At 62.6% G+C, this 56,377-nt stretch carries 53 protein-coding genes, 1 tRNA gene and 2 pseudogenes; 19 read left to right on the forward strand and 37 right to left on the reverse strand.

The window, feature by feature from the left end:
- Nucleotides 1-73: 73 nt before the first annotated feature.
- The 9 genes from LB558_RS28540 to LB558_RS28580 all read right to left on the reverse strand — a co-directional run bounded on the left by LB558_RS28540 (nt 74) and on the right by LB558_RS28580 (nt 10,790).
- On the reverse strand, nt 74-1,138 hold the full coding sequence (locus LB558_RS28540) for an ABC transporter ATP-binding protein (RefSeq protein ID WP_013529688.1): 1,065 nt from the start codon (nt 1,136-1,138) through the stop codon (nt 74-76).
- Nucleotides 1,139-1,154: 16 nt separating this feature from the next.
- Entirely contained in the window at nt 1,155-1,946 is a 792-nt protein-coding gene (locus LB558_RS28545) for an ABC transporter permease (protein ID WP_027037623.1), read from the reverse strand.
- Nucleotides 1,943-2,857, reverse strand: a complete 915-nt coding sequence (locus LB558_RS28550) for an ABC transporter permease (RefSeq protein WP_023810098.1) — start codon at nt 2,855-2,857, stop codon at nt 1,943-1,945. The genes LB558_RS28545 and LB558_RS28550 overlap by 4 nt, the downstream gene beginning before the upstream one ends.
- A 63-nt stretch (nt 2,858-2,920) precedes the next feature.
- Nucleotides 2,921-4,027: an ABC transporter substrate-binding protein gene (locus LB558_RS28555; RefSeq protein WP_127290572.1), complete on the reverse strand. Its 1,107-nt coding sequence runs from the start codon at nt 4,025-4,027 to the stop codon at nt 2,921-2,923.
- A 241-nt stretch (nt 4,028-4,268) separates the two neighbouring features.
- Nucleotides 4,269-5,441: an iron-containing alcohol dehydrogenase gene (locus tag LB558_RS28560; protein ID WP_224700593.1), complete on the reverse strand. Its 1,173-nt coding sequence runs from the start codon at nt 5,439-5,441 to the stop codon at nt 4,269-4,271.
- Between the two features lie 17 nt (nt 5,442-5,458).
- Complete coding sequence (locus LB558_RS28565; protein WP_224700594.1) at nt 5,459-6,847, reverse strand: aldehyde dehydrogenase family protein; 1,389 nt, start codon at nt 6,845-6,847, stop codon at nt 5,459-5,461.
- A gap of 65 nt (nt 6,848-6,912) precedes the next feature.
- Complete coding sequence (locus LB558_RS28570) at nt 6,913-8,283, reverse strand: glutamine synthetase family protein (protein WP_224700595.1); 1,371 nt, start codon at nt 8,281-8,283, stop codon at nt 6,913-6,915.
- An 87-nt stretch (nt 8,284-8,370) separates the two neighbouring features.
- Complete coding sequence (locus LB558_RS28575; RefSeq protein WP_224700596.1) at nt 8,371-9,927, reverse strand: amino acid permease; 1,557 nt, start codon at nt 9,925-9,927, stop codon at nt 8,371-8,373.
- 44 nt (nt 9,928-9,971) lie between these two features.
- The gene (locus LB558_RS28580) at nt 9,972-10,790 is read right to left on the reverse strand and encodes an N-formylglutamate amidohydrolase (protein WP_224700597.1); all 819 of its coding nucleotides are present in this window, start codon (nt 10,788-10,790) and stop codon (nt 9,972-9,974) included.
- A gap of 143 nt (nt 10,791-10,933) precedes the next feature.
- Here LB558_RS28580 and LB558_RS28585 point away from each other — a divergent pair, with 143 nt between their 5' ends.
- The 3 genes from LB558_RS28585 to LB558_RS28595 all read left to right on the forward strand — a co-directional run bounded on the left by LB558_RS28585 (nt 10,934) and on the right by LB558_RS28595 (nt 16,243).
- The gene (locus LB558_RS28585; RefSeq protein WP_127259943.1) at nt 10,934-11,761 is read left to right on the forward strand and encodes a MurR/RpiR family transcriptional regulator; all 828 of its coding nucleotides are present in this window, start codon (nt 10,934-10,936) and stop codon (nt 11,759-11,761) included.
- A gap of 193 nt (nt 11,762-11,954) precedes the next feature.
- Complete coding sequence (locus tag LB558_RS28590; RefSeq protein ID WP_224700598.1) at nt 11,955-13,115, forward strand: efflux RND transporter periplasmic adaptor subunit; 1,161 nt, start codon at nt 11,955-11,957, stop codon at nt 13,113-13,115.
- Entirely contained in the window at nt 13,112-16,243 is a 3,132-nt protein-coding gene (locus tag LB558_RS28595; protein WP_224700599.1) for an efflux RND transporter permease subunit, read from the forward strand. Before LB558_RS28590 ends, LB558_RS28595 begins: the two co-directional genes overlap by 4 nt.
- A 64-nt stretch (nt 16,244-16,307) precedes the next feature.
- Here LB558_RS28595 and LB558_RS28600 read toward each other — a convergent pair whose 3' ends face one another.
- The 7 genes from LB558_RS28600 to LB558_RS28630 all read right to left on the reverse strand — a co-directional run bounded on the left by LB558_RS28600 (nt 16,308) and on the right by LB558_RS28630 (nt 22,731).
- Nucleotides 16,308-16,718, reverse strand: coding sequence for a GtrA family protein (locus LB558_RS28600; protein WP_224700600.1), 411 nt, complete (start codon nt 16,716-16,718; stop codon nt 16,308-16,310).
- Nucleotides 16,715-17,524 (reverse strand): ChbG/HpnK family deacetylase, encoded by an 810-nt coding sequence (locus tag LB558_RS28605; protein ID WP_224700601.1) that lies wholly within the window; start codon nt 17,522-17,524, stop codon nt 16,715-16,717. The genes LB558_RS28600 and LB558_RS28605 overlap by 4 nt, the downstream gene beginning before the upstream one ends.
- On the reverse strand, nt 17,521-18,510 hold the full coding sequence (locus LB558_RS28610; RefSeq protein ID WP_224700602.1) for a glycosyltransferase family 2 protein: 990 nt from the start codon (nt 18,508-18,510) through the stop codon (nt 17,521-17,523). The genes LB558_RS28605 and LB558_RS28610 overlap by 4 nt, the downstream gene beginning before the upstream one ends.
- Nucleotides 18,503-19,666: a glycosyltransferase 87 family protein gene (locus LB558_RS28615; protein ID WP_224700603.1), complete on the reverse strand. Its 1,164-nt coding sequence runs from the start codon at nt 19,664-19,666 to the stop codon at nt 18,503-18,505. The genes LB558_RS28610 and LB558_RS28615 overlap by 8 nt, the downstream gene beginning before the upstream one ends.
- 181 nt (nt 19,667-19,847) lie before the next feature.
- Nucleotides 19,848-20,312: a hypothetical protein gene (locus LB558_RS28620; protein WP_224700604.1), complete on the reverse strand. Its 465-nt coding sequence runs from the start codon at nt 20,310-20,312 to the stop codon at nt 19,848-19,850.
- An 89-nt stretch (nt 20,313-20,401) separates the two neighbouring features.
- A complete protein-coding gene (locus LB558_RS28625; RefSeq protein ID WP_224700605.1) occupies nt 20,402-21,439 on the reverse strand; it encodes a zinc-binding dehydrogenase in 1,038 nt (345 codons plus the stop codon).
- 50 nt (nt 21,440-21,489) lie between these two features.
- The gene (locus tag LB558_RS28630) at nt 21,490-22,731 is read right to left on the reverse strand and encodes an acyl-CoA dehydrogenase family protein (protein ID WP_224700606.1); all 1,242 of its coding nucleotides are present in this window, start codon (nt 22,729-22,731) and stop codon (nt 21,490-21,492) included.
- A 115-nt stretch (nt 22,732-22,846) separates the two neighbouring features.
- Between LB558_RS28630 and LB558_RS28635 the strand changes: the two genes are divergently transcribed.
- The 5 genes from LB558_RS28635 (at nt 22,847) to LB558_RS28655 (ending at nt 26,450) form a co-directional block, all read left to right on the forward strand.
- Nucleotides 22,847-23,662, forward strand: a complete 816-nt coding sequence (locus tag LB558_RS28635; RefSeq protein WP_224700607.1) for an SDR family oxidoreductase — start codon at nt 22,847-22,849, stop codon at nt 23,660-23,662.
- A gap of 39 nt (nt 23,663-23,701) precedes the next feature.
- Nucleotides 23,702-24,187, forward strand: a complete 486-nt coding sequence (locus LB558_RS28640) for a MaoC family dehydratase (protein WP_263495443.1) — start codon at nt 23,702-23,704, stop codon at nt 24,185-24,187.
- The gene (locus LB558_RS28645) at nt 24,184-25,215 is read left to right on the forward strand and encodes a phosphotransferase family protein (RefSeq protein WP_224700608.1); all 1,032 of its coding nucleotides are present in this window, start codon (nt 24,184-24,186) and stop codon (nt 25,213-25,215) included. The genes LB558_RS28640 and LB558_RS28645 overlap by 4 nt, the downstream gene beginning before the upstream one ends.
- Before the next feature lie 164 nt (nt 25,216-25,379).
- Nucleotides 25,380-26,018: a TetR/AcrR family transcriptional regulator gene (locus LB558_RS28650; RefSeq protein WP_224700609.1), complete on the forward strand. Its 639-nt coding sequence runs from the start codon at nt 25,380-25,382 to the stop codon at nt 26,016-26,018.
- 183 nt (nt 26,019-26,201) lie between these two features.
- On the forward strand, nt 26,202-26,450 hold the full coding sequence (locus LB558_RS28655; RefSeq protein WP_224700610.1) for a DUF680 domain-containing protein: 249 nt from the start codon (nt 26,202-26,204) through the stop codon (nt 26,448-26,450).
- Here LB558_RS28655 and LB558_RS28660 read toward each other — a convergent pair.
- From LB558_RS28660 to LB558_RS28695, 8 genes and pseudogenes are all read right to left on the reverse strand, one after another.
- Nucleotides 26,419-27,526 (reverse strand): annotated as a pseudogene (locus LB558_RS28660) (Gfo/Idh/MocA family protein). The gene LB558_RS28655 and the pseudogene LB558_RS28660 overlap by 32 nt on opposite strands.
- Nucleotides 27,527-27,593: 67 nt before the next feature.
- Nucleotides 27,594-28,379 (reverse strand): ThuA domain-containing protein, encoded by a 786-nt coding sequence (locus LB558_RS28665; protein ID WP_224700611.1) that lies wholly within the window; start codon nt 28,377-28,379, stop codon nt 27,594-27,596.
- Between the two features lie 76 nt (nt 28,380-28,455).
- Entirely contained in the window at nt 28,456-28,686 is a 231-nt protein-coding gene (locus LB558_RS28670) for a hypothetical protein (RefSeq protein ID WP_224700612.1), read from the reverse strand.
- Nucleotides 28,687-28,745: 59 nt separating this feature from the next.
- Nucleotides 28,746-29,330 carry a sarcosine oxidase subunit gamma gene (locus tag LB558_RS28675; protein ID WP_224700613.1) on the reverse strand — a complete coding sequence of 195 codons (585 nt, stop codon included), beginning with the start codon at nt 29,328-29,330 and terminating at the stop codon, nt 28,746-28,748.
- Complete coding sequence (locus tag LB558_RS28680) at nt 29,323-32,316, reverse strand: sarcosine oxidase subunit alpha (RefSeq protein ID WP_224700614.1); 2,994 nt, start codon at nt 32,314-32,316, stop codon at nt 29,323-29,325. Before LB558_RS28680 ends, LB558_RS28675 begins: the two co-directional genes overlap by 8 nt.
- Nucleotides 32,313-32,609 carry a sarcosine oxidase subunit delta gene (locus LB558_RS28685; RefSeq protein ID WP_127259924.1) on the reverse strand — a complete coding sequence of 99 codons (297 nt, stop codon included), beginning with the start codon at nt 32,607-32,609 and terminating at the stop codon, nt 32,313-32,315. Before LB558_RS28685 ends, LB558_RS28680 begins: the two co-directional genes overlap by 4 nt.
- 11 nt (nt 32,610-32,620) lie before the next feature.
- Nucleotides 32,621-33,061, reverse strand: a complete 441-nt coding sequence (locus LB558_RS28690; RefSeq protein ID WP_224700615.1) for a hypothetical protein — start codon at nt 33,059-33,061, stop codon at nt 32,621-32,623.
- Nucleotides 33,061-34,314 carry a sarcosine oxidase subunit beta gene (locus LB558_RS28695; RefSeq protein ID WP_127290628.1) on the reverse strand — a complete coding sequence of 418 codons (1,254 nt, stop codon included), beginning with the start codon at nt 34,312-34,314 and terminating at the stop codon, nt 33,061-33,063. Before LB558_RS28695 ends, LB558_RS28690 begins: the two co-directional genes overlap by 1 nt.
- A 259-nt stretch (nt 34,315-34,573) precedes the next feature.
- Here LB558_RS28695 and LB558_RS28700 point away from each other — a divergent pair, with 259 nt between their 5' ends.
- Nucleotides 34,574-35,332 (forward strand): SDR family oxidoreductase, encoded by a 759-nt coding sequence (locus tag LB558_RS28700; RefSeq protein ID WP_224700616.1) that lies wholly within the window; start codon nt 34,574-34,576, stop codon nt 35,330-35,332.
- A gap of 76 nt (nt 35,333-35,408) precedes the next feature.
- Here the strand turns inward: LB558_RS28700 and LB558_RS28705 are convergent, their stop codons facing one another.
- Nucleotides 35,409-36,674, reverse strand: coding sequence for a hypothetical protein (locus LB558_RS28705; protein ID WP_224700617.1), 1,266 nt, complete (start codon nt 36,672-36,674; stop codon nt 35,409-35,411).
- A gap of 356 nt (nt 36,675-37,030) precedes the next feature.
- On the opposite strand from LB558_RS28705, the gene rpsU reads away from it, so the two are divergent.
- The 5 genes from rpsU (at nt 37,031) to LB558_RS28730 (ending at nt 41,180) form a co-directional block, all read left to right on the forward strand.
- The gene (gene rpsU, locus LB558_RS28710) at nt 37,031-37,309 is read left to right on the forward strand and encodes a 30S ribosomal protein S21 (RefSeq protein ID WP_023671138.1); all 279 of its coding nucleotides are present in this window, start codon (nt 37,031-37,033) and stop codon (nt 37,307-37,309) included.
- 124 nt (nt 37,310-37,433) lie between these two features.
- Nucleotides 37,434-38,276 carry a tetratricopeptide repeat protein gene (locus LB558_RS28715; RefSeq protein WP_027037653.1) on the forward strand — a complete coding sequence of 281 codons (843 nt, stop codon included), beginning with the start codon at nt 37,434-37,436 and terminating at the stop codon, nt 38,274-38,276.
- Between the two features lie 209 nt (nt 38,277-38,485).
- Nucleotides 38,486-38,962: a DUF992 domain-containing protein gene (locus LB558_RS28720; protein ID WP_224700618.1), complete on the forward strand. Its 477-nt coding sequence runs from the start codon at nt 38,486-38,488 to the stop codon at nt 38,960-38,962.
- Between the two features lie 91 nt (nt 38,963-39,053).
- Nucleotides 39,054-39,533: a DUF992 domain-containing protein gene (locus tag LB558_RS28725; protein ID WP_224700619.1), complete on the forward strand. Its 480-nt coding sequence runs from the start codon at nt 39,054-39,056 to the stop codon at nt 39,531-39,533.
- Nucleotides 39,534-39,743: 210 nt separating this feature from the next.
- Nucleotides 39,744-41,180: an MFS transporter gene (locus LB558_RS28730; RefSeq protein ID WP_224700620.1), complete on the forward strand. Its 1,437-nt coding sequence runs from the start codon at nt 39,744-39,746 to the stop codon at nt 41,178-41,180.
- Nucleotides 41,181-41,191: 11 nt separating this feature from the next.
- Here LB558_RS28730 and LB558_RS28735 read toward each other — a convergent pair whose 3' ends face one another.
- From LB558_RS28735 to LB558_RS28780, 10 genes and pseudogenes are all read right to left on the reverse strand, one after another.
- Nucleotides 41,192-41,884: a response regulator transcription factor gene (locus tag LB558_RS28735; RefSeq protein ID WP_224700621.1), complete on the reverse strand. Its 693-nt coding sequence runs from the start codon at nt 41,882-41,884 to the stop codon at nt 41,192-41,194.
- Nucleotides 41,847-44,609 carry a sensor histidine kinase gene (locus LB558_RS28740; RefSeq protein ID WP_224700622.1) on the reverse strand — a complete coding sequence of 921 codons (2,763 nt, stop codon included), beginning with the start codon at nt 44,607-44,609 and terminating at the stop codon, nt 41,847-41,849. The genes LB558_RS28735 and LB558_RS28740 overlap by 38 nt, the downstream gene beginning before the upstream one ends.
- A 54-nt stretch (nt 44,610-44,663) precedes the next feature.
- Nucleotides 44,664-45,230 carry a potassium-transporting ATPase subunit KdpC gene (kdpC, locus tag LB558_RS28745; RefSeq protein WP_224700623.1) on the reverse strand — a complete coding sequence of 189 codons (567 nt, stop codon included), beginning with the start codon at nt 45,228-45,230 and terminating at the stop codon, nt 44,664-44,666.
- A 74-nt stretch (nt 45,231-45,304) separates the two neighbouring features.
- Complete coding sequence (kdpB, locus tag LB558_RS28750; protein WP_224700624.1) at nt 45,305-47,398, reverse strand: potassium-transporting ATPase subunit KdpB; 2,094 nt, start codon at nt 47,396-47,398, stop codon at nt 45,305-45,307.
- Nucleotides 47,395-47,610 carry a hypothetical protein gene (locus tag LB558_RS28755; RefSeq protein WP_224700625.1) on the reverse strand — a complete coding sequence of 72 codons (216 nt, stop codon included), beginning with the start codon at nt 47,608-47,610 and terminating at the stop codon, nt 47,395-47,397. The genes kdpB and LB558_RS28755 overlap by 4 nt, the downstream gene beginning before the upstream one ends.
- A gap of 7 nt (nt 47,611-47,617) precedes the next feature.
- Entirely contained in the window at nt 47,618-49,321 is a 1,704-nt protein-coding gene (gene kdpA / locus LB558_RS28760; protein ID WP_224700626.1) for a potassium-transporting ATPase subunit KdpA, read from the reverse strand.
- A gap of 21 nt (nt 49,322-49,342) precedes the next feature.
- Nucleotides 49,343-49,432, reverse strand: coding sequence for a K(+)-transporting ATPase subunit F (locus LB558_RS28765; RefSeq protein WP_032808122.1), 90 nt, complete (start codon nt 49,430-49,432; stop codon nt 49,343-49,345).
- A 453-nt stretch (nt 49,433-49,885) separates the two neighbouring features.
- Nucleotides 49,886-50,188 carry a DUF982 domain-containing protein gene (locus tag LB558_RS28770; RefSeq protein ID WP_127269540.1) on the reverse strand — a complete coding sequence of 101 codons (303 nt, stop codon included), beginning with the start codon at nt 50,186-50,188 and terminating at the stop codon, nt 49,886-49,888.
- Nucleotides 50,189-50,445: 257 nt separating this feature from the next.
- Nucleotides 50,446-50,532: pseudogene (locus LB558_RS28775) on the reverse strand (PhnA domain-containing protein); the annotation flags it as partial.
- A 2-nt stretch (nt 50,533-50,534) separates the two neighbouring features.
- A tRNA-Ser gene (locus LB558_RS28780) sits at nt 50,535-50,624 on the reverse strand.
- Between the two features lie 360 nt (nt 50,625-50,984).
- Between LB558_RS28780 and LB558_RS28785 the strand changes: the two genes are divergently transcribed.
- The 5 genes from LB558_RS28785 (at nt 50,985) to LB558_RS28805 (ending at nt 55,529) form a co-directional block, all read left to right on the forward strand.
- A complete protein-coding gene (locus tag LB558_RS28785; protein WP_224700627.1) occupies nt 50,985-51,689 on the forward strand; it encodes a hypothetical protein in 705 nt (234 codons plus the stop codon).
- A gap of 308 nt (nt 51,690-51,997) precedes the next feature.
- Entirely contained in the window at nt 51,998-52,321 is a 324-nt protein-coding gene (locus LB558_RS28790) for a hypothetical protein (RefSeq protein ID WP_127259908.1), read from the forward strand.
- Between the two features lie 32 nt (nt 52,322-52,353).
- Nucleotides 52,354-53,019 carry a peptide-methionine (S)-S-oxide reductase MsrA gene (msrA, locus tag LB558_RS28795; protein WP_224700628.1) on the forward strand — a complete coding sequence of 222 codons (666 nt, stop codon included), beginning with the start codon at nt 52,354-52,356 and terminating at the stop codon, nt 53,017-53,019.
- Between the two features lie 208 nt (nt 53,020-53,227).
- Entirely contained in the window at nt 53,228-54,217 is a 990-nt protein-coding gene (locus LB558_RS28800; protein WP_127259906.1) for a BMP family lipoprotein, read from the forward strand.
- Nucleotides 54,218-54,323: 106 nt separating this feature from the next.
- The gene (locus LB558_RS28805) at nt 54,324-55,529 is read left to right on the forward strand and encodes a DUF4062 domain-containing protein (protein ID WP_224700629.1); all 1,206 of its coding nucleotides are present in this window, start codon (nt 54,324-54,326) and stop codon (nt 55,527-55,529) included.
- On the opposite strand, the gene LB558_RS28810 is transcribed toward LB558_RS28805, so the two are convergent.
- Both LB558_RS28810 and LB558_RS28815 read right to left on the reverse strand, forming a co-directional pair.
- A complete protein-coding gene (locus tag LB558_RS28810; RefSeq protein WP_224700662.1) occupies nt 55,505-55,900 on the reverse strand; it encodes a hypothetical protein in 396 nt (131 codons plus the stop codon). The two genes, LB558_RS28805 and LB558_RS28810, sit on opposite strands and share 25 nt — an antisense overlap.
- Nucleotides 55,901-56,094: 194 nt before the next feature.
- Nucleotides 56,095-56,301, reverse strand: a complete 207-nt coding sequence (locus tag LB558_RS28815; protein ID WP_206517352.1) for a SlyX family protein — start codon at nt 56,299-56,301, stop codon at nt 56,095-56,097.
- Nucleotides 56,302-56,377 lie beyond the last annotated feature (76 nt).

A 56,377-nucleotide genomic window follows, 5' to 3' on the forward strand; every position in this document is an offset into this window, starting at 1 on the left:
ACCGACCAGAGCTTCGCGGCTTTCATCAATCTCGCTGCTGCCGTCATAAACTCACGCTGAATCTCAACAAGCCTTAGTGCAGCACCAGCATATCGCTCGACGAGAACGAAATCTCGGCCTTTTCGCCCACAGCGGGGGGCGGTGTTGCCGGGCTGTTGAATGTGTCGAGGGAGACCGTGTTGCCGCCGATGCCGACACGAACCCGGATGACCGAGCCGAGGAAATGCACTTCGGAGATTTCTCCGGAAAGGCTGGAGTCGCGGCCGGGCTGGCGGCCAAGCGAGATGGCTTCCGGACGCAACGCCAGCGACAGCGTGTCGCCTGACTTGGAACCGTTGAGCTTGCCCTTGAGCGAGACCTGTTCGGAATTGACCCGCACCGTGCCTGCAGCGGCATCGGTGACGGTGCCTTCCAGCACGTTCAGCGTGCCGACGAAATTGGCAACGAACTTGGTCGCCGGACGGTTGTAGATCTCGAATGGCGTGCCGACCTGCTCGGCCTTGCCGCCATACATGACGGCGATGCGATCCGAGATCGACAGCGCCTCTTCCTGGTCATGCGTCACGAAAATGGTGGTGATGCCGAGCTTCTTCTGGATCGAGCGGATTTCCTCGCGCAGCGACACGCGCACTTTGGCGTCGAGCGCCGACAGCGGCTCGTCGAGCAGCAAGAGTTTCGGTTTCGGTGCAATCGCCCGCGCGAGCGCGATGCGCTGCTGCTGGCCGCCCGAGAGCTGGTAGGGATAGCGATCCGCCATCTGCGGCAGCTTGATGATGCCGAGCATCTCGGCGACGCGGGCATCGATGTCCGCCCTGGGCATGCCGGCGACCTTCAGGCCGAAGCCGATATTCTGTGCCACGGTCAGGTTCGGGAACAGCGCATAGGCCTGGAACACCATGCCGACATTGCGTTGGTTGGGCTTCAGCCTCGTAATGTCCTTGCCGCTGACGACGATCGTGCCCGCGCTCGGCTCCTCGAAACCGGCGACCATGCGCAGCACGGTCGTCTTGCCGCAGCCGGATGGCCCGAGGAAGGAGACGAATTCGCCGCGCTCCACGTCGAGATTGAAATCCTCCACCACCGTGGTGGCGCCGAAGGATTTTCGAACGTGCTGGATGGAGAGGAATGGGTCGGCCATGGCGTGGTTCTCTCGATCAATTTGGGCGGTTCGCCGATTTCGGCGCGAAGCGGGACAGGATCTGGATCAGGGACATGCAGCCCCAGGTGATGGCGAAGGCGATGATGGCGAGCGCCGCCGGCTCATAGGCGCGGTTGGCGCCGATATTCTGCAGATAGGGGCCGAAGGCCGGCCGGTTGAGCAGGCTGGCCATGGTGAATTCGCCGATGACGATCGCGAAGGTGAGGAAGGCGCCCGAGAGCACCGCGATCAGCACGTTGGGCAGGATGACACGGGTGATGATCGTTCCCCAACCAGCGCCAAGGATCTGTGCAGCTTCCGTCAAGGTGCGCACGTCGATTGTGCGAAGCCCGGTGTCGACGGCGCGATACATATAGGGCAGCGCCAGTGTCGCATAGCCGATGACCAGCAAGGCATTGGTGCCTGTATCGGTCGCCAGGAACGGTAGCGGCGAATTCGACCCGTACATTCTAATGTAGCCGAAGACGATGACGATGGCCGGGATGACCAGCGGCAGTAGGGTAATGAACTCGACGATCGGCCGCAGTTGCGGCAGGCGAAGCCGGATCCAGTAGGCGGCTGGCACCACGATGAGCACACCGAGAATGATGGTGAAAACGGCGGCCAGCACTGAATAGCCGAAGGTGGCCTGGAAACGGGCATCGCCCAACACGACCTTGTAGGCGTCGAAGGAGTACTCCCCGCGCCGCATGCGCATCGAGAACTCCACGGTCGCGATCAGCGGAATGAAAAAGTAGGCCGCGCCAAGAGCGAAGACGAGCCAGGCCCAGAACTTTCCCGACTTCATTTCAGCCACCTCTCGGAACGGGTCCGGAACCAGATGTAGAACACATTGGCAAGACCGGTGATGACGATCATGCCGAAGGCGATGGCATAGCCGAGATGGGCATTGTGCAGCACATCTCCACGGATCTGTGCATAAAGCAGGATCGGCACGATGTTGAGCGACGAGCCGGTCAGCGCATAGGCGGTGGCGATGGCGCCGAAGGCGTTGGCGAACAACAGGATCACGGTGCCGAGGAAACTCGGCCAGATCACCGGAATGACCACCATCCGCCAGTACTGGGACATGGTCGCGCCCAGCGTCGCGGCTGCCTCGCCCCATTCCTTCTTCAGCCCGTCGATGGCTGGCACGATGATCACCACCATCAGCGGTATCTGGAAATAGACATAGGTCAGTGTCAGGCCCCAGAATGACAGGATGTTGAAGCCATGCGCGTAGATGTTAAGGCCGAACACGGTGTTCAGGATCACCGTCGCAAGGCCGAGGCGGCCGAGCGTGGCGAGGAAGGCAAAGGCCAGCGGCACGCCGGCAAAATTAGAGGCCACGCCGGAAAACGTCAGTGTCGCCGAACGTATCCAGTCCGGCAGGCCACCGCGCACGATGGCGATGGCAATCGCCAGGCCCGCAAATGCGCCAATCAGCGATGAAGCAAGACTGATCTTGATCGAAATCCAGTAGGCGGCAACGATGGACGGTTGCGCCAGCGCTGCGATGTTCTCGAGAGTGAATTCGCCGGCATCGTTCTGGAATGCACCCAGCATCAGATAGAGCGTGGGCAGGATGAGGAACATGATGGCGAAGATGAAGAAAGGCGCGACACCAAGCCATTGTGTCGGCAGCCGCATGCTGCGTGCTTCGGCGGGAGGCGCGGTCTTCCCGGTAACAGCGTGGTCGGACAATGAGATATCGGTCATGCGCCGGCTACCGTCTTCGAGAGAAGGACCGGGCGGCCGCGAAGCCGCCCGGCATGGTGTGAATTACTTGACGTTGGCGCCGACGACGGCATCCCAGTTTTTGGTGATGGCTTCCTTGGACTTGCCTTGCTCGTCGAGTGTCGGGAACACGGCGGAAGCATAGGCTTCGGCAGGCGGCAGCTTGGCCAGGATGTCAGCCGGGATCTTGCCGTTCTTGGCGAGATCGTTGAAGCGGATCGGGTGGCAATAGCCTTTCAGCCAGCCGATCTGGCCTTCGTCCGAGTAGAGGTATTCGAGCCAGAGCTTGGCTGCATTCGGATGCGGCGCGTAGGCGCTGATCGCCTGCACATAGACACCGGCGACAACACCGGTCTTCGGCACGACGACGTCGACGGGCGGATTGCCCTTCAGCGTGTCGCGGCCGGCGAGCGCGTTGTAGTCCCAGGTGACGAGGATCGGGGTCTGGCCCTGGGCGAGCGTCGCGGCTTTGCCGATGACCGGAACGAAATTGCCGGCGGCGTTGAGCTTCTTGAAGAAGTCGAGGCCGGCGGTGCCGGCAGCTTCACCGGCGGCGGCGCCTGACGACAGGCCGGCGGCATACACCGCCTGGATCGCCTGGTTCGAGGCACGCGGATCACCGGCTAGGGCTACCGAGTTGGCGAATTCCGGCTTCAGCAGGTCGGCCCAGTCGGCCGGAGCTTCCTTGACGAGGTCCTTGTTCACCTGGAAGGAAAGCACGCCATAATAGTCACCGGTCCAGAAACCTTCGGCATCCTTGGCGCTGTCGGGGATCGAGTCCCAGGTAGACACCTTGTAGGGTTGGATCAGGCCATCGGCCTTGGCCGTCGGACCGAAGGACAGGCCGACGTCGATGACGTCGGGCGCCTGCGGGCCCTTGTTGTCCTTGTTGGCCTTGATCGCCTCGATCTCGTCGCCGGAACCGGCATCGGGATTGAGTTCGTTGACGGTGATTTCCGGATACTTCGCCTTGAAACCTGCGATGACATCGCCATAGCCGCACCAGTCATGCGGCAGCGCGATGGTGGTGAGCTGGCCTTCCGCCTTGGCAGCCTTGACGAGATCGTCCAGCGAATCCGCGGACGAAATCACCGTCGACGCGAAAAGCGCCGCGGCCGAAAGGGAAAGCACTTTCCCCGTGAATTTGAACATGTGTTCTCTCCGTTGAACTGACGCCGTTGGACGCCTGCGATGCGGTATCGTTTTCATGTGACAGCCAGATGAAAGCTTTGTGAAAGCGGCTGCTCGCAGTGCGAAAAAGTAAACTCTTTTTAACCTGATGTAGCAATCGCTCCGCGATTCTTTTTCCGGCTAACTAGTTTTTGCCTTGCCCGTCATCCTCCCCCTTGTTTTCATAGCCCCGTTTCAGATCACTTTGCGGCGCGGAAACGCCTCAGATCGTGCCGGCGATGGCGTTTTCGAGCAAGGTCAGCGCCGCCTTCTTGGTCAGCTTGACCGGGTTGCCGCCGGAGGTCGGATCGACCACCGCCATGTCGGCGATCAGCGCCTTGCGTTTCTTGTCCATGTCGAGCCCCTTGATAAGGCCCGGCAGCGCATGCGGCACCTTCAATTCCTTGCGCAGCTTGATGATCGCCTTGGCGAACCCGTCGAAGCCGCCCTTGATGCCGCAATAGGCGGCGAGCCGGCCGATACGTTCCTCGATGGAGTCACGGTTGAAGGCGAGCACATAAGGCATGAACACCGCATTGGTCATGCCGTGATGGGTGTCGTAGAGCGCACCGACCGGATGCGACAGCGAGTGGATGGCGCCGAGCCCCTTCTGGAAGGCGGTGGCGCCCATGGCAGCGGCGCTCATCATGTGGGCGCGCGCGACGAGATCCCTGCCGTTGGCATAGGCCTTCGGCAGGTTTTCGAAGACCAGCCTCACACCTTCGACGGCGATGCCGTCGGCCATCGGATGATAGCCCGGCGCGCAATAGGCTTCGAGGCAGTGGGCAAGCGCATCCATGCCGGTCCCGGCGGTGATGAAGCCCGGCATGCCGACCGACAGTTCCGGATCGGCGATGACGATGGCCGGCAACAGCTTGGGATGGAAGATGACCTTCTTGGTGTGCGTCGCCTCATTGGTGATGACGCCGGCGCGGCCAACCTCCGAGCCGGTGCCGGCAGTGGTCGGCACCGCGATGATCGGCGCGATCGCATCCGAATTGGCGCGCGTCCACCAGTCGTCGACATCCTCGAAGTCCCACACAGGCCGCGTCTGCCCGGCCTGGAAAGCGATCAGCTTGCCGAGATCGAGCGCCGAGCCGCCGCCGAAGGCGATGACGCCGTCATGCTTGCCCTTCTTGAACACGGCGATGCCGGCGGTCAGGTTGGATTCGACCGGGTTAGGCCTGACCTCGGAGAAGACGCCGTAGGGAACCTTGGCGTCGTCGAGGATCTTCAGGGTCGAGGCGACGACCGGCAGTTTCGCCAGGCCCGGATCGGTGACGAACAACGGCCGCTTGATGCCGGTGGCCGCCAGGACTTCAGGCAATTCCTTGATGCGGCCGGCGCCGAAGCGGACGGTGGTGGGGTAGTTCCATTTGGAGATCAGCTTGGACATTTTTGTCTTTCAATAAATCAGATGGCTTCGCGCAGGTGGAAGGATTTCGGCCGGGTCAGATTGTCGTAGCCGATGGCCGACAAGCCCGCACCCTTGCCGGTGTCCTTGACGCCGGTCCACACCAGTGCCGGATCGAGATAGTCGCAGCGGTTCATGAACACCGTGCCGGTCTCGACGCGGTTGCCGATCGCCACGGCATGTTCGGTATCGCGCGTCCAGATCGAAGCGGTCAGCCCATAGGGGCTGTCGTTCATCAGCGCGATCGCCTCTTCGTCGTTGCGCACCTTCATGATGCCGACGATCGGGCCAAAGCTCTCCTCGCGCATGACGCTCATCTGATGGTCGACATTGGTGAGCACTTCCGGCGCCAGATAGGGCGAACCGACCTTGTCGTTGGTCACCTTCATGCCGATGTGCGCCACCGCGCCCTTGCGCAGTGCCTCGGCCTTCTGCTCGCGGATCAGGTCGGCGAAACGCGCCTGCGCCATCGGCCCCATCGTCGTCGCCTGGTCGAGCGGATTGCCGACGACATAGTTCCTGGTCTCGGCGATGAAGCCTTCGACGAATTCGTCATAGACCTTTTCGTGCACATAGACGCGTTCGATGCCGCAGCAGCACTGGCCGGAATTGTAGAAGGCGCCGTCGACCAGATTGGCGATGGCATGATCCATCTTGGCGTCCGGCAGCACGTAGGCCGGATCCTTGCCGCCGAGTTCGAGGCCGAGCGTCATGAAAGTGCCCGCCGCCGCCTTTTCGATGGCACGGCCGCCGCCCACCGAACCGGTGAAATTGACATGGTCGATCTTGCCCGAGCCGAGCAGCCTCTCGGTCTGGGCGTGGTTCAGCACAACGTTCTGGAACACGCCCTTGGGCAGACCCACTTTGTCGAAAGCCTGTTGAAAACGCTCTCCGACCAGCAGCGTCTGCGCCGCATGCTTGAGGATGACGGTGTTGGCGGCCATCAGCGCCGGCACGATGGTGTTGACGGCGGTGAGGTAAGGATAGTTCCACGGCGCGATAACCATGACCACGCCGAGCGGATCCTTCTTCACATAGCGGCGGAAGCCATCCTTCGGGTTGGAGGCAGGCACCGACTTGAGCGCCTGTTCTGCGATCTCGACCATGTAGGTGGTGCGTTCCCTGACCCCGCCGAACTCGCCGCCATAGCGCACCGGACGCCCCATCTGCCAAGCGATCTCCGGCACGATCTCGTCGGTCATCGCGACCAGCGCTTCCAGCATGGCGAGCATGTACTTGCCGCGCTCGACGATCGGCGTCTCAGCCCATTTTGCTTGCGCCGCCTTGGCGCGTTCCACTGCGGCGTTGACCGCCTGGTCGGTCGCGATCGGCCGCTCGGCATAGATCGAGCCATCGACGGGGGATATGAGTTTGACCGTCTCGGTCATTTTGTAAGTCCTCGTATTCTAAATCAAAAATCGTACGGGCTAGCGCTGCCCCTCACGGTCGATAACTAGTACCGCTCGAACCCCCTGTGCAGTTCCCAATCCGTGATCCGGCGGTCGTATTCGAACTGCTCCCACTTCGCGGTGTGGACATAGTGCTCGAGCACGTCCTCGCCGAGCGCCTGCTTGAGCATCTTCGACTTCGCCAGCGTCTCGGTGGCATCGCGCAGCGTCTTCGGGATCTCCGGCAGGCGCGATGCCTGATAGGCATCGCCGACGAAGGGCTTTTGCAATTCCAGCTTCTCGTCGATGCCGGCAAGGCCGGCGGCAATCAGCGCTGCGAAGGCAAGATACGGGTTCAGATCGGCGCCACCGATGCGGCATTCCATGCGGATGCCCTTGGTGCCCTCGCCGCACAGGCGGAAGCCGGCGGTGCGGTTGTCCTCGCTCCACATGATCTTGGTCGGCGCGAAGGTACCGGCCTGGAAGCGCTTGTAGGAGTTGATGTAGGGCGCCAGGAACCAGGTGAACTCCCTAGCGTATTTGAGCTGGCCGGCGGCCCATTGCTGGCCAAGTGTCGACAGCGTCCAGTCGGCCTTTTTGTCGAAGAACAATGGTGTCTTGCCGTCGGCGCTCCACAGCGAATTGTGGATGTGGCTGGAATTGCCGGCGAGCCCGTAATTATACTTGGACATGAACGAAATCGCCTTGCCCTCGGACTCGGCGATTTCCTTGGCGCCGTTCTTCAGGATGACGTGGCGGTCGGCCATGTCGAGCGCCTCGGCGTAGCGCACGTTGATCTCTTCCTGGCCCGGACCCCACTCGCCCTTGGAGTTTTCGATCGGGATGCCGGCCGCTTCCATCTCGTTGCGAAGCCGGCGCATAACGCCTTCTTCCTTTGTGGTAATGCCGATCTGGTAGTCGCCGATATAGGGCGACGCGGTGTCGAGACCCTGCCAGTGCTTCTTGCGCGCGGAATCATAGGTCTCGTTGAACAGATAGAATTCGAGCTCGGAAGCGAAATAGCCGATATAGCCGCGCTCGCTCAGCCGCTTGACCTGCTTTTTCAAGATGGCGCGCGGCGAGTGCGGCAGGTCGTCATGGGTGTGGTGGTCGAGCACGTCGCAGATCACAAGTGCGGTCTTTTCCAGCCAGGGAATGCGCCGCAGCGTGGCAAGATCCGGCTTCATGACGAAGTCGCCATAGCCCTTCGACCAACTCGCCGCCTTGTAGCCGGGCACCGGCTCCATATCGATGTCGGCGGCCAGCAGATAGTTGCAGCCATGCGTTTCGTCATGGGCGGAATCGACGAAGTACTGCGCCAGGAAACGTTTTCCCGCCAGCCGGCCCTGCATGTCGACGATGCAGGCGAGCACCGTGTCGATCTCGCCGCTGGAGACCGCTTTCTTCAACTGATCGAACGAGAAATTTCCGGCCATTCCTTTGGCACTCCAGCGCTTGGGCTTTGAATGAGGTGAAAGAAACCATGGCCGGCACGATGCCGGCCATGGCCGTGATGGTTGGTGTCAGTGGCCGGTTTCGCCGACGGCTTGTTCGGCTGCCTTGATGGCCGCCTGACGTGCCGCGATGATGTCGCCGAGCGGCGGCCCCTGGAAGCGGCGCTTCTCGAAACCGAACCAGACGACCGCCGTCAGGATGAAGAAGCCGACGGTGATGTAGAGCGCCCAGTCGTTCGGCGGCTGGATGCCGATGATGAAGATCAGGATCATCGACACGATCGACAGGAAGCCGAACAGCATGAAGACGCCGCGGCCCATGTTCCACGGCCCCATCTTGTCCCACTTCGGCGTTCCCCAGGCCAGCATGCCGAGCACGATCGGCACGATGAAGGAGAGGAACAGGAAGATGACGGTGCAGGACACGACGATGGTATAGGCCGAAGTACCGGCGACCGAGACGAGCGTCGAACCCCAGACGAACAGCACCGACAGGATCGATGCCGTCCAGATCGCCGCCACCGGTGTGCGATAGGTCGGGCTGACCTTGGCGAGTGCCGACGAACCGGGCAGGCCGCCGTCACGCGAGAAGGCAAAGATCATGCGCGAAGCCGAGGTCACGGTTGCGAGACCGCACAGCAGCTGCGCAACGAACACGACGAGGTAGACGAACTCCTTGATGCCGGGGCTGACGCGCTGGTCGAAGGCCCAGAAGAACACGTTCCAGCCCTGCTTGGCGGCGTCGTCCATGTTCGGGATCATCAGCACGAAGGCGGCCAGGAACAGATAGCCGAACAGGGCCGACCAGATCACCGACATCACCATGGCACGCGGCACGGAGGAGGCTGCCTTGATGGTTTCTTCGGACGTGTGCGCCGAAGCGTCATACCCAGTGATCGTATAGATCGGCAGCAACAGCCCGAGCGCGAACACCCAGGCATTCGACACCGATGGCCACACACCGCCGCCGGCGTCGCCGGAGTAATTGTGGAAGGTGAAGAGACGGCTGAAATCCCAGGTCTCGGCGGAGATCAGGCAGACGACGGCAATCAGGATCGCGCCAAAAAAGATCAGATATCCCGAAAAGTCGGTCAGCTTGGCCGTCAGCTTGATGCCGAGATGGTTGATCAGCGCCTGGGCGCCGGTGATGATGACCAGGAAGATCATCTGGTTGGTTAGCGTGCCTTCAATGCCGAACGTCGGCCCGAAGGCGCCTATGAAGAACGTCCAGGTGCCGACGTTGATGGCACCGAGCACGGTGATCAGGCCGAGCAGATTAAGCCAGGCGGTGACCCAGCCGGTGCCGCGGTTGCCGAGGATCGAACCCCAGTGGTAGAGGCCGCCGGCCGTCGGATAGGCCGAGCTGATCTGCGACATGGCGACCGCGAAGGTCAGCGAGACGAAGCAACCGACCAGCCAGCCGATGCCGATGCCGATGCCGCCAGCGCCGGAGGTCCCTTGCGCCAGCGAATTGATGCCGCCCGACAGGATGCAGATGATCGAGAAGGAAACGGCGAAATTCGAAAAGCGACTGAGGCGCCGCTCCAGTTCCTGGGCATAGCCCATGCTGTGGAGGTGCTTTACGTCCTCCGCCTTGTCAACTTCAGTATAACCCGGTGCTGCCATTTTAGTGTCCCCTGTTGGTTCTCGGGTCGGGATGACATCCCGCCCTAGCTAGCCGATTGAACTGACTTTCCGACTGAATGCGATCTGGAATATCCGGCCTCCTCTGGCTCCAGATCCGAAAAAATACCCGTGAGCAGATCCGCCCATTTCCGCTGCCCGGTCTCGCCGGCGATTTCGTCGTTGCGGATTTCGATCATCGCGCAGGGCAGGCCGCGCGAGCGCGCATGCCGTTCCAGCGTGAAATAGACGCGGTCGGCAGGTGAATACGGCTCGTTGACGCCGACGGTGACGCCGGCAAGCCGCTTCAGCGCCGATATCAGCGGCGCCGCCAACCGGCGATCCTCGTCATGGATGATGCCGATATGCCAGGGCCGGTTTTTGGACTTGTAGACCGGCGTGAAGGAATGGACCGAAACCAGCCGCGTTTCCTGACCGTGCGACAGCCTGTTTTCGATGATATCTGCAATCGTGTCATGGAAAGGCTGCCATGACAGCGCAACACGCGCGGCACGCTCACCTTCAGACAGGCCGGTATTGCCCGGTATGGCAGTTGTCTCACTGACCGGCGGCACCAGGTCGGGCGCATCGAGCGGCCGGTTGCAGTCGACGACGAGGCGCGAAATGCGGGTTTCGACCAGCGTCGCGTCGAGCGCCTGCGCCATGCGGCGGGCAACCGGCAGCGCGCCAGGATCCCAGGCAATGTGGCGCGACAGGTCCTCGACGGTAAGGCCGAGCGTGCCGAATTCGGCGGGCAGGAAGTTCGAGGCGTGATCGCAGGTCAGCACGAAAGGGCTTGATCCGCCGGGGTTCGTCACCCTTACGGTATCAGACGATGCAAGGCTGGCGGGCCGTGCTTTCTCCATACTCTGCCGTCCCCGGGGAGCGCTGTATCGTATGTTACGTATTTTGCCTCATTGCGTCCCTATGGATGATTTCATACAGTTTGTCCGGCTTTGTCAAATGCGATCTCGGAAAAGACCATCGACAGAGCCAGGGTGGGGAAAAGATGATTTCCAGCATTGCCGAATTGATCGCCGACCGCATCGGTACCATGCCGGCCAGCGAACGGCGCGCAGCCCAGACGCTGATCGCAAACTATCCGATGATCGGCCTGAAAACTGTTGCTGAATTTTCGGCAGCGGCGGGCGTTTCCTCGCCGACGATCCTGCGTTTCGTTGCCCGGCTCGGCTTTCAGAACTATCCGGAATTCCAGTCGAGCCTGCAGGACGAACTGGCGGCGCAACTGCAATCGCCGGCGACAAGGACGCTCAATCCGCCCTCGCCCGGCGGCGGGACGGTGTCGCCGATGCTGGAAGCGACGCTCGACAACATGCGCGAGACGTTCCGGCACCTGTCCGATAAGCAGCTTGCCGACATCGCCGCCCGGCTAGCGGACCGGCGCGGCAAGACCTTCCTGATCGGCGGTCGCTTCACCGATCCGCTGGCGCGCTACATGGCCGCCCACCTCGCCATCATCCAGCCGGATGTCTTTCACCTCGCCGGGCAGGAAAGCATGTGGCGTGACCGGTTGATCGACATGGGCAAGCGCGACGTGCTGGTGATTTTCGACATCAGGCGCTACCAGGACAGCCTCCTCCGCTTCGCCGAAAAGGCGCATCAGCGTGGCGTCCAGATCGTGCTGTTCACCGACCAGTGGCTATCGCCGATCGCCCGCTTTGCTCGCCATGTTATCGCCGGACGAACCGCGGTGCCGTCGGCATGGGATTCATCGGCTGCCCTTTTCGTCGTCGCCGAAACGCTGATCGGCGCCGTCACCAGGCAGCTGGAAGCAGAAGGCGCCAAACGCATTCGCGAGATGGAAAGTCTGCGTTAGTGCATGTGCGATGATCCAAAGCGTTACGCACATTTTCTCAAACGTTACATATATTTAATGTGCGCAGCCCCTGGAGAATTGTCATAAAGACGCGATATCGAGGCGGCTTCTTTGCCTTACAATAGCCTCGCTGCGTCTGCTTCTTCTAGGGAAACCGGTAGACGGAAGGATTGTTTTACCAACCGGAGTGCTGATGGCCGCCTGGAAACAGATACTTTTTGCACTCGTGGTGCTGGTGGTGGCGGCAGTCGCCTGGTTGCGCTTTTATCCCGGCGCACCCGACGTGCTGGCACGTTGGGGCATCGACTGGGCCTACGCGGCAACGCCCCCGGCTGTAAGAGGCGCCGCGAACGCGAGGCAGGCAGACGGCCGCAACGGCAACCAGCGGGTGAACGTGGTCGCCCTGGCGGCCACTTCGGCTGTCATCAACGACCGCCTGCAGGCGATCGGCACAGGCCGTGCCAACGCCTCGGTGACCGTCAATCCCTACAGCTCCGGCCGCCTCGCCGAACTGCTGGTCGAATCCGGCAGCCATGTCGATAAGGGACAGATCCTCGCCACCCTCGATTCCGAAACCGAGGTGATCTCTCAGGACCGTGCCAAGCTCGCCTTGCAGGATGCGCAATCCAAACTCGACCGCGTCAAATCGCTTCGTGCCTCCAATGCCGCGACCCCGGTGGCCGTGGCTGACGCCGAGGTGGTGCTGGCGGGCGCCAAGCTGGCGCTTCAGGATGCGGAACTTGCACTGCAGCGCCGGTCGATTCTGGCGCCGATCGCCGGCACCGTCGGCATCCTGCCGATCTCGGCCGGCAATTATGTCACCAACCAGTCGGCCATCGCCACGCTCGACGACCGGTCCTCTATCCTGGTCGACTTCCTGGTGCCCGAGCGCTTCGCCGCCGCCGTCAAGGTCGGTGCGCAATTGACGGCGACGCCGATCGCCAATCCCAGCAACGCCTACAGCGGCACCGTTTCGGCCATCGACAACCACATCGACGAAAAGAGCCGCACCCTGCTGGTCAAGGCCAAGATCGCCAACCCGGCCGATTCGCTGCGTGCCGGCATGTCGTTCGGCATCACCATGAAATTCCCGGGGCAGACCTATCCGGCCGTCAGCCCGTTGGCGATCCTGTGGGGTTCGGACGGCGCCTATGTCTGGCAGATCGAGAATGGCAAGGCCAGGCGGGTGCCGGTGCGCATCATCCAGCGCAACACCGAGACCGTACTGATCGACGCCGAGATCGACAGCGGCGACATGGTGGTCACCGAAGGCACCCAGAGCGTCAGCGAGGGCGGCGCGGTCCGCCTTGCCGGCGAAGAGCAGCGCGCGGCGGACGCGGCCCAAGGCTCATGACCGGAACCATCAACGCCGCCAGCGATACCGGCTTCACCGCGCTGTTCATCCGCAGGCCGGTTATGGCCTTCGTGCTCAACACGCTGATCGCGGTCGCTGGCCTGGCCGCCTTCTACGGCGTCGAAATCCGCGAACTGCCGGACGTCGATCGTGCGGTCGTCACTGTTTCCACCACCTTCGAGGGCGCGGCAGCCGAGACCGTCGACCGTGAACTGACCGACACGATCGAGGGCGCCGTCGCCCGCGTCTCAGGCGTCAAGTCGATCTCGTCGTCTTCCTCGTTCGGCTCGAGCCGCGTCACCATCGAGTTCAACGACGGCGTCGATCTGAATGTCGCCGCGTCGGACGTGCGTGACGCCGTCGGCCGCGTCGCCAACCAGATGCCGGACACCGCCGATCCGCCGCGCATCGTCAAGGCCGACGCCAATTCCGACGCGGTGATGCGACTGGCGGTGACCTCGGACAACATGTCGATCCAGGACATGACCGTGGTGGTCCAGGACCAGATCGAGGACGAGCTGGCCGCCGTACCCGGCGTTGCCGACGTCCAGGTCTATGGCGACCGCGACAAGATCTTTCGCATCGATGTCGACCAGAACAAGCTGGCCAGCCTCGGCTTCACGGTCGCCGACCTCAGGGCCGCCCTTGCCTCGGTCGCCTTCGATTCCCCCGCCGGTTCGATCACCACGACCAACCAGGACCTGATCGTCCGCACGACTGCCGACGTGACCACGCCTGAAGAGTTCGAAAACATCATTGTCGGCGGCACGACGCGCATTCGCGACGTCGCCACCGTCACGCTCGGCCCCGACGTCGGCCAGACCACGCTGCGCTCGGACGGCAAGACCGGCATCGGCATCGGCATCATCCGCCAGGCGGAATCGAACACGCTGGACATCTCGACCGGCGTCCAGGCCGCCGTCGCCAAGCTGCAGGAAAACCTGCCCAAGGGCATGTCAATCAAGATCACCAGCGACGACGCCGTCTTCGTCAAGGGGGCAGTGCACGAGGTCGAGATCGCGCTCGGCCTGTCCGTGACAATGGTGCTGATCGTCATCTATGTGTTTCTCCTCGACTGGCGCGCGACGCTGATCCCCGGCCTGTCGATGCCAGTCGCCATGATCGGCACCATCGCCGCCCTCTATCTGGCCGGCTTCTCGGTCAACATCCTGACCCTGCTCGCCCTGGTGCTGGCGACGGGACTGGTCGTCGACGATGCCATCGTCGTGCTCGAAAACATCGTGCGACGACGCAACGAAGGCATGGGACCGCGTGCCGCCGCCGTGCTTGGCGCGCAGGAAGTGTTCTTTGCCGTCATCGCCACCACCTTGACGCTGGTCGCCGTCTTCGTGCCGATCTCGTTCCTGCCCGGCCAGACCGGCGGCCTGTTCCGCGAATTCGGCTTCGTGCTTGCCATGTCGGTCCTATTGTCCTGCGTGGTGGCGCTGACGCTGTGCCCGATGCTCGCCTCGCGCATGCTGACCAGCGCATCGCTCCACCACGAAGGTGGCCATGGCATCGGCGCCCGCATCGGCGGCGCGCTCAATACGGCCTACAAGCGCGGCCTGCACGCCTGCCTCGACGCGCCATGGATCGTCCTTCTGGTCGCGGTGCTGTTTGCCGGCACCGCCTTCACGCTGTTCGGCACCATCCGCCAGGAGCTGACGCCGACCGAGGACCGCGCCGCCGTGCTGCTGCGCATCAGCGCCCCGCAAGGCGTCAGCCTCGACTACACGACCCAGCAGATGCAGAAGATCGAGAAACTGATCCAGCCGATGCGCGATTCCGGCGAGATCCGCAGCACTTTCGAAAATGCCGGCCAGAACGGCTCCTACAACTCCGGCTTCATGGTGATGACGCTGGCGCCGTGGAACGAGCGCAGCCGCAGCCAGCAGGAGATCATGGCCGAGATCAGCCGGCTGACTAGGCAGGTGCCGAGCGTGCGCATCTTCCCGGTACAGCCCAACAGCCTCGGCATCCGTGGCGCTGGCAACGGCTTGCAATTCGCGCTGGTCGGCAACGACCGCAAGGCGCTTGGCGACGCGGCGGTAAAGATCATCGCCGAGATGCAGAAGGACCCGCGCTTCCAGACCCCGCGCCTGTCGATCGACCCGACGCAGCCGCAGCTTGCCGTCGCCATCGACCGCGAGCGCGCCTCCGACCTCGGCATCGACATATCCGGGCTGGCCAACACCTTGCAGGCCATGCTCGACGGCAACGACGTCGTCGACGTCTACATCGCCGACCGCAGCTATGGCGTGAAGCTGGTCTCGACCACCAATCCGATCAACGATCCGACGGATCTGGAAAACATCTTCCTGAAAACATCAGACGGACGTTTCGTGCCGATGTCGACCATCGCCACGCTGACCGAACGTGCCGTGCCGCCATCACTGTCGCGCGAACAGCAGCAGCCCTCGGTGGCGATCACCTCCAACCTCAGTGGCGACTTCGCCCTCGGCGATGCGTTCACCCGCGCCGAGCAAATCGCCACGCCGCTGCTGCCGCCAGGCAGCCGCATCCTGCCGCTGGCCGAGGCGGCGACGCTGGGCGAGACCAACAGCGCCATGGTCACCATTTTCGGCTTCGCGCTGGTCATCATCCTTTTGGTGCTGGCCGCTCAGTTCGAAAGTTTTGTCAGTGCCGTCATCATCATGGCGACGGTGCCGCTCGGGCTGGCCTGCGCCATCTTCGCGCTGCTTCTCAGCGGCACCAGTCTCAACGCCTACAGCCAGATCGGCCTGGTGCTTTTGGTCGGCGTCATGGCCAAGAACGGCATCCTGATCGTCGAATTCGCCAACCAGCTGCGGGATCGCGGGCTTGGCGTGCGCGAGGCGATCGAGCAGGCCTCGATCATACGCGTGCGGCCGGTGATGATGACGATGATCTGCACCGTGCTCGGCGGCCTGCCGCTGGTGCTGGCCAGCGGCGCCGGTGCCGAGGCGCGCGTCGCGCTTGGCTGGGTCATCGTCGGCGGCCTGGGGCTGGCCACCGTCTCGACGCTGTTCCTGACGCCGGTGGCCTATCTCCTGCTTGGCCGCTTCGTCACGCCGAAGACCCACGAGGAAGCGCGACTGAAGCGCGAGTTGGAGGAAGCCGCCTACACCAATGTGGAACCGGCGGAGTAGAGAAATTCCAGGAAAAGTGTGTAGCGGTCTTCCGTCCGGAATTTCGTAAGAAAAATAGTTCCGCCTATCTCAGGAACCGGCCTTCGATCGACCAGCGCGCCGCGAGGAAATTCAGCACCGCCGCTACCACGACACCGCCGATCTTTGCCGGCCACACTCCGGCGATGCCGGCAAGCAGTGCGATGGAGAGGCTGGAGACGCCGAGCGAAATCAGCCCCCCAAGCGAAGCGAAACGAAGGAAGGCGTCACGCAGCCGGATGGCTCGATTGCGCTCGAACGACCAGAAGCCGTTCGCCGCGAACGAGAAGGTGACGGCGATGAACCAGGCGGCGATGTTGGCGGGCAGCGGCGAAACCCCGAGCTTGAGCAGCAGAAAGAAGCTGGCAAGGTCGATGGCCGTGTTCGCCAGTCCGACAATGGCAAAGCGGACGATCTTGTTGCCGGTCGAACGCGGGGGCCGCTCGGCGTCGCTCATCCCCTGCCATCCATGATTGCGACATTGGCGCGGGCCAGGCCGGCTCCGAACGCGTCCGATGCCAGGGCCGCGAATTCGACCTCGCGCACACCTTGCATCGTGTCACGCGCGCGCAGCGTCTCGTCGACATGGCCGGGATGGCACATGAACAGTCCTCGTTCCGGCAACCCTTCGACGACGGCCTGCAGAACCGCAGTGAACTTTTCGGGCTGCCGCCAGTCATAGATGCCGGCGAGCGGCTGGAAAACGATGAAGCCCGCGCGCTGCATCGAGCGGTTGAACCCGGCAGCGAGCGCGGCAATCGCGGCGACTTTCGAGCCTGCGGCCAGCGCAGGGGCGCCGCGCAGGGCCGGCTTGTCGGCGCCTTCGGGAAACCGCGCGCGCAGCCATGTGCGCACGACTGGAAGGAAATGCACATGCTGATGCCCGTCGACGAAATCAGGGCGACAGCCAAGCGCCTCGACGAAGCGGCTGTACTGGGCGTCAAGCTCGGCATGGACATGGCGGTCGTCGATGCGGCCGCGCAGAACAGGCAAGGCCAGCCCGCGAAGCGGCGGCAGCCGGCCTTCCGGCGCCAGGCTCGACCGGCCGGTGACCGCCTGCTGGTCGGTCAAGGTAAGATGCAGCCCGACCGCGACACGGCCGCACAGGGGTTTTATGCGCGCTGCCTCCGCTTCCCATTCCGGAAAGCCGGTCATGCAGCTGGTGCCGGTCAGCCTCCCACGATCGAGCAGGTCGAGAATCGCGGCGGAAACGCCGGGCGCCAGACCGTAATCGTCAGCGATCAGGCGGATACGCCGCGTCATCTGTTCGAAGTGCCCGGCTCCGGCCGGTCGACGGGGGCCACGCTACGCACGACGTCGCGCACGAGATAGACCGGGCGATCCTTGCTCTCGCTGAGCGTGACCCAGACATATTCGCCGATCAGGCCAAGCAGGGTCAGGTTGAGACCGCCGAGCAGGACGATGGCGACCAGCAGGCTGGGGTAGCCCGGAACGGCAATGCCGTAGAAGATCACCTCGAAGAACACCTTGGCGCCATAGAGCGCGCCGGCCAACGCCGCGAGCAGCCCGCTAAGACTGATCAGGCGCAGCGGAATGACGGAGAATGAGGTGAACCCTTCGAGCGAGAAGGCGATCAGGTTGAGCCGGCTCCATTTCGATGTGCCGCTGGCGCGGCTTTCCGGCGAATAGGGCAACGCCTTCTGGCGAAAGCCGGCCCAGGCAAACAGGCCCTTGTTGAAGCGACGCTTGTCGCGCAGGCTGGTCAGCGCGCGCGCCACGGCGCCGCGCATGACGCGAAAGTCGCCGGCATTTTCGGGAATGTCGAAACGCTGGCTGCTGTTGATCAGGCTGTAGAAAAGCCGTGCAAGCTGGCTGCGCCGCCAACTCGCCTCGCGGCGGTCGTTCTGCGCAAAGACGACGTCGATGTCCGGATGGGCCACCAGCTCGGCGATCAGCTTCAGGCTGATGTCCAGGGAATGCTGGAGGTCGGCGTCCATGATCAGCACCATGTCGCCGCGCGACTGGTCGAGGCCGGCGAGCACCGCGACTTCCTTGCCGAAATTGCGGCTGAGGCGCACGATCTCCCACGACCCCGTCAGCGCTTGCGAAAACCGCACAGCGCCATCGTCACGGCTGCCGTCATCGACGAGGATCTTGTGTACGGTCATGCCGAAGCGTTGTGCCACGGCCGCTTCGAGCTCGCCGAGCAGGCGCGCGAAGGCCGATGCCGATGCCGACTCGTTGAAGAACGGTGCGACGATATCGAGGCTCGGCCGCAACTCAACCATTCGCGACTCCCGCATTCACCACCTTTTCCCGTGCCTTGGCCCAAAACCACCAGATCAGCGAACCGGCGATGAAAGTGACGGCGACCGGCCGGAACCAGGGGAAGAGGAAATCGTGCACATGGCGCTCGACGCCGCTCAGCCCGGTCACGAACAGCGTTATCGATAGCACCGAGGCGAGGACGCCGCCTCGTTCTTCGCGCCACAACAGGGCGATGGCAAGACCGGCTGGTACCGCGATCATGGCAAAGGTGTTGGGTTCGACGCGCGGGTTGAAGACGCACATGTAGAAGGTGGCCGTCAGGAAGATCGCCAGCGCCGCCTTTCCCTGTTCGAGCCTGCGGTCGAACCAGATGACGGCAGAAAGCGTAAGCAGGGCCATGACCATGCGCACGATCGTTGCGCCAAATTCCGGAATCGGCAGCCCTATCGTGGTGAACGGTGCCGTGAAATCGGTGGGCACGAAATGGCTGGCGTTGTCGACGGCCATGGAGGTCAGCATCTGGGCGAAGACACGATACTGATCGTTGAGATAGCCGGCGGGAGCAAAAGCGTAAGGCAGTGCCAGCACGAACAGCACCGCCAGCACCAGCACCGGTATCAACCGGAGCCGAAGGGCTCCTACCAACAACAGCATGATGATCGCGGTCGGCTTGGCGATGATGGCAAGCGAAGCCCAGAAGAACGTCTCCGCCCGCCGCCCTTCCAGCGCCGAGAATGTGAGAAGCCAGCAAGCGCCGGTCAAAAGGATCGTTGCCTGGCCGTTGCGGATCGCGCCGAGCGCCATCGGCAAAGCGAGGAAAAGGCCGAAAGAAAGCAGCCACATCAATTCGCCGCCGCCGAGCTTGCGCACCTGCCGCATCGCGGCATATGTCAGCACCGCAAAGCCAATGGAATGCCAAACCAAGCCGCCCAGATGCGGACCGAGCTTGACTATTGGAGTGTAGAGCGCGGCGAAGGCCGGCGCGTAAAGATATCCCATCTCGGACTGGGTGTCGTAGAGCGGCAGACCGGCCAGAAGCGCCTCGCTGCCGTCGATATAGGCCTGCCATACCGTCCGCGTGTGCGGCGACCACAGGACCATGGCAAGAACGACCAGGAACGCTCCGATCCACAGGCCGAACCCCAGACGGTCGAAAACCGGCTTGGAAATCGTCATCAAGACACCCCACACCACCCCCGAACAGGCTCAGTCAAAATTGCCCGGGCGTTCGATGGCGGCGGCATATCACGGACGAAGCGGCGTGGCATAGGGGCTTGATGAACGCAAAAGGCCACCTTCATCCGCCTCGAATGTCAGAACCCACCTTCGTGTTCGCTTGATGGAGTGGGCGACCTGACTAATCTCCGGTGAATTCGGGCAGATGAATGTAGGGTTTGCGTTGATCATAGGGGTACTTTGGCTCGCCCTTGCCAGCTGAAACAGCACCCGGGATCAGCACCCCTTTCGGCCCGAACTGATAGTCGATGCCGGCACAGAGGTAAGCGAGATCCTGGTAGTTGAAACTGCGCAGCGCACTGCCACCCTGGAATGCGGCCGCTTTGAGTTGCTCGGGTGAAAGCGGGCCGATCATTCTGTCGCGATAGGCTTGGACCTTGGCCTTGTTGAGTCTCGACGACTGACATTCGGCGCCAATCACCCGAGCCAGCATGATGTTCCTGACCGCGGTTCCGGCAGGATCATCGAGAGGGGCCGAATATTTCTTGAGAAAGTAGTTCGTATTCGGATCGTTCGTCATCGCCTTTCGCCAGAATGGCGGGAACTTGTCGGCAGCCTGTGCGCCAATGGTGCCGGCCATCGACATCACGACGATCGAGACAATCCACCATTTTCCCATAAGCAGCTCCCGTTTTTTGCGGTTTATCGGGCTTCATCTCGGTCAGCCGTGTTCGTTCAAGGCCGGATGAACACCTTTCCGTTGGGTCTGGCCAGTTCCGCCGGCACCCGCGCCATGGCTTCGGCAAGCGGCACCACCGCCGTCACGTCGGTCGACCAGCGCCCGTCGGAAAACCGCTTCTGCGCTTCCAGGATCGCCGGGCCGCGGCGGTCGCGATGCTGGCGCATCCACTCGCTCAGCCAAAAACCTTCGATATGCTTGTGCTGGAAGATCAACTGGCCGGGCTCGCGGATGACAGTGGCTTCGGGATCGAGCCGCCCGTAGATGATCCAGCGCGACTGCTTCGGCATGACGTTGAAGATGGCGGAGGCCAGCGGCCCGGTCACCGCGTCAAGGAAGATGCGCGGTTGTTCGGCCTTCATCACCTCGCGCAGCGCTGCCTTGAAATCCGGCGCCTTTTCGTTGAGGACGTGGGCCGCGCCAAGATCTTTCAGAGCCGCGATCTGATCGTCGCGGCGCACGGTGACGATCGGCCGGAAACCTTCCTCCCTGGCCAGGCCGATGATCAGCTTGCAGAGCTGACTGGCGCCGGCGGTCATGACAAAGGCCTTTTCGCCTTCCTGTTTGACGATGTCGAACATGGCGAGCGCGGTGAGCGGGTTGACGATCATCGCTGCGCCATCCTCGTCGCGGACGGTGTCGAGCAGCGGGATGCAGACCGCCGCCTCGGCGACGGCATAGTCGGCCCACGAGCCCCAGTTGCTGACACCGGTGGCAAAGGCCACACGCTTGCCGATCAGGCTTTTGGGATAGGGCTCGTCCCCGCTGGCGACGACGATGCCGACGCCCTCGAAACCGGCCGGCTGGCCCTTGGCGCGCGGCTGGCCGTACTGGCCCTTGACGAAGGCGACATCGGACGGATTGATCGAGGCGAGGCTCACCTTGATCAGCACCTGCGTCGGCCCGGGTGTCGGCACCGCGATGCTGCCCGGCTCGAGATAGGGCTCCATCGCCTCCAGCACGCTGCCGCTCGGCGTCCTGGTGTAGCCGTCGCCGACCAGCAACAGCGCCTTCATTTCGGAGGGGATTGTCATCGGAACACTCCTCGCTTGGACCTTCCGGCGTCGCCGGATGATACCGGCGCTCAGACCTTTTCCTGCGTGTATTTCTTCAGCTCGGTGCGCGCCACCTGACGGCGGTGCACAGCGTCCGGTCCGTCGGCAAGGCGCAATGTCCGCAGATGCGTCCACGACCGCGCCAACGGCGTGTCCTGGCTGATGCCTTGCGCGCCGAACATCTGCACGGCCTCGTCGGTGACCTTGAGCGCGACGCGCGGTGCCACCACCTTGATCTGACTGATCCAGGGGGCGGCGGCCCGCGCATCGCCCTGGTCGATCATCCACGCCGCCTTGAGGCAGAGCAGCCGGGCCATCTCGATCTCCATGCGGCATTCGGCGACGATGTCGAAATTGGCGCCGAGCTTTGCCAGCTTCTGGCCGAAGGCCTCGCGGCGTACGGAACGCTGGCACAGCATCTCCAGCGCCATCTCGGCCTGGCCGATGGCGCGCATGCAGTGATGGATGCGGCCGGGGCCGAGCCGTCCTTGCGCGATCTCGAACCCCCTGCCCTCGCCCAGGATCAGGTTCGACGCCGGTACGCGCACATTGTCGAAGCGAAGATGCATATGGCCATGCGGCGCGTCGTCGTCGCCATAGACCTGCATGGCCCTGACCTTGGTCACACCTTTCGTGTCTGATGGCACCAGGATCATCGAATGGCGGCGATGCTGCGGCTCTTCATCGCCGCCGGTCCGGACCATGACGATGTAGATGGCGCAGCGCGGATCGCCGGCGCCCGAAGCCCACCATTTCTCGCCATTGAGCACATAGTCGTCGCCCTGACGCTCGCAGCGCATGGCAATGTTGGTGGCATCGGACGAGGCGACATCCGGCTCGGTCATCAGATAGGCCGAGCGGATCTTGCCCTCGAGCAGCGGCTCCAGCCATTCCTTCTTGTGGTCGGCCGAGCCGTACCGCTCCAGCACCTCCATGTTGCCGGTGTCGGGCGCCGAGCAGTTGAAAGTCTCGGCGCCGAGATGCGCCTTGCCCATCTCCTCGGCCAGATAGGCGTATTCGACGGTGGAAAGGCCGTAGCCGCGTTCCGAGCCGGTCAGCCAGAAATTCCACAGGCCGCGCTCTCGTGCGGTCTTCTTCAGCCCTTCGAGTATCTCGCTCTGGCGAGCGCTATAGACCCAGCGGTCGCCTGCCTTGCCCACCTCGCTCAGGAATTCCCTGTCGAGCGGCATGATCTCGTCGCGCACCATGGCCGCGACGCGCGCGTGGATCGGCTTCAGCCGCTCGGTCATGCCGAGATTCATCTCCGTCATCGGTCGCTAACCCTTCATGCAAGCCAGGCATTTTGTCAGTGGCAAGGATGACCGTACTTCGGATAGCCTTGTCAACGCGAACTGTTTGCCCGCATGCCGAGCGCGGAGGATTGTGATGAGCTATCTGGACGAGCTGTTTTCGGTGGCCGGCAAGACCGCGCTGGTGACGGGTGCCGCGACCGGCATAGGCCGCATGGCGGCGACCGCGCTGGTGCAGGCCGGCGCCAGCGTGATGATCGCGTCACGCAAGGGCGAGGATTGCATCAAGGTCGCCGAAGAGTTGAACGAGCTTGGTGCACCGGGCCGGGCCGAGGGCTTCGTCGGCGACGTCTCCAGCGAGGCTGGCATCGCCGCACTCGTCGTCGAGGTCAAAGCGCGGACCGGGAAACTGCATATTCTGGTCAACAATGCCGGCGTCTCCTGGGGCGCGCCGCTGGAAAGCTTCCCCTATTCGGCATGGGCCAAGGTGTTTGGCGTCAACGTCACCGCGGTCTTCCATCTGACCCGCGAATTGCTGCCGTTGCTCGATGCCGCCGCCAGCGATGCCGATCCGGCCAGGGTGATCAACCTTGGTTCGGTGATGGGCACGCAGCCGCTGGCCGACGACGCCTATTCCTACACCGCCTCGAAGGCCGCCGTTCATCATCTGACGCGCACACTGGCGCTCGAGTTCGCCGCCCGCCGCATCACCGTCAACGCTTTCGCCCCCGGCCCCTTCCAGAGCCGCATGACGGCGTTTGCCACCGGCACGGATGAGCAGGCCAGGCACGTCGGCAGCCATGTTCCGATCGGCCGTATCGGCGCACCGGATGACATTGCCGGCGCAACGCTCTATTTGTGCAGCCGTGCAGGCAGCTATGTCACCGGCGCCATCCTGCCGATCGACGGCGGACAGTCGGTGCAGCATGGGCTGACCTTGTTCAAGGAATGACATTTTCCGGCCACAGAAGCCGGGGGTGAACTGGAGGACATGAGCGTGGAACCGATCAGTCTCGATGTGCTTCTGGCCAATGTCGGCAAGGAGGTTGGCGTGTCGCCGTGGCGGGTGGTCACGCAACGCATGATCGACCAGTTCGCCGACGCCACCGACGACCACCAGTTCATCCACTGCGACCCGGAGCGGGCCATGCGCGAGACGCCGTTCGGCGGCACCATCGCGCACGGCTTCCTGTCGCTGTCGCTGTTGTCGGCGATGACCTTCGAGACCATGCCACCGCTGGAAAACAGCAAGATGGGCGTCAACCACGGCTTCGATTCGTTGCGCTTCCTGGCGCCGGTGAAGACCGGTGCGCGCATCCGCACGCGTTTCGTGCTGGCCGACGTCAAGGTCAGGCCATCGGGCTGGGTGCAGACGGCGCATGACGTGACGATCGAGATCGAGGGTTCGAAGAAGCCGGCGCTGACTGCCCGCTGGCTGACGCTGACCTTGATAGAACGCCAGCCCGAGACGGCATGAGTGATCCCGTTCTCGACCAGGCAGTGCTTGCGCCTTACCTCGAGGCGAACATACCGGGCTTTTCCGGGCTTGCTGCAATCGAAAAGTTTAAATCCGGCCAATCGAACCCGACCTACCTTTTGACGGCGGCAAGCGGCCGCTACGTGCTGCGTGCCAAGCCGCCAGGGCAATTGCTGAAATCGGCGCACCAGGTCGACCGCGAATTCAGGGTGATGAGTGCGCTTGCCGGCACCGCCGTGCCTGTGCCTGCCATGCTGCATCTGTCGGCTGAGGACTCGCCGATCGGCCGCATGTTCTACGTGATGGATTTCCTCGACGGCCGCATCTTCTGGGATCCGGCGTTGCCGGAGGCGCGCGACAACGAAGAACGCGCCGCCATCTACGACGCCATGAACGATACACTTGCCGCGCTGCACGAGGTCGATGTCGAAACAGTGGGTCTCGGCGATTTCGGCCGGCCGGGCAGTTATTTCGAGCGCCAGCTGGCGCGCTGGACGAGCCAGTACCGTGCCTCGGAAACCGGCACCGTCGCCGACATGGACCGGCTGATTGCCTGGTTGGAAACGCATATGCCCGCCGATGACGGTCGGATCTCGCTGGTGCACGGCGACTACCGGTTGGACAATCTGATCTTCGCGCCGGAGCGGCCAACGGTTCTGGCGGTGCTCGACTGGGAACTGTCGACATCAGGCCACCCCTTCGCCGATATCGCCTATCAGTGCATGCAATGGCGGCTGCCGCACGCGTCGGGTTTTCGCGGCCTGGGTGGTGTCGACCGTTCCGCGCTCGGCCTGCCCTCCGAGGAGGACTATGTCGCCAGCTACTGCCGGCGGCGCGGGCTCACCGGTATAGGGAACTGGACGTTCTTCCTCGCCTTTTCCTTCTTCCGGCTGGCTGCAATCTGCCAAGGCGTCTTCAAGCGGGCGCTGGACGGCAACGCCTCCAATCCGGAAAAAGCCAGGACCTATGGCGAGGCGGTAAAGCTGCTTTCGCATCTCGCCGTAAAACTGATCGCCAAGGAGGCGTGATGGGCCGCTTTGACGGAGCAACGGTGCTGATCATGGGTGCTGCCTAATTTCGACGAGCGTCGGCGCGATCTGACACCTGCCGTTTGGGAACTTCCCGTGCCCTTGTCCGTTTCCGTACAGCGTATATAATTTAGCCAGCCACCAACAACCAAAGGCACCAGATCTTGCCGCAGAGCGTCCAGACACGCCGCGAGAAACAGAAGGCCGAACTGCGCTCCGAACTGGTCGAGGCCGCGCACAAGCTCGTCCAGGAAGAAGGCTATGAAGGCCTGACCATCCGCAAACTGGCCAAGCGGGTCGGCTACGCCCCGATGTCGGTCTATTCCTACTTCGCCGACAAGCAGGACATCCTGTTCGCACTGGCCGAGGATGCATTCGAGACGCTCGCACGCCGCATCGAGGAGCATCCGTCCGACGATCCGATTGAGGCCTTGCAGGCGGTGATGACCGAATATGCCGCCTTCGGACTCGGCAATCCCAACGAATACCGCACCGTCTTCATGACCGAAAAGACCAAGCTGCCGGAAGGCTACAATGAAATGGAAGAGAGCAATCCTGCTATGAAAGCGCTGATCAGCAGGGTCGAGGCCTGCGTTGCCGCCGGCAAGTTGCAGGGCGATCCGCGCGCCATCGCCACCATGCTGTGGGCGGTCGGCCACGGCACGATCTCGCTGCTCATCACCTTTCCCTTCTACCCCTTCGGCGATCCGCAGGCTTTCGTGAAGCGGATGTGCGATTTCACGCTTGCCACGCTCAGCACGCAAAACGTGGCGCCGCTGACCGAGACACCGGTCAACTGCTGAACGCCAGTTCCTTCATTTCCATGTCCTCTCTACCCCAGCCAAAGCGGGGCGAATTTCTTGGTTAACAAAGAATTTACCGTACGCGTACGGTTTTGACTTGAACTTCGCGGCCGGCGGACGTATCTGTACGGTATATCGTACATGTACGAGAAAAAGTTCACCCGTCGAAAACGGAGACCGACAATGAAAAAGACCCTTCTCACCCTAGCCGCCGTGCTGGCACTTTCGGGCTCGGCCTTCGCCGCCGGCACCGCTCACCCCGTCAAGCATGCGCCCACCGCAACCTGCGTTGACACCAAGGCCAACGTGAAGCTCGATTGCGCTTCGACCGGATCGGTCGAGAAGAAGGGCGCCACGGAAAACACCGCTGAAGGCAAGGGCCCGCGCCTCGGCATCAGCATCAATCCGTGGATTGTGCCGAGCGCATTCTGATTTCCGCAGAAATCACGTCTGGCCGCCACAAGCCGGCCGGTTTCAGCCTCGGCAGTTTAGCCGCTGAACTCTCGAAGGCTGCGTCGATCAGCTTCTGCATGTCGGCGGCGCGCCGGAACGACGGATCGCCGTTGCGGCCCGCGTCGAGCGCGTCGGCAAAGCGCCGGGCGTTGCGCTTGACATCGGGCGGCGCCAGCGTCTGCCTGCGCTGCAGATCGACATCCCCACCCAGGCAGGCGGACAAGTTGGATGCCTTGCCGTCCGTCTCGACCTTGATGGCGCCCTTGGTTCCGTGCAGGGCCAGTGAGAGATCGTTGGCGTGGCCGGTCATGTAGCGGCTCGCCACGATCGTGGCGAGCGCGCCGGAGCTGAGCCGCGCTGTCGCTGTCATTGGCATCCAGCACATAGTCGCCGATGCGCTCGCCCTCGGCCTTCGGAAACGTCACCAGATCGGCGTGCAGGCTGACGATGTCCTGGTCGGCGCCATAGGTGGCGAAGTCGAGGATATGGATGCCGACATCGCCCAGCACGCCTGTCGAGCCGTGACGGCTCGACAGGCGCCACAGCCATTTGTCCTCGACCCGCCAGTCACCCCATGATTTGCTGACCAGCCAGCTTTGCCGATAGCTCGCCTCGACATGGCGCAACGCGCCGATCTCGCCGGCCTGAACCATGCGCCGCGCCTCGTGGATCGCCGGTGAGTTGCGATAGGTCAGGTTGACCATGTTGATCACCCCAGCAGCCTCGGCCGCTTCGGTCATATCAAGCGCATCGGCGTGATTCGGTGCCAGCGGCTTTTCGCAAAACACGTGTTTTCCGGCGCCGAGCAGCGCCAGTGTCGTTGCCATATGCGCACCATCCGGCGTCGCGTTGATGGCGGCATCGAACTGGCCCCAGGCGATCGCCGCCTCCAGGCTCTCGAAAGAATCGCCGATCTTGCTGACGGCGGCGAACGCCGCAGCACGGCCGGGCACCTGGTCGACACAGGCGACGATGCTGCAGCCCGCAATCCCGGCGAACTCCTCGACATGATGCCCGGCGATACCGCCGGTGCCGAGTAGAAGAATTCGATGCATTGGCCCAAGCCCCAAATCAACTCACGCCTTAGGCAACTCAGGCCCCGATCAGCTCATGCCGCCCTAATCAACTAAGGCCCTTGTCGCCATCGGCATGCAAGCGCAGCCCCTTCTGGACGATCTTCTCCTTGGCCGCATCCGTCGGCACGTTCGGCGCGTTGGTGATGCCGGACCATGCCGGCGCCGGATTGTGCGCCCAGTGCACCGCGTTGCGCAGCACCTGCTGCACGCCCTCATTGTGATAGATCGGATACGTCTCGTGGCCGGGCGAGAAGTAGAAGATCCGTCCCGCGCCCCGCTGGTAGGTCAGCCCGGACCGGAACACCTCGCCGCCCTCGTACCAGGAGACGAACACCGTCTCCAGCGGCTCCGGCACCGCGAACGGCTCGCCATACATTTCGGTCTCGCCGATCTCCAGGCACTCGCCGATGCCTTGCGCGATCGGGTGGCCGCGGTTGATCGCCCAGACGCGCTCGCGCTCGCCCGCCTCGCGCCATTTCAGCGAACAGGGCGTGCCCATCAGCCGCTTGAATATCTTCGAGTAGTGGCCGGAATGGAGCACGATCAGGCCCATCCCTTCCCACACCCGCTTCTGCACCCGCTCGACGATCTCGTCCTTGACCTCGCCATGCGCCGCGTGGCCCCACCACAAAAGCACGTCGGCGGCCGCCAGGCGCATCTCGCTCAGGCCATGTTCGGCTTCCTGCAAGGTGGCGGTGGTCGCCTCGATGCCCTTGTCCTGGTTGAGCGCCGCGGCAATGGTGCCATGCATCCCCAAGGGATAGAGGTCGCGCACGGCTTCATTGGTCTGCTCGTGGACATTCTCGCCCCAAACGATCGCCTTTGTCGGCATTTTCATCTCCCAAAGCGCTTTAAATAGCATGCCCAACGGGATTGAGAAGGTCCGATCCGATCTGGTCCGATGGAAATTACGTCGTGCGCTTCTTGCGCCCTGGCACGGTCTTGGCCTTGCCCGGTCTTGCCGGTGCGCCGGGGATGGCGGTTCCGGTAATGGATATCGGATCGCTGGCCGGGAACGTGTCTTCGAGGCCTTCCTCGAGTTCCTCTTCGGCGCTCGGCGCTCCGTGCCGCTCATGCTCGAGCGAGCGGACGGCCGATGTCTTGATGACCGGCGACTTCGGCGCGGAATTCGACGGCATCGGCATTCTCCCTCGGCGTGCGGATGCAGAACGAGCGTGCCCTGCAAAACGTTCCGAGTTCAGACCGCCACGTCGCGCGATCCCTCGGACAGGAAAGTAAAGACATAGTCCGAGAAGGAACGCCAGCATTCGACCCGGAAGGCGTCGTTAGCCGTGCGCAGCAGCACGATCTCGGCCTTGCCCAGGATGGTGCGCGACGCCGCCCCTACCGGAAAGGCGTCAAGCGACAGGTCCTGCGGGCAGCCCGCATTGATCGTCGCCGCTGCGCCGGCGCCCGTCACGGATATCGCGATGTTGCGATGGGAGAGACCGACCGCCGAATGCAGCGCGGATACTTTGGCGCAATCGGCGAGCGGATCGTTGCCGGCCTCGTCGATGACCAGCCATTCGTCGGGGCCGAGCCACAGGGCGGTACGCCCGCCCTTCGAGGCAGACGTCTTCGGCTTGTTCGGCAAGGTCACACCGAGCGCCTTCGAAAGCGCTGCAACCGAGCCCTCCGGCGCACGCAATGACATGCGCTCGGCGGGCGGCAGGACCTCGACCTTGACGCCGGCAGCCGCGGTGCTGCGACCAGCCAGCGCCGGACGGCGTTCAACCGAAGGCGATGCAGCCGGAGCCGTCTTTCTTGTAGCGGCCTTAGCCATTGAGGCGCCCTCCCGTCTCGTCGAAGAACACCATGCCGGTAACTTCCACTTCGATCACCCCGTTCGGCATCGGCACGTAGAGCGTGTCGCCCATGCGGTCGCGGCCGCCGGCGACCAGCGCCAGCGCGATCGAGCGGCCGCAATTTTCCGACCAGTAGCTCGAGGTGACGTGGCCGATCATCTTCATCGGGATCGCCTGCTTCGGGTCTTCGACAATCTGCGCACCTTCTTCCAGCACCACCTTCGGATCCCTGGTCTTCAGGCCAACCAGCTGCTTGCGGCCCTTGGCGACCAGATCCGGCCGGGCCATGCCGCGGATGCCGACGAAATCGGCCTTTTTCTTGCCGACCGCCCAGTCGAGACCGGCATCGTTCGGCGTCACCGTGCCGTCGGTGTCCTGTCCGACGATGATGTAGCCTTTTTCGGCACGCAGCACGTGCATAGCCTCGGTACCGTAGGCGGCCGCACCATGCTTCTGGCCTTCAGCCCACAGCGCTTCCCAGACGGCTTGGCCATAGTCGGCGGGCACGTTGACCTCGAAGCCGCGCTCGCCGGTGAACGACATGCGGAACAGCCTGGTCGACACGCCGCAGATCTTGCCCTCGCGCACCGACATATGCGGCAGCGCCCCGTCCGACATGTCGATGCCTTCGACCAGCGGCGCGATGATGTCGCGGGATTTCGGGCCCTGCACGGCGATGACCGCCCACTGCTCGGTGATCGAGGTCAGCCAGACATTGAGGTGCGGGAACTCGGTCTGGAGATAATCCTCCATGTGGTTCATAACCCGCGGCGCGCCGCCGGTGGTCGTCGTCACGTGGAAACGGTCGGGCGCCAGCCTGCCGACGACGCCGTCATCATAGATGAAACCGTCCTCGCGCAGCATGATGCCGTAGCGGCAGCGGCCGGGTTCCAGCTTCTCCCATGGGTTGGTGTAGAGCAGCTCCATGAATTTCGCCGCATCCGGACCGACCACTTCGATCTTGCCCAGCGTCGAAGCGTCGAACAAGCCGGCCGTCTTGCGCACCGCGACGCATTCGCGGTCGACCGCGGCGTGCATGTCCTCGCCCGCCCTGGGGAAATACCAGGCGCGCTTCCACTGGCCGACATCCTCGAACACGGCACCTTGCGCCTCGGCCCAGGGATGGATCGCCGTTTTGCGCGTCGGGTCGAACAGCGGACCGCGCGCATGGCTGACGATCGCGCCGAAGGTCACCGGCGTATAGGGCGCCCGGAACGTGGTCAGGCCGACTTCCGGGATCGGCTTGCCCAGCATCTCGGCGGCAATCGCCAGGCCGTGCATGTTGGAGGTCTTGCCCTGATCGGTCGCCATGCCGTTGGTGGTGAAGCGCTTGACGTGCTCGATCGAGCGCATACCCTCGTGCACCGCCTGGCGGATGTCCTTGGCGGTGACGTCGTTCTGGAAGTCGACGAAGGCTTTCACTGTCGTGTCCGGCCCGGCGCCGGGAGCCGCACCCAGCATGCCGCGCGACCAGCTCTCCGAGGCATCGACCTTCGGCTTTGTACCCTTGGCGGTTTTGGCACCTGCATCCTTGGCCGCCTTGGCGCCAGCCGCATAGGCCTCGTCGACCGTCGCCGACAGCCCATCGGTGCCGTTGCAGGCGCCGACAGAGACGCAATCCTGCGCATAGGTGCCGGGCACGAAGCGCTTGGTCTCGTCGTTGAAGGCGACCTTGCCGCGCGACTGCGAGAACAGATGCACCGACGGCGTCCAGCCGGCCGACATCAGGATCGCATCGACCGGGATGGTGCGTTCGCCGCCACCATTCTTCGGCTGCACGGTCATCGAGGAAACGCGGAGCTTGCCGCCGGCACGGATGACCGCGCGGCCGAAATTGACCTCGATGCCGAGCGCCCTCGCCTCGTCGATCACCGCTCCGGTCGGATTGTCGCGCAGATCGACGATCGCCGCCACATTGATGCCGGCCTTCTTCAGGTCGATCGCCGCTGCATAGGCGGAATCATTGGCGGTGTAGACGCCGACATTCCTGCCGACGGCGACGCCGTAGTGGTTGAGATAGGTGCGCGCGGCACCCGCCAGCATGATGCCCGGGCGGTCGTTGTCGGCAAACACCATGTGCCGCTCGATCGCGCCGGAGGCCAGCACCACGCGCTTGGCCCTGACCTGCCACAGCCGTTCGCGCGCCAGGTCGTGGCCGGGGGCCTTCAGATGATCGCTGACACGCTCGACCAGCCCGACGAAATTCTGCGCGTAATAGCCGAACGCCGTCGTGCGCGGGAGCACGCGGACATTGTCCATCGCGGTGAGTTTCGCCACCGCGGCTTGCGCCCAGGCAAAACCATCCTGGCCGTCGATTTTCGCGCCGCTCTCGAAACGCAGGCTGCCGCCGAACTCGGCCTGCTCGTCGGCGAGGATGACGCGCACGCCGGTCTCCGCCGCTGCCAATGCCGCCGCGATGCCCGCCGCACCGCCACCCAGCACCAGCACGTCGCAATGCGCATAGCGCGACGAATAATGGTCGGGATCCGGCTGGTCCGGGGAAACGCCAAGCCCGGCCGCAGCGCGGATCTTGGGCTCGTAGAGGCTCTTCCACGCCGCCTTCGGCCACATGAAGGTCTTGTAGTAGAAGCCGGCCGAAAGCAGCGGTGAGGCGATATCGCTGACCGCACCGAGGTCGAAGGACAGCGACGGCCAGCGGTTCTGCGACTGCGCGTCGAGCCCGTCATAGAGCTCCTGAACGGTCGCGCGCACGTTTGGCGTCTTGCGCGCCGCGTCGCGCCCGATTTCGACCAGGGCATTCGGCTCCTCGGCGCCCGCCGACAGTATGCCGCGCGGACGATGGTACTTGAACGATCGACCGACGAGATGGACGCCATTGGCGAGCAGCGCCGAGGCCAGCGTGTCGCCTTCGATGCCTGTGTAGGACTGGCCATCGAAGCTGAAGCGCGCGGTCTTCGCCTGTTTGAAGCGGCCGGCTCCTGGAATGCGGAACGCGCCGCTCATTTGCCAACTCCCGGCAGCTTGGAGGGTTTGGGCTCGCCGGCCTTGTAGGTCATGACGAACTTGTCGGTGACGGTGTCGCGTACGGCGTTGAAGAAGCGCGCACAGCCATGCATGTGCCGCCACCGCTCATAAATGATGCCCTTGGGGTTAGAGCGGATGAAGAAGAACTTTTCGAAATCGTCGTCGCTCTCGCCGGCCATATTGGCCGAGCGCGCGATATGCGCCTCGCCGGCGTTGCGAAACTCGAGTTCCGGACGCTCTTCCTCGCAATAGGGGCAGCGGATGAGAAGCATTTGGTTCGTTCCTACAATTCGCCGTGGCCGACGCGGGCGCCCGCCGGTTGATCGCAAAGCTTCTGTCCCAAGGTCGCGAACGGAGCGACGAGCCGGATGCGTTCTTCCACACTTGCAGCCGGACGGAACAGATCGCGGGACGCCATGTTGCCGAGAGTGAGCTGCATCGGATCGGTGGTGACGATGACTTGACGCGGCTGGAATGTCTCGTCCTGGTCGAGCCCTTCGTGACGTCCCTCGAAGAACATCACCACCCTCTGGCCACCGCTCCAGACGCAGGCCAGCGTGCCGTCGTCGACCGAAAACGGCCAAGCGGTTTCGTTGCCGGTGCGGCTGATCGGCTGCGTGCGCACTTCGTCCGCCGACGGAAAATGGAACAAGCCCCGTTCCCCCGCCAGCACTTGTTCCCCCGCCAGCATCAGCGGCATCGCGACAGCCATCTCAACCATCATCAGTGCGCCACCGCCGCCGCCGCCGCCTCGTCGATGAGCCGGCCGGTGCGGAAGCGCTCGATGGTGAAAGGCGCGTTGATCGGATGCGGATCGTCTTTCGCGATGGTGTGAGCAAAGACATGGCCCGAGCCCGGCGTCGCCTTGAAGCCGCCCGTGCCCCAGCCGCAATTGACATAGAGGCCGGGCACCGGCGTCTTGGCCAGGATCGGCGAGCGGTCGGGCGTGACATCGACGATGCCGCCCCACGAGCGCAGCATCTTCATGCGCGTGAAGATCGGGAACATCTCGCAGATGGCGTCCAGCGTATGCTGCAATATGTGCAGGCCGCCGGTCTGCGAATAGGAGACATACTGGTCGGTGCCGGCGCCGATCACCAGTTCGCCCTTGTCGGACTGCGAGATATAGGCGTGCACCGTGTTCGACATCACCACGCAGGGCACCACCGGCTTGACCGGTTCCGACACCAGCGCCTGCAGCGGATAGCTTTCCAGCGGCATGCGCACGCCGGCCATGTTCATGATGACCGAGGAATGGCCGGCGGCAACGACGCCGACTTTCTTGGCGCCAATGAACCCGCGCGTCGTGTCGACGCCCATGACCGCGCCATTGGCGGCCCGCTTGACGCCGGTGACTTCGCAATTCTGGATGATGTGGACGCCGCGCGCCGAAGCGCCGCGCGCATAGCCCCAGGCAACCGCATCATGACGGGCCGTGCCGCCGCGCCGCTGCAGCGCCGCACCGACCACCGGATAGCGCGCGTCCTTGGAGGTGTTGAGCGGCGGGCAGAATTCCTTCGCCTGCTCCGGCGTCAGCCACTCATTGTCGATGCCGTTCAGCCGGTTGGCGTGGACGTGGCGCTTCAGCACCTGGACGTCGTGCACGTTGTGCGCGAGCATCATGACGCCGCGCGCCGAATACATGACGTTGTAGTTGAGCTCCTGGCTGAGCCCATCCCACAGCTTCAGCGCATGGTCGTAGATGCCGGCACTCTCGTCATAGAGATAGTTGGAGCGGATGATGGTGGTGTTGCGGCCGGTGTTGCCGCCGCCGAGCCAGCCCTTTTCCAGCACCGCGACATTGGTTATGCCGTGCACCGTGGCGAGGTAATAGGCTGTGGCCAGGCCATGGCCGCCGGCGCCGACGATGATGACGTCGTATTCTTTCCTGGGCTCAGGCGAGGACCACTGCTCCTCCCAGCCCTTGTGGCCGCGCATGGCTTCACGGGCGATGGCGAATACCGAATATTTCTTCAACGTCCCAACCTCGCCCCAAAAAGGCTTCGCGAATGGCGGCCGGCGTTCATTCGGTCCCGGCGCGCGAGGTGTATCACTAGCGAAACAGCGCTTCCACCCTTGCGCTGTTTGCGACGGCGCTTGCCGTTTTGCGCCGCGACGAAAAAGACGCATCCGGCGCTTCCTCACATTAGCACGTATCGGGTGGCTCGCCTTGCCTCGATCTGCGACCAAGCATCCCAACTGCCGCTAAAGCCGGCGCGAAGAAAAGGATGCAAAAATGTTCGCACTCGCCAACAAGGTCGCCATCGTCACCGGCGCCAGTTCCGGCATCGGCCGCGCCACCGCGAAACTGTTCGCTGAGGAAGGCGCCAAGGTCATCCTCGCCGCCCGCCGTCAGGCCGAGCTCGATGCGCTTGTCGCCGAGATCGCTGACGCCGATGGCACGGCGGTCGCTCTTGCCGGCGATGTCAGGGACGAAGCCTACGCAAAGGCCCTTGTCGATCTGGCGGTCGAAAGGTTCGATGGGCTCGACATCGCCTTTAACAATGCCGGCGCCGTCGGCCGGATGGGGCCGATTTCGGACCTGTCGCTGGAAGGCTGGCGCGAGACGCTCGACACCAATCTCACCAGCGCGTTTCTCGGCGCCAAATACCAGGTGCCGGCCATGGTCGAGCGTGGCGGCGGTTCGCTGATCTTCACCTCCACTTTCGTCGGCCACACCATCGGCATGCCCGGCATGACCAGCTATGCCGCAAGCAAGGCAGGCCTGATCGGGCTGACGCAGGTGCTTGCCGCCGAATATGGGCCGAAAGGCGTTCGCGTCAACGCGCTGCTGCCCGGCGGCACCGACACGCCGGCGGCAACCTTCAAGACTCCGGAATCACGGGCTTTCGTCGAAGGCCTGCATGCTTTGAAGCGTGTCGCGATGCCGGAGGAGATCGCCCGCTCGGCACTCTATCTCGCCTCCGACGCCTCGAGCTTCACCACCGGAGCCGCTCTGTTTGCCGATGGCGGCGTGTCAATCAACCGGACGTGAAGAATTCAAGCCCGGGCGAATGAATTTTTGCTTGAAATCTCAGTCTCCAAGGATGCCGGAGCCAAATTCCATCTCGCTATTTTTGCCGCGACCTAACCACCAGAGAGGCCATGAAAACCACAGCAAAAAATATAGCCGTAAATATAAGCCAGTAAAGTCGCACAATGTTCTGCGGCCACATCTGAGACATCGGCTCAGAGCTCGAATAGACGAAATCTACCGTCTGAAACACTATCGACACTATAGTAAGCAGCGTAATGAACGTCAGCAAAATCTGGATGATACCTTCATATTCCGACGTCCTTTCGTCATATCGTCTTGAGACAGACGACTTGACGTCCTCGATGTAGCCGGACGTCGCGCCGACAAGCTCATCCCCCTTCCACCCATTCCAAAGCGATTGATAGAGGTTGCGCTCCTCTGCCCATTCGCAGACCGAAATGCTGTCGGCCTCATAGGTCAGCGCGCGGATCAGGTCACTTTGCCTGTCGATTTCCTTGATGGTCTTGGCAAGATCGCTGGCCTTGGCTTCCACGGCGATCAAGCTCAAGAACCGTTGCTGCACCCCATCACGAAGGTCACGGATGAGGTTCCAGTGGTAATTTACATGGAAAACCATCTCCTTGAAAATCTTGTACGCGTCGTCCGGATCATCGGTTATGAGCCCGAAGATCGAATAGCCCGATATCACCCGTGAATTTTTCCCACTGGCGTATTCTATGTCGATGAATTGCTGATCGTCCTTTACCTTGTAGTGCTTCCCTGCATCGACGAGGCAATCCGCGGATTGCCCCTCCGGGAAGATCGCGAAGAACTCCGCATAGCTGCCGCACAGGGAGATTTTCGAAACTTGCGCGTTTCCCAGTGAAAACCCAGCAAAATGGGCTATTTTGTCAAGCGCCGATTGATCCAGCATAGGTATCCCAGCAGGAATCTTACCTTCACTAAAGAATCCCGGAAACACCTCTTGGTATCGATCGATGATACTATCTAATGTCTTGGCGTCGCACCCGTGAAGTTCCACTTTCGTAAAAATATTGTACAGGAATACGCCATTATCCCTGGATTCATATTCTATTTTACTTACTATTGACTCAATTTTGTGAACAGAAGAAAGTTTATACCGTATTAATTCCTGAACGTTTCCATTTTCTGATTTTACCACAAAGTATTTATTCTTCCTTGTGGCAATCCGTCCCACGGCTATCTCCCTGAGATATGCCCCCTCAGGAAGTGCTTCATTCTCCAGCCTCGCAATTTTCTGCTGCCTGAGCGTGTTGTTCGTCGACGAAATCTCATGTCCAAAAAACATCGGCACTGACGTGCAAAATTCAACCTTCAAATCGGCCCCCTCTTCGGATCATCCTCCAACGCCAGGAGGCTGCCCGAGTAATCCCACCCCAAACGCCGCAAGCTTGATTTTAAATGAACCGATGAGCAAGCATTTTCCCGCCTTGATAACTAATTAAACAGCAGCCGCTACCGCGAGATACGGGATTTCCGCCAACGCTGCCGGGACGCGCTGGGCCAGCCGCCGACGTCTCGGGCATCAATACCTTTTGCCCAGAGCGATTCCGCTGTGGACAGCGCGGCATGATTCTGCTATCAGCCGCCACAATTCGTGGTGTAAACCGCCGCGGAGGCTAGTGGCTATGACCGCTTGCCTGTTGATATCAAACCCGAAAGACAGGATTGCCCGTGCAGGTACTCGTCCGCGACAATAACGTTGATCAGGCGCTTCGCGCTCTCAAGAAGAAGATGCAGCGCGAAGGCATTTTCCGCGAAATGAAGATGCGCGGTCACTACGAGAAGCCGTCCGAGAAGCGCGCCCGTGAGAAGGCTGAAGCCGTCCGCCGCGCCCGCAAGCTGGCCCGCAAGCGCGCCCAGCGCGAAGGCTTGCTGCCGATGACGCCGCGCCCAGTTGCTGCTGGCGCCGCCGGTGGCCCAGGTGGCGCTCCGCGTCCGCCGCGGTTCTAACGCCAATTTTTCGTCCTTTTCGAAGGATATCAGAGGTGGCGCGATGCGGAATCGCCGCCACCTTTTTGTTTTGATGTGACCGGTCCGGAGGGGGAACCGGACTTGAAGTGAGGACAGGGCAGACATGAACGCAACGAGCGTGGAGCGCGGAACCGCATTGCGTGGTTTCGCCCTGACAGCAGCCCTGCTCTCCGGACTGGCGCTTGCCGGCTGCCAAACGGCGGGCCCGACCGGTGAATTCAACAACATCGACAAGGCGCAAGGGTCGAGCGAGAACATTTCCTCGCTGTCGGGGGTCATCCAGCGCAATCCCCAGGATCCCGAAGGCTACAATGTGCGCGGTTCGGCCTATGGCCGTGGTGGTCAGTACCAGGCGGCGCTCAAGGATTTCAATCAAGCCATCCAGCTCAATCCGAATTTCTTCCAGGCCTATTCGAATCGCGCGCTCATCCAGCGCTTCCTCGGCAACCAGGAAGCCGCGCTGGCCGACTACAACCGTTCGATCCAGATCAATTCAAACTATGACGCCGCCTATATCGGCCGCGGCAATCTCTACCGGAAGGCGGGTCGCACCCAAGACGCCTTCAACGACTTTCAGAAGGCGATCCAGCTCGATACGACCGACGCGCGCGCCTACCACAATCGAGGCCTGATCTATCAGAGCCAGGGCCAGCACAAATTCGCCATCGAGGATTTCTCGACCGCCATCTCGCTGGCGCCGGACGCCGCCGAGCCCTACAACGGCCGCGGCCTCTCCTACCTGGCGACCAACGACGAGGACAACGCCTTCTCCGATTTCAACATGGCGATCAAGCTCGACGGCAGGAATGCCGAGGCCTGGTCCAACCAGGCGCTGATCTACGAGCGGCGCGGCGACAAGGCCAAGGCGGCGAAATCCTATAAGGAAGCCGTTCGGCTTGATCCGACCTACCAGCCGGCCAAGGATGGCCTCGCCCGCGTCAGCTGATCTCGGTCTCGGCAGGCGCTCCCCGTAAAAATCCGCGTGACATGCAAGCGTCGCGGGATCCTTTGCGTGTCCGAAAGGACGCACTCCGCAACCGCGCATTAACCCCGGCAGGAGGCTTTCGGCCCCTGCCTTGATCGCGCCAAGTTTTCGGCGGAACGGTCTTGCCTCCCAAGCCGTTATCGAAAAGCAATTTGCGAAAGGACCCTCCCATGTTCAAGAAACTCGCCTGCGCCGTTGCCCTCGCCACGACGATGTTCGCGGTGGCTCCGGCCAGCGCCGGCAAGCTGCAACTCGGCACGCTCGATTGCACTATCGACGGCGGCACCGCCTACATCGTCGCCTCCAACAAGGGCGTGTCCTGTGTCTTCCGGCCTCATCATCACGGGCCGTCCGAGGTTTACACAGGCGTCATCTCCAAGATCGGCCTCGATGTCGGCCAGACGCATCAGGGCCAGCTCGTCTGGGCCGTGCTGGCTGCGACCCGGGACAGTGACGGAGGCGATCTCGCCGGCAGCTACTACGGTGTCAACGCCGAGGCGAGCGTGGTGACCGGCGGCGGCGCCAACCTGCTGGTTGGCGGCCTGGACAGCGCCTTCATGCTGGAGCCGCTCAGCGTCCAGGCGCAGACCGGCGTCAACCTTGCCGTGGCAGTGACCTCGCTCCAGCTGATCCATTCATTCAAGTGATTGCATGGAGCCATGCGCTCCATGCCCCCTCACTCCGCGGCGCGGAACCAGATAGGATGGTTCCGCGCCGTTGATTTTTGAGGGGACCTTCATGCTGAAGACAGCCATCGCTGCCGCCATGTTCACCACGCTCTCCGGAGCCGTGCAGGCGCAGGACCGAGGCGTAGAACTCGGTACGCTTGACTGTGCCATTGGCGGCGGCACCGGCTTCATCTTCGGCTCGAGCAAGGATCTGAGCTGCACCTTCAACCCCGCCGACAAAAGCTTCGCGCCGGAAGCCTATTTCGGCGCCGTCAACAAATACGGCTTCGACATCGGCACGACGAAGCAGACGGTCATGCAGTGGATCGTGCTGACGCCGCTGAAGAACATCTATGCGCCGGGTGCGCTGGCCGGCGACTACATCGGCGCCAGCGCGGAGGTGACGGCCGCCGTCGGCGCCGGCGCCAATCTGCTGGTCGGCGGCTCCTCTCAGGCGTTCACCTTGCAGCCGCTCAGCTTGCAGACGCAGACCGGCATGAACCTCGCGATCGGCGTCAGCCAGTTCCAGCTGCGCAGCACCGAGAACTGATCGCGCAACCAACCCGGCAATCGGAAAGGCTGCCGCGCGAACGGTCCTCGAAAAACCGCTTGAGCTCAACCCCGGTTGAGGTTTTACAAGCCTGCCCCGAGCGCAACGACGCCTCGATCCGGCGCTGTCGATTCGCATGGTCCTGCCGGAAACCCGTACTGGCTTCTGGTGTCCTGCGCTGGCGTCGAGATATGCAAGACAGGGGTGGAAATGACCGAGATCAACACAAACAGGGTCGACTGGCGCGTATTGTGGGCAAGCGGCGACCTGGCGCGCTTCTGCTTCATCAGCCTCGGCATTCTGCTGCACGCCACCAATGAAACGATGGTGGCAACGGTGATGCCGGCCATGGTTGGCGAACTGGCGGGCGTACAGCTCGTCGGCTGGTCGCTGGCGATCTACGAACTCGGCGCCATCGTTGCCGGCGCGGCCGCCGGACGATCGGTGAGTTATGTCCCCTTGCGCACCAACATGGTGGTCGCCGCGCTGCTCTACGCAGCAGGCGCGCTGATCTGCGCCACCTCGCCTTCCATGCAACTGTTCCTCGCCGGCCGCTTGATCGAAGGGCTTGGCGGCGGTGCGCTGGTGTCGCTGGCCTTCGTCTCGGTCGAACGACTGTTCTCGCGCGCTATCTGGCCGCAGCTTTTCGGCATCATGTCGGCGATCTGGGGCGTCGCCGCCTTCAGCGGACCATTGCTCGGCGCGATCATGACCGAGCTTTTGTCGTGGCGCTGGGCCTTCGGCATCTTCACCCTTGGCGGCACCGGTATGGCGCTGGCAAGCTTCATCGTGCTCGACACGCCGGAGGCGACGAAACCCAGGACGACCACAGGCAAGGCGCCGCCCTTCCCGTTCGCAGCCCTTGGCTGCCTTGCCGTGGCCGTGGTGCTGATCGCCTCGGCCGGCGTCGACATCGCCTTGCTGCGCTCCTCGCTGCTGATGGCCCTCGGCCTCATCGGCCTGGTGCTGTTCTTCACCATCGACGCGCTGAAGCCGCGTTCGCGGCTGTTCCCGGCACGGCTGTTCTCATGGCGCACGCCGGTCGGCGCAGGCATGACCATGGTTGCCGCTTTTTCGGTGGCGACTTGTTCCTTCGGCGTCTACGGGCCGCTGCTGCTGACCAACCTGCACGACATTCCGCTGCTGACCACCGGCTACATCATCGCCGCCGAGTCGATCGCCTGGTCGATCCTGTCGATCCTCGTCGCCAACGCGCCGCCGCAGCGCGAGCGGCTGATCATCATCGGCGGCGCGGTGATGATCGCGGCCGGCATCGCCGGCTTTGCCTACACGATACCCCTGGGCTCCATCCCGCTCATCCTGATCTGCGCCCTGTTGCAAGGCGGCGGCTTCGGCATCGCCTGGCCCTTCCTGACGCGTGTCATCGTCGCCTCCGCCCCGGAGGGCGAGCAGACCATCGCCTCGGCGGCGGTGCCGACCATGCAACGCATCGGCTATGCCGTGGGCGCCGCACTGGCCGGCATCGTCGCCAATGCCAGCGGCTTTTCGCAAGGTTTGAACCACGACGCGGCGGCGAATGTCGCTTCCTGGCTGTTTCTTGCCTTCGTACCGCTCGGCATTGTCGGCTGCCTGGCGGCCTTGCGGGTTTCCAGACCGTTTGGTCGGCAGTTGGAAGCGATCGGCTAATTCCAACCCGCTCACTCGACCTCGCGCAGGCGGTAGCCGACGCCGGTCTCGGTGGTGATGTAGCGCGGCTGGTCGGGGCTCTTCTCGATCTTCTGCCTGAGCTGCCGCACATAGACCCTGAGATACTGCACGTCGGTCGAGTCGCCCCAGACCTGCTTCAACAGGAAATGATGGGTCAGCACCTTGCCGGCGTGCTGCACCAGCATGCGCAGGATGTCGTATTCCTTCGGCGAGAGCTTTACCTCCTTGCCCTCGACCTTGACGAGGCGCTTGACCAGATCGACGCTAAGATCGCCGGTCTGGAAAACCGGCTTCTCGCCCTGCTGCTGGAACTTGTGGCGGAGCGCCACCCGAATGCGGGCGACCAGCTCGTTCATGCCGAAGGGTTTGGTGACATAGTCGTCGGCGCCGAGTTCCAGGGCCTGGACGATACCGGCCTCGTCGGTCCGGCTGGACAGGATGACGACCGGAATGTCGAGACCGTCGTCGCGCCATTTGCGCAGCAGCTCATGGCCGCTCATGCCGGGCAGGCCAAGGTCGAGCAGGACGAGGTCCGGCTTCTCCGCCTCCATCAGCTCGATCGCCACCCCAGCGTTCGGCGCCTCGCTGATCGCATAGCCCTGGCTGCCGAGCCCGACGCGCAGCAGCTTGCGGATCGGCGGCTCGTCATCGACGACCAGTATCCTGACGTTCGAGTTTGTCATGCCAGTCACCCACATCGTCCGTGTTCGAAGCGTCGAAATTGGGCGGATTTGCCGGCTCGCGCATTTTGATGGTGAAGACCGCACCCGAACGATCGGTCCGGTTTGCCGCCATGATCGTGCCACCCATCGCCTCGATGAAGCCGCGGCAGATCGACAGGCCGAGCCCGGTGCCGGCGCGGATCTGGTCGCGCTTGCGCACCCGGTAGAACGTGTCGAAAATCCGCTCCAGATCGCCGGGAGGAATGCCTGGACCTTCATCCATGATCTGCAGCAGGACCGAGCCATTGTCGGTCCAGCCCTGCACGCGGATCGTCGAGCCTGCCGGGGCATATTTCGCCGCATTGTCGAGAAGATTGAACAGCGCCTGCTCGAACAGCACCGGGTCGACCTTCAACATCGGCAGATCCCCGGGGATGTCCGTCTCGATCTTGTGCCCGCCAATGATTTTCCTGGCCCTTTGCAGGGCGGAGCCGACGATGTCGCCGACATAGTGAAAGGCGTAGTTCGGCTCCATCGCGCCGGACTCGATCTTGGTCATGTCGAGCAGATTGGCGATGAAGCGGTTCAGCCGCTCGGATTCGTCGAGCACCGTCGACAGCAGTTCGGCCCGATCCAGTTCGGGAAGCGCGGCTGAAAAATCCCGCAGCGTCCCGGCCGCGCCCATGACGGCGGCGAGCGGCGTCTTCAGATCATGGGAAATTGAGGTGAGCAGCGCCGAGCGCAGCCTGTCCGCCTCGGCCGCGAGCTTGGCGCGGTCGACGTCGGCGACCAGTTGGATACGCTCGATGGCGACCGCCGCCTGGTCGGCCAGTGCGTCAAGCAGCCGCTGCTGCTCGGGCGTCAGCAGCGGTCCTTGCTTGTCGTTGTCGAGGCCGACGACACCGATCGCCGTGCGCCCGGTCCGCAAGGGCAGATAGAGGCGCTTGGCGCCGGGAAGCGTGTCGGCGCCGCGACCCGCGGCACGATTGTGCTCCCAGGCCCAGCGGGCGGCGGCGATGTCGGCTTCGGCCAGAGTGTCGTCCGGCGGATAGCCGGCCTTGACGGTGATCGTCCCGTCTTCCGGCAATAGCAGCACCACGCGCAGCTTCAGCATCGAAGCGATCTGAAAGGCGGTAGCCCAGAGAACGTCGTCCAGCGTCCCGGCACCAGCGAGCTTCTTCGAAAAAAGGTAGATGTCCTCGGTCGCCCGCGCCCGCGAGCGGGCGGCAACCGCCTGGCGCTGCACGCGCGCCGTCAGATTGCTGGCAATGACCGCAACGACGAGAAAGACGCCAAGGGCGACGATGCTCTCCGGATCCCTGATCGTCAGCGTATAGCGGGGCTCCAGGAAGAAATAATTGAAAGCAAGGGCGCTGACGAAACAGGCATACAGAGCCGGCCACAGGCCGCCGGTCACCGCCGATGCCAGCACCCCGATGAGAAGAATGATCGCCAGATTGCGGACATCGAGGAACTGGTCGAGAAGGACGGCGAAGGCGAGCGAGCCGATCACAAAGGCCGTGGCCTTGAGATAGGGCCAGATCTCGAACTGCCACTGCTCGTCCGCCGCCTTGACGCTCCGCGACGCCGTCTCGGTGCCGCGCTCGCTTCCCGAAATGACATGGACGCTGATGTCACCGGCGTTGCGGATGAGATCGTAGGTGAGCGAGCCTTCGATCAATTCGCGCCAGCGCGACCGGGTCGGCCTGCCGACCACGATATGGGTGAAATTGTTCGCCGTCGCGTACCGCACGATGTCCTGCGCCACATTCTGACCCGGAATGGTCGTCACCTCGGCGCCAAGCTGTTGGGCAAGGCGCAGGTTCGTCGCCAGCCGGTCCTTGTCGTCTTCGGGCATGCTGGCCGAACGAGTGCTGTCGACGTGCAGCGCCGTCCACGGAGCACGCAGCCGGTCGGCCAGCCTGCGCGCATAGCGCACGCGGGCCGCTCCTCCCGGACGCGCGTCGAGGCAGACGAGAACCCTTTCGCCTGCCGCCCACGGTCCGGGAATGGCGTGCGCCTGCATATGGATGAGCAACTGGTCGTCGACACGCTGTGCGGTGCGGCGCAGCGCCAGTTCCCTGAGCGCTGTCAGATTGCCCGGCGAGAAATAGTTCTCGATCGCGCGCTGCGCGGTGTTCGGGAAATAGACCTTGCCTTCCTCGAGCCGCTTGATCAGGTCGTCGGGGGTGAGATCGATGATCTCGACATCGTCGGCCTGGTCGATGACAGAATCGGGAACCGTCTCGCGGACCCTGACCTTGGTGATCTGGGCGACGACGTCGTTCAGGCTTTCGACATGCTGGATGTTGAGCGTCGTATAGACGTCGATGCCGTGCGTCAGGATTTCCTGGACGTCCAGATAGCGCTTGGGATGGCGGCTGCCGGGCGCATTGGTGTGGGCGAGTTCGTCGACAAGAACCAGCGCCGGGCGCCGGGCGAGGATGGCGTCGATATCCATCTCGTCGAGGATGCGCCCCTTGTAGTCGACCTTGCGGCGGGGAATGAGCTCATAGCCCTCGACCAGGGCCAGCGTCTCCTTGCGGCCATGCGTTTCGACGACGCCGATCACCACGTCGACGCCATCGGCCAGCCTGGCGCGGCCCGACATCAGCATCTCGTAGGTCTTGCCGACGCCGGGTGCCGCGCCGAGGAAAATCCTCAGCCGGCCGCGCCCCTCCCGCCCTGCATGGTCAAGCAGTGCGTCGGGTGAGGGTCTGGCGTCGCTGCTTCTGTCGTCAGGCATCGGGATGGATCATGGATGGCGCCGGGGGTACTGTCGATCCCCGGCCCGCACCATTCACTGTTTCGCGGCGTCCAGCGCAAGGTTGAGGCCAAGCACGTTGACCATAGGGTCGCCCATGAAGCCGAGCTCCCTGCCCTCGACCTGGCTGTCGACAAGCGCCTTGACCTTGGCTTCGTCGATGCCCCTGGCCTTGGCCACCCTGGCGACCTGGAAGTAGGCGGCTTCCGGGCCGATGTCGGGATCGAGGCCGCTGCCGGACGTCGTCACCAGATCCATCGGCACGGGCTGGTTCGGGTTTTCCGCTTTCAACTTCTCGGCGTCGCCCTTGATACGATCGATCAGCTTGGGATTGGTCGGACCGAGATTGCTGCCGCTCGACGCCGCCGCATTGTAGCCGTCGCCGGCAGCCGAGGGGCGGCCGTGGAAATACTTGTCGCTGGCAAACTCCTGGCCGATCAGTTCGGAGCCAATGATCTTGCCGTCCTTCTCGACCAGGCTGCCATTGGCCTGGCGAGGGAACAGCGCCTGGGCGATGCCGGTCATGCCCAAGGGATAGATCAGGCCGGTCAGGACTGTGAAGAAGACGATCATGATGATCGCGGGTCTTATCTGGGTAAGCATGGAGATGTTCCTCAAAGCAATTCCAGAAAAAGTGTGAAGCGGTTTTCCGTCCGGAACTGCGTTAAAATAAAGAGTTAAGCGAGGCCAAGCCCGGTGACGATCATGTCGATCGCCTTGATGCCGACGAAAGGCACGATGAGACCGCCGAGGCCGTAGACAAGCAGGTTGCGGCTGAGAAGCGCGCCGGCGCCGATAGCCCTGTATTTGACGCCCTTCAGCGACAGTGGGATCAGCGCGATGATGATCAGCGCGTTGAAGATGATGGCCGACAGGATGGCACTCTGCGGCGTCGCCAGATGCATGACGTTGAGTGCCTGCAGCGGGCCGGTCGTCTGCCCCGGTGCGACGTAGAAGACGGCGAACATCGCCGGGATGATGGCGAAATACTTGGCCACGTCGTTGGCGATCGAGAAGGTCGTCAGCGAGCCCCGCGTCATCAACAGCGCCTTGCCGATCTCGACGATCTCGATGAGCTTGGTCGGATCGCTGTCGAGATCGATCATGTTGCCGGCCTCGCGGGCGGCGACCGTGCCGGTGTTCATGGCGACGCCGACATCGGCTTGCGCGAGGGCTGGCGCATCGTTGGTGCCGTCGCCGCACATGGCGACCAGCTTGCCCTTGGCCTGTTCGTCGCGGATCAGCTTCAGCTTGTCCTCCGGTGTGGCCTGCGCGAGGAAGTCGTCGACGCCGGCTTCCGCAGCGATGGCTGCCGCCGTCATCGGATTGTCGCCGGTGATCATCACCGTGCGGATGCCCATGCGGCGCAGTTCGGTGAAGCGCTCCCTGATGCCGCCCTTGACGATATCCTTGAGGTGGATGACGCCGAGCAGGCGGCCGTCGCGTTCGACCGCCAGCGGCGTGCCGCCGGACTTGGCGATCTCGTCGGCGATGGCCTGAAGATCGCGGATGGATTCGCTGCTTGGTCGCGTGCCATGGGCGGCGGCCGCCGACTGGTTGACAGGGGCAAGCACGGAATCGACGGCGCCCTTGCGCACCGACGAACCATCGATGTCGACGCCGCTCATACGGGTTTGCGCGGTGAAGGGCACGAAAGTGGCGTGCAGCGTTGCCATGTCGCGGGCGCGGATGGCGTATTTCTCCTTGGCCAGAACGACGATCGAGCGGCCTTCCGGCGTTTCGTCGGCGAGCGAGGCAAGCTGGGCCGCGTCGGCCAGTTCCTGCTCGGTGACACCCTTGACCGGGCGAAACTGCGTCGCCTGGCGGTTGCCCAGCGTGATCGTGCCGGTCTTGTCGAGCAGCAGCGTGTCGACGTCGCCCGCGGCTTCCACGGCGCGACCCGACATGGCCAGTACGTTGAATCGCACCAGACGGTCCATGCCGGCGATGCCGATGGCCGAAAGCAGCGCGCCGATCGTGGTCGGGATCAAGGTGACGAACAGCGCCACCAGAACGGTCACCGAGATATAGCCGCCCGAATAGGAAGCAAAACTCGGGATCGTCGCGGTGGCCAGCACGAAGATCAGCGTCATGCCGACGAGCAGGATGTTGAGCGCGATCTCGTTCGGCGTCTTCTGACGCTCCGCACCTTCGACCAGCGAGATCATGCGGTCGAGGAAGGTGTGGCCGGAGGCGGCCGTGATGCGCACGCGGATCCAGTCGGACAGCACCTGCGTGCCGCCGGTGACCGCCGAACGATCGCCGCCGGATTCGCGGATCACCGGCGCGGATTCGCCCGTTATCGCCGCCTCGTTGACCGAAGCGACGCCTTCGATCACTTCGCCGTCGGACGGGATGATGTCGCCGGCCTCGACCAGCACGGCATCGCCGACCTTGAGGCTGGTGCCGGGCACGAGTTTGTATTTGGTGCGGTCTTCACCGGTCAAAAGCTTGGCCTGGGTCTCGGTGCGTGCCTTGCGCAGCGAATCCGCCTGCGCCTTGCCGCGGCCTTCGGCGACCGCTTCGGCGAAGTTGGCGAACAGCACGGTGAACCACAGCCAGATGATGATCTGCAGCGTGAAGCCGAGATTGCCGCCGCCGGTGACCAGATCCTTGATGAACAGCACCGTGGTGAGCGCCGAGACGACGGCAACGACGAACATAACCGGGTTCCTGGCCAGCGTGAGCGGATCGAGCTTGCGGAAGGCGCCGCCAATGGCGGGAAGCAGGATGCTGGCATCCATGATGCTGGCTGATTTCGAGTGGCTCATTTTGAAGCTCCGGCTTCGGTGTTGTTGGACGGCACCGGATGATTGGATGCCGAAAGGAAATGCGGCGGCCCGCAGGCCAGCAGCCAGAGGACGAGCATGACTGCCGCAAGGCCGAGAAACGTCGACAGGGTCGGGAAAGGAGGAGGTCTCTCCTCCTTTCCGTGATTGTCCCTGTGGCTGATCTTGTGACGCATGGCGTTGAACCAGGACATGACGGCCTCAGAAGGTCTGCCCGTGAGCCATCGCCAGGTGCTCGATGATCGGCCCGACGGCGAGCGCCGGGAAGAAGGTGAGGCCACCTACGATCAGGATGACGCCGACCAGCAGCCCGACGAACAGCGGGCCATCGGTCGGGAAGGTGCCGGCGGAAGCCGGAACCGTCTTCTTCGCCACCAGCGAGCCGGCAATGGCCAGCGCCGGAATGATGACCAGGAAGCGGCCCATCAGCATCCCGATGCCGATGGTGATGTTGTACCAGGGCGTGTTGCCGCTGAGGCCGCCAAAGGCTGAACCGTTGTTGGCCGCCGCCGAAGTGTAGGCATAGAGGACCTCCGAGAAGCCGTGCGGGCCGGCATTGCCCATCGACGCCACGCCGGTCGGCAGCACGACGGCGATGGCCGTGAAGATCAGCATCGCCAGCGGCAGGCACAGTATGGCCAGCATCGCCATCTTGACCTCCTTGGCCTCGATCTTCTTGCCGAGATATTCGGGCGTGCGGCCGACCATCAGGCCGGCGACGAAGACGGCGACGACGATGTACATCAGGATGCCGTAGAGGCCCGCGCCGACACCGCCGACGATGACTTCGCCAAGCTGCATGTTGATGATCGGGATCATGCCGCCGAGCGCCGTGAACGAGCCGTGCATGGCGTTCACCGCGCCGCAGGAAGCGGCCGTAGTGATGACGGCAAACAGCGCCGACAAGGCGATGCCGAAACGCGTCTCCTTGCCCTCCATGTTGCCGCCGTCGATGCCTAGCGCATGCACCAGCGGGTTACCGGCGGCTTCAGCCCAGTAGCAGATGGCGACACCGGCGATGAACATGACGCCCATGGCCGAGAGGATCGCCCAGCCCTGGCGCTGGTTGCCGATCATGCGGCCGAAGACATTGGTCAAGGCGGCGCCGATGGCGAAGATCGACACCATCTGGATCAGGTTGGAGATCGCGTCGGGGTTCTCGAACGGGTGCGCGGCATTGGCGTTGAAGAAGCCGCCGCCATTGGTGCCGAGCATCTTGATGGCAACCTGCGAAGCGACCGGGCCGACGGCGATGGTCTGCTGCGCGCCCTCCAGCGTCGTGGCGTCGACATAGGCGCCCAGCGTCTGCGGTATGCCGAGCCAGACATAGACCAGCGTCAGCACGATGCAGAACGGCAGCAGCAGATAGAGTGTGGAGCGGGTCATATCGACCCAGAAATTGCCGATCGACTTGCCCGAAGCCCGGGCAAGGCCGCGGATCAGCGCGATGGCGATGGCAATGCCGGTGGCCGCCGAAACGAAGTTCTGCACCGTCAGCCCGGCCATCTGCACGAGATAGGACATCGTGCTCTCGCCACCATAGTTCTGCCAGTTGGTGTTGGTCATGAAGCTGGCGGCGGTGTTGAAGGCCAGCCCTGGTTCAACCGCTGTCATGCCCGCCGGGTTGTAAGGCAGGCTGCCCTGCAGGCGCTGCAGGAAATAAAGCACCAGGAAGCCGACGAGGTTGAAGAGCAGCAGGGCGACCGCGTAGGTCGTCCAGTGCTGTTCCTCGCGTTCACTGGTTCCGCAAAGGCGATAGAGCCCGCGCTCGAGCGGGCCGAAGAGTGGCGAAAGCAGCGTGCGGTCGCCGTTGAAGACGCGGTGCATGTAGCCGCCGAGCGGCTTCACCAGCAATATGACGATCCCGCAATAGACCAGGATCTGTATCCAACCGTTCAATGTCATGGCTGTGGGCTTTCCGTGCCTTCAGAAGCGTTCTGGACGAACCAGCGCGTATGTCAGGTAGGCGAGCAGGAACAGCGTAACGCCGCCACCGAGAATATAGTCGACGATCATTTTTTCACCCTCGCTCTAGAGCGCGTCACAAGCTTTGATGTAGGCAAAACAAAGGGCGAAGAACAAAATCCCGATCCCGATAACGGCTATATCCATTGCGTTTATTCCTTTTTATTCTTTTGTACTTTGCGAATTTGACAGGATAGATCACAATATCTCAAAAGTGGCCCGTCGCATCCTTTGGCGACGGAACCGGTTGTGTTTTCTGAAGGGAATATGGACCCGATCGCCATAAAGGTTCGAGACGGGGCGCAGTGGAAAGAAATAGGAATTTCATAAAGATTTTTGCGCGGGCTCTTCCGAACACTCCACGCAGGGATTGTCGCGCAAGACACACGGTCAGCCACTGGATTGCGATTTCCTCGCGAGCTGCCGGAAAGGCGAAAGCCCGGCTGGGAGCCAGCCGGGCTTTCTATGGTGGTGTGGCTTTAGCCGCCACGTAGGCATCAATCTTCAGGCGGCGTAGCCGCCATAGCCACGCGCAACGGCGTGCACGCCCGCCACCGGCTCGAGGTCCGGCCACAGGATGCCGGCGGCTTGCGCGAATTCGAGCAACGCCCGGCGCGCCTGCTCGACGCTCACATAACCTGGAACGGCCAGATCACATGTCTCCACCGCGTTTCGGTAAAGCGGGCCGCGGCGGGAGGTCGTCCAATTGGTGAGGAAATCGTGCATTTCGGCCAGCGAGGCAATCTCGCGCTTGAAGCCGAGGCCGACCGACAGTGCGACCGGTGAATGAAACAGCTTGTCGTGCATGAAGCGGGCTCCTGGTTTTCGCGCGCTTGGAGAGATATCCGGGCGGGTCCGCGAACGGGACGCCGTGAAACGCGCAACGAGGCCGGAGGTTCCAGGCTTGGGCCTTGGGATTTTTTATTGTGCCTAGTCGGCGAAATTATCAATTTCGCAGCGCAACGATCGCGTGCCGGGCGCTCAACGGCTCCGCAGTCCACTTGGCGACGGCAGGCTCTCCAAAGTCCCGAAGGAGCCATCGAGATCGCTTGCCGCCTTGAGGCTCACGCTTTCTTCACGAACTCGGTCTTGAGCACCAGGCCTTTCACTTGCTTGGTGTTGCATTCGATCTCGCCGGGATTGCCGTTGAGGATGGCGGAGAGAGCGGGATTCGAACCCGCGTTACGGTCTCCCGTAAACACACTTTCCAGGCGTGCGCCTTCAACCACTCGGCCACCTCTCCGTCCATGCATGTCACGTCGGCCGGTTTTGCCGCGCGGGTTGGGGAGATGCACCTCCCTTGGGGCAAGGCGGAACTTCCGCCATCGGCGTCGCCAACCAGCAAACGCCTTCCCCGCACCTGAGCCATCGAAGCAACAGGCGCGGGGCTCATCTAGTCGATCCGGCGCCGAATGCCAAGCCATAACGGCAGTCAATTCGCTTTGCCGGCCACGCAGTATTTCACACGGCCGCCGGCGTGCCCGTTTTTGCGGGCGCCGCCGCTGCAATGGTGTGCACAGGCAGGACCGTAGGGACGGCCGCCCTTGACTTGCCCCGGAGTTGCCTGTCGGGTGCCGAGGCTTTGCGGGGGCATTGTGCGGACATGACATCGAGCAATGGACCGACGCCAGTCAGGCGGCCGGACAGCGGGCTGTCCTTCGTGCCGGTGGGCTGGCTTGTCTTCGTCATGGCGTGGTCGGTCTACGGCCTGATCTCCGTCTGGCCCGCAGTCGGCGCCACCGGCCTGCCAGACAGTGTGTTTTACCTTATCTATGGCGGGCTCGCCGTCGACATCGTCACCGTCCTGTGGGGGCTTTACCTGCTCGGCCTCGCCTTCGGCCGCTCGGCCCGCTTCCCGCGCCGGTTCACCATCTGGCAGATTTCCATAATCGTCGGGCTGCTGGTCATCCATGCCTATGCACTCACGGCGCCGGGATTCGTCTTTTCGAGCCAGGCGCTTGTCATCACCGGCGCCGAAATCGCCATCGGCGCTCTCTGCATCTATCTGCTGCGCCGTGGATCCGAAGCCGATGCCGTTTATGTCAATCCGGAAACCGAAAGCCCATCGGCCTTCGTCTCGGTCATCGCCGCGCTGCTCGGCATCGTCCTGGGCGCGGTCATCGGCGCGGTGGGCGGAGTCGCCATCGGCTCGGTGATCGCTGAAGCCACCGAGATGAGCTGTTTCGAGGGCGCCTGCGGCTATTTCGCCGTGTTCACCGGCCTGGCCGGCCTGGTGATCGGCGCCATTGGGGGCGGCGTTTTTGCCGTCTGGCGTGTCCATCGGCGCAAAAGGAAGCTGGCCGCATAATTCGCGCAGGACAACGAATCCGGGTTCCCCCGGGCATTAGAGACTTCGCCGGCGCGTCGGTTTGCGAGGCACCAAACGCAAAAACCCGCCTGTACGGCGGGTCGTCGGCGCAAGTCAGCACCATGCCGGAATTATTAGCATAGCTGCCCTCACATGTCAATGAAAAGCCACCCGACTGACTGTAGTCCGGCCTTCCGTCGACCTGAGTCTGGAGTCTGCAAATTCGCGTATGGCGATTGCGATCCAGCCATGCGCATTCTATCTCTGAAAGGCCCCTCGGGAGGGGACCAGCCCGGAGGAGGGTTCTGATGTTTCGCTTCGTCTTTCGTCTTGCCGCAATGATCGCGCTGTCGATTTCCGTCATCATGGCGGTGCTCGACGCGACACGCACCGTGGCGGCCTCCGTGCTGGTGCTGACCCCGCTCAACACCAGTTGGCTGGCGGTCTCGCCCGACACGCGGGCCGCCTTCGAGACCTTCATCCGAACCAAGGCCAGCCCGCTGCTGTGGGACGGCGCCATCGCCTGGGTGCTGAACCAGCCGGGCTTCGCCGTGTTCGCGGTGCTGGCTTTCCTGCTCTATGCGATAGGCTACAGGCGGCAACGTCGCGCCGGACAGTTCGTCGCAAACTGATCCGCTTTCCGCGAAGAGAGGGAAACCCGCGCATGTTCTTTCTCAGCGACATGCTGAACAAGAAGCTCAATCTGCCGAAGCCCTCCGAGGCCCTGCCGGGCCGCGCCAGGGCGATCCCGACCGCATCCAGGCACAAGGTCTTGAAAAGACCGCTCAAAGGTCCTTATCCCGAGAGGCTGGAGACGGCGATCTTCGGGCTGGGTTGCTTCTGGGGTGCGGAGCGGCTGTTCTGGCAGATCGAAGGCGTCTGGGTCACGGCGGCCGGCTATGCCGGCGGCTTCACGCCCAATCCGACCCATCAGGAGACCTGCACCGGGCTTACCGGTCATGCCGAAGTGGTGCTGGTGGTCCATGACCCCGGGATCGTCTCCTATGCCGGGCTTCTGAAGCTGTTCTGGGAAAGCCACGACCCCACGCAAGGCATGCGCCAGGGCAATGATGTCGGCACCGCCTATCGGTCCGCGATCTACACGAGCGACGAGGCGCAATTGTCGGCGGCGAGCGCCTCGCGCGACGCGTATGAAAGCGCGCTGCGCGGTGCCGGCCACGGCAGGATCACCACCGAGATCGCGCCGGCGGCCGAATTCTACTTCGCCGAATCCGATCACCAGCAATATCTGGCGAAGAACCCTTACGGCACTTGCAACCTCAAAGGCACCGGCGTCGCTTGCGCCATCCCTGCTGCCGCGTCCGCGTAACACTTGGCGCAAGGACAAGCTGCGGTGCGGCTTGCCCGCACCAAGCTTTTCCAAAAGGTCAAAATTCCGCGTGAATTTTGTTTCGGGCCATGCCAGATTGCCGCCGAGCGGGAGGGAGTACACTCCTGGCTGACGTCGCATGCCTGCCGGAGAACCGGGCCGGCATGCGGTGCGTAACGGAAAAAATAACCGACAGGGTGTGGATCACATGAAACGTATCGTTCTCGGCCTCCTGGCCGCAACCGCAATGGTTCTTCCGGCTTTCGCGGCGGATGTCCAGCCGGCCATCCTCTATGATCTCGGCGGCAAATTCGACAAATCCTTCAACGAGGCTGCCTATCACGGCGCCGAGAAATTCAAGACGGAAACCGGCACGGCCTACGTCGAATTCGAGGTCTCCAATGCCTCGCAGCGTGAGCAGGCGCTGCGCCGCTTCGCCGAGGACGGCCACAACCCGATCGTCATGGCCGGCTTCGCCTGGGAGGATGCGCTGAAGAAGGTCGCGGCCGAATATCCCGATCTCAACTTCGCCATCATCGACGACGCCGTCGACATGCCCAATGTCCGCTCGCTGGTATTCAAGGAAAACGAAGGCTCCTATCTCGTCGGCATCATGGCGGCGATGGCCTCGAAGTCCAAGAAGGTCTCCTTCGTCGGCGGCATGGACATCCCGCTGATCCGCAAGTTCGAATGCGGTTATGTCGGGGGCGCCAAATCGGCCGGCGCGACCGATGTCATCCAGAACATGACGGGTGACACGCCGGCTGCCTGGAACGATCCGGCCAAGGGCGGCGAGATCGCTAAGACGCAGATCGACCAGGGCTCCGACGTGGTCTATGCCGCGGCAGGCGGCACTGGCGTCGGCGTGCTGCAGGCTGCGGCGGATGCCGGCAAGCTCGGCATCGGTGTCGATTCCAACCAGAACGGCCTGCAGCCCGGCAAGGTGCTGACCTCGATGCTGAAGCGCGTCGACGTCGCCGTCTACACCGCCTTCATGGACGGCAAGAACGGCACCTTCAAGGGCGGCGTCGAGAATCTGGGCCTCAAGGAAGGTGGCGTCGACTACGCCATGGACGACAACAACAAGGCGCTGGTGACGGACGAGATGAAGACGGCCGTCGAAAAGGCCAAGGCCGACATCATCGCCGGCAAGATCGAAGTGCACGACTATACGGCTGATAACGCCTGCCCCTATTGATCCTATCAATGGCGAGGCCTTCAAACCGTCGGGTTCTCGCCCGGCGGTTTTTGTTGCGTGCGGCTCGTTCAATGTAAGTTAGCTGAAATCTTATTTGGATTTCTTCATGACTCGGCAGCAGCAAGTCGTTTCTGTATTTGTAGCGTCTCCCGGAGATGTCGCTGACGAGCGACAGAGGCTTGAGGAGGTTATTAATGAGTTGAATATCGCTTGGAGCCGCCAATTCAACACTCGATTTGAATTGCTGCGTTGGGAAACTCATACTTATCCCGATGTAGGGATGGATGGCCAGGATGTCATCAATCGACATATCCCTTCTGACTACGATATTTTTATCGGAATCATGTGGGGTAGATTTGGAACGCCAACAAACAGGGCCGAGTCGGGCACAGCTGAGGAATTTCAACGAGCGAAAGCGCGCTATGAGGAGAATTCTGATTCAGTGAAAATAATGGCGTACTTCAAGGACGAGCCTATTCCTCCTAGCAAAATGGATCCGGATCAGCTCACGAAGATAAATTCCTTTAAAAACTCATTGAAGGACGACGGCGTATTATATTTTGAGTTTAAAGACATCCGGGATTTCGAGCGCCTTGTTAGACTGCACTTAAGCCACCAGATTTTGAACTTTGTGCCCACGAATGTCGCGAATAATTCAATTGAGGTTTCAGAAAAGGCCCTCGAACCGCCAGCCAGTGACGCTGGCGATGAACTTGGTCTTTTCGATTATCTAGAAGCATTTGAAAAAAAGTTCGCGGAAGTCGCAGAGATAGCAAACCGCATTTCCGATGCAACCGCTGAATTGGGTGCGAAGCTGCAAAGTCGGACGTCGGAGGTTGGCGACCTAAAAAAAAACACACTCGGACAGATTGACCGAGTATCTGCCACGCAAATAATTTCTCATGCTGCAGACGATCTGAAGCATTTCTCGGGAAGACTCGACGAAGAGGTCCCACTCTATTCTGAGGCGTTTAGTTTGGGCATGGACGCTTTCATTAAATACGCCGCCCTATCTGAAGAATTCAAAAATGACGATAGAGATATCGATCAAGTTAAAGAGAATTTAGATAGCATTAAAAATTTGAGATCAATTTTAAGCAGCTCAAAGGGTAACTTGGAAACATTCAGAGTAAGCATCGGCGCGCTTCCTAGGATGACGAGCGAACTGAACAAAGCGAGACGACGCACGGCGGACTCAATGGACCGACTTCTCGAAGAGTTTTCCCGTCAAGAGAGCATGTTGGATGGTGCTGTCGCAATTTTGGAACAAATGATTTCTAACGAGCCTCAAACGAGCTTACTCGCCAGATAACCCAGCGCGAACGCCACCATCAGCCCGGCTGCAGCCACAAATCCGCGCCGGCCGCCAAGCGTATGCAGGCCGACGCCGTATGGCCGCTGCGACAGGCTTCGGATCACGGTCGGCGGCCTGGCGTCGCTCAGGCCAGAACTACGCATCTGCGGCAGATCGCCAATCCGCTGCGTGATCTGCTTCCAGCGCTCCTCGCCGCTGGCTGGGTCGGCACGGTCGAAGATGTGCATGCGTTCGGCAAGCTGCACGACCGCGTCGCGGAAGGCGGGATCAATCTCGAGGTCGCGCTCTGCCCTTTCACGTTCCGCATCGTTCATAAGACCGAGCACATAGTCGCCGGCCCGCGCGATGCGATCGCTTTCACTGACCACGGCGTGCACCTTCCCTTTTTTCCTCAGAGACTGTTTCGAAATTCGCTCTGGCGAGTCATATGATGGTGATTTCGAGAACCAGAGCGCAGCGGACGTTTGGGTCCGTGAGCTCAGTTCTACTGCACGCAGTAGAACGGGGAAGCGCAGAAAACCCCATCAGATGGCCGCTCAGAGTAGAATTTCCAAACAGTCTCTCACCAGTGCGGCGGCTTGGTCACCGGCACTTCATCTCCTGTCTGCTCCTCCAGCGCCAGGAAGCGATCCGTTAGCGAGTCGAGCTTGCGCTGCATGCGCTCGATCACTTTCCACTGCTCGGCGATCTGGCCGGACAGTTCCTCGATGGTCTTCTCCTGCTCGGCGGCGCGGATCTCCAGCGTCGTCAGCCGGTCGGCGGGCATGATCATGTGAATTCCCCAGTCTTCACCGCGATGTCTTGCGCCGTGATGTTCTTGCGCCGTGATGCGAATTTCGGCTCCG

The organism is Mesorhizobium sp. CO1-1-8 (genome assembly GCF_020164875.1).
Classification (GTDB): Bacteria; Pseudomonadota; Alphaproteobacteria; order Rhizobiales; family Rhizobiaceae; genus Mesorhizobium.

Bases quoted from the DNA above. Each gene is read 5' to 3' on its own strand.
- LB558_RS28595 (WP_224700599.1), top strand. From the start codon at position 13,112: ATGACCGGAACCATCAACGCCGCCAGCGATACCGGCTTCACCGCGCTG.
- LB558_RS28565 (WP_224700594.1), bottom strand. From the start codon at position 6,847: ATGACCGAGACGGTCAAACTCATATCCCCCGTCGATGGCTCGATCTAT.
- kdpB (WP_224700624.1), bottom strand. From the start codon at position 47,398: ATGAGCCACTCGAAATCAGCCAGCATCATGGATGCCAGCATCCTGCTT.
- LB558_RS28670 (WP_224700612.1), bottom strand. From the start codon at position 28,686: ATGCCGTCGAATTCCGCGCCGAAGTCGCCGGTCATCAAGACATCGGCC.
- LB558_RS28540 (WP_013529688.1), bottom strand. From the start codon at position 1,138: ATGGCCGACCCATTCCTCTCCATCCAGCACGTTCGAAAATCCTTCGGC.
- LB558_RS28645 (WP_224700608.1), top strand. From the start codon at position 24,184: ATGAGTGATCCCGTTCTCGACCAGGCAGTGCTTGCGCCTTACCTCGAG.
- LB558_RS28580 (WP_224700597.1), bottom strand. From the start codon at position 10,790: ATGGAGAAAGCACGGCCCGCCAGCCTTGCATCGTCTGATACCGTAAGG.
- LB558_RS28680 (WP_224700614.1), bottom strand. From the start codon at position 32,316: ATGAGCGGCGCGTTCCGCATTCCAGGAGCCGGCCGCTTCAAACAGGCG.
- LB558_RS28655 (WP_224700610.1), top strand. From the start codon at position 26,202: ATGAAAAAGACCCTTCTCACCCTAGCCGCCGTGCTGGCACTTTCGGGC.
- LB558_RS28805 (WP_224700629.1), top strand. From the start codon at position 54,324: ATGACTCGGCAGCAGCAAGTCGTTTCTGTATTTGTAGCGTCTCCCGGA.
- LB558_RS28700 (WP_224700616.1), top strand. From the start codon at position 34,574: ATGTTCGCACTCGCCAACAAGGTCGCCATCGTCACCGGCGCCAGTTCC.
- LB558_RS28675 (WP_224700613.1), bottom strand. From the start codon at position 29,330: ATGGCTAAGGCCGCTACAAGAAAGACGGCTCCGGCTGCATCGCCTTCG.
- LB558_RS28605 (WP_224700601.1), bottom strand. From the start codon at position 17,524: ATGACGCGGCGTATCCGCCTGATCGCTGACGATTACGGTCTGGCGCCC.
- LB558_RS28790 (WP_127259908.1), top strand. From the start codon at position 51,998: ATGTTTCGCTTCGTCTTTCGTCTTGCCGCAATGATCGCGCTGTCGATT.
- LB558_RS28625 (WP_224700605.1), bottom strand. From the start codon at position 21,439: ATGACAATCCCCTCCGAAATGAAGGCGCTGTTGCTGGTCGGCGACGGC.
- LB558_RS28620 (WP_224700604.1), bottom strand. From the start codon at position 20,312: ATGTCGATGGCCGGCACCATTGGCGCACAGGCTGCCGACAAGTTCCCG.
- LB558_RS28735 (WP_224700621.1), bottom strand. From the start codon at position 41,884: ATGACAAACTCGAACGTCAGGATACTGGTCGTCGATGACGAGCCGCCG.
- LB558_RS28785 (WP_224700627.1), top strand. From the start codon at position 50,985: ATGACATCGAGCAATGGACCGACGCCAGTCAGGCGGCCGGACAGCGGG.
- LB558_RS28635 (WP_224700607.1), top strand. From the start codon at position 22,847: ATGAGCTATCTGGACGAGCTGTTTTCGGTGGCCGGCAAGACCGCGCTG.
- LB558_RS28610 (WP_224700602.1), bottom strand. From the start codon at position 18,510: ATGGTTGAGTTGCGGCCGAGCCTCGATATCGTCGCACCGTTCTTCAAC.
- LB558_RS28630 (WP_224700606.1), bottom strand. From the start codon at position 22,731: ATGACGGAGATGAATCTCGGCATGACCGAGCGGCTGAAGCCGATCCAC.
- LB558_RS28585 (WP_127259943.1), top strand. From the start codon at position 10,934: ATGATTTCCAGCATTGCCGAATTGATCGCCGACCGCATCGGTACCATG.
- LB558_RS28720 (WP_224700618.1), top strand. From the start codon at position 38,486: ATGTTCAAGAAACTCGCCTGCGCCGTTGCCCTCGCCACGACGATGTTC.
- kdpA (WP_224700626.1), bottom strand. From the start codon at position 49,321: ATGACATTGAACGGTTGGATACAGATCCTGGTCTATTGCGGGATCGTC.
- msrA (WP_224700628.1), top strand. From the start codon at position 52,354: ATGTTCTTTCTCAGCGACATGCTGAACAAGAAGCTCAATCTGCCGAAG.
- LB558_RS28640 (WP_263495443.1), top strand. From the start codon at position 23,702: ATGAGCGTGGAACCGATCAGTCTCGATGTGCTTCTGGCCAATGTCGGC.
- LB558_RS28550 (WP_023810098.1), bottom strand. From the start codon at position 2,857: ATGACCGATATCTCATTGTCCGACCACGCTGTTACCGGGAAGACCGCG.
- LB558_RS28755 (WP_224700625.1), bottom strand. From the start codon at position 47,610: ATGTCCTGGTTCAACGCCATGCGTCACAAGATCAGCCACAGGGACAAT.
- LB558_RS28560 (WP_224700593.1), bottom strand. From the start codon at position 5,441: ATGTCCAAGCTGATCTCCAAATGGAACTACCCCACCACCGTCCGCTTC.
- kdpC (WP_224700623.1), bottom strand. From the start codon at position 45,230: ATGCTTACCCAGATAAGACCCGCGATCATCATGATCGTCTTCTTCACA.
- LB558_RS28685 (WP_127259924.1), bottom strand. From the start codon at position 32,609: ATGCTTCTCATCCGCTGCCCCTATTGCGAGGAAGAGCGTCCGGAACTC.
- LB558_RS28600 (WP_224700600.1), bottom strand. From the start codon at position 16,718: ATGAGCGACGCCGAGCGGCCCCCGCGTTCGACCGGCAACAAGATCGTC.
- LB558_RS28770 (WP_127269540.1), bottom strand. From the start codon at position 50,188: ATGCACGACAAGCTGTTTCATTCACCGGTCGCACTGTCGGTCGGCCTC.
- LB558_RS28665 (WP_224700611.1), bottom strand. From the start codon at position 28,379: ATGCCGACAAAGGCGATCGTTTGGGGCGAGAATGTCCACGAGCAGACC.
- LB558_RS28570 (WP_224700595.1), bottom strand. From the start codon at position 8,283: ATGGCCGGAAATTTCTCGTTCGATCAGTTGAAGAAAGCGGTCTCCAGC.
- LB558_RS28690 (WP_224700615.1), bottom strand. From the start codon at position 33,061: ATGATGGTTGAGATGGCTGTCGCGATGCCGCTGATGCTGGCGGGGGAA.
- LB558_RS28725 (WP_224700619.1), top strand. From the start codon at position 39,054: ATGCTGAAGACAGCCATCGCTGCCGCCATGTTCACCACGCTCTCCGGA.
- LB558_RS28765 (WP_032808122.1), bottom strand. From the start codon at position 49,432: ATGATCGTCGACTATATTCTCGGTGGCGGCGTTACGCTGTTCCTGCTC.
- LB558_RS28575 (WP_224700596.1), bottom strand. From the start codon at position 9,927: ATGGCAGCACCGGGTTATACTGAAGTTGACAAGGCGGAGGACGTAAAG.
- LB558_RS28590 (WP_224700598.1), top strand. From the start codon at position 11,955: ATGGCCGCCTGGAAACAGATACTTTTTGCACTCGTGGTGCTGGTGGTG.
- LB558_RS28615 (WP_224700603.1), bottom strand. From the start codon at position 19,666: ATGACGATTTCCAAGCCGGTTTTCGACCGTCTGGGGTTCGGCCTGTGG.
- LB558_RS28545 (WP_027037623.1), bottom strand. From the start codon at position 1,946: ATGAAGTCGGGAAAGTTCTGGGCCTGGCTCGTCTTCGCTCTTGGCGCG.
- LB558_RS28800 (WP_127259906.1), top strand. From the start codon at position 53,228: ATGAAACGTATCGTTCTCGGCCTCCTGGCCGCAACCGCAATGGTTCTT.
- LB558_RS28715 (WP_027037653.1), top strand. From the start codon at position 37,434: ATGAACGCAACGAGCGTGGAGCGCGGAACCGCATTGCGTGGTTTCGCC.
- LB558_RS28740 (WP_224700622.1), bottom strand. From the start codon at position 44,609: ATGCCTGACGACAGAAGCAGCGACGCCAGACCCTCACCCGACGCACTG.
- LB558_RS28555 (WP_127290572.1), bottom strand. From the start codon at position 4,027: ATGTTCAAATTCACGGGGAAAGTGCTTTCCCTTTCGGCCGCGGCGCTT.
- LB558_RS28730 (WP_224700620.1), top strand. From the start codon at position 39,744: ATGACCGAGATCAACACAAACAGGGTCGACTGGCGCGTATTGTGGGCA.